We start from the raw sequence: 57,671 nt of genomic DNA on the forward strand, positions 1-57,671 counted from the left end.
GAGGAGTTGGGTCTGTACTCGTTGCGAAATGGGTATGAGTCACTAAAAGTATATTCGGAACCGCCGTATGCGACCCACGCTTGTACGGTGGTGTGAGAGGACGGAGGCCGTGAGGCCTCCTCCTACTCGATTTTCTATCTCGTAACGGAATTAAAAATTACATTCGATTCTGTCGGTTGCCTTGAAAACTCCGCGCCAAGTTTCATTGTGTTTCACAATCATGTAACGAATACTTATCCGTCAACTATCAACTGGAAGATATAGATTAATGAAGTGGATGATTTTCGTTGTTGTTTGCTTTTTTACTGTGCCAGTGAATGCCCAAAACATCCAAGATGAATTGGGTACTCTCGAGGTGGAAAGACTCAAAAAGGATGGGTGGTTCGCCGCTTTATCTGAAGTTAGCATGGTTGGGGAGGCTGAACTAGAGCAACAATTCACAGAGATTTTGAGACTCTGCAATATTGAATACAGCCCAAATGAAGCACTTATTAAAGCGTGTGTTAGCGAGCAATTTGAACAATATCTCAGTGTACCGTTATCTGACTTACATCAGTGGGATGAGCACGTTCAGTCGCTTGATAAAGCCAACATGAATATCGATGAACAGCTAAAAGCTCTGGAAGCTGAGTTAGTTCACATCAGCAGCAAAACAAAACTTACACAGGCAGATATTCAGAAATTGAACCACGTAATGCAGCAGATGAGTGAACTCGCCCTCGAGAAAACCAATGCAGCGACTGAACATATGGAAGGCGTTACGCCTTATATCGAAAACATAATAAATAAGTGAAATCAACAAGTCGCGCACAGGTCGCTGGCTGTTGGTTTTTACAAGTGGAATGATTAGCGAGGAACAAGGATGAGAACACGCGCTTTATTTGGACGTTTGATGGTGCTAACCATCGGCCTATCATTTTCAACAATGATGTCTGCCGATGACAATCTCTTTACACCAATGCCAGACTCTAAGGTGGACAAGCAAATGCTACGCCACTATTCACCCTATTGGATAATAACCAACATTAGTGGTAGCCAACCAAAGAGTGAGGTTGTCAAAGGAAAGTTGCAGCGTATCAACTATAAATTGCCCCCAAGTTATCTTCCAGAACATGCGGTGAACAACTATGCTGCTCAGTTAGAAAAGCATGGTGCTCAAGTGATATATCGTTGTAACAATGAGCAATGTGGTAACGCAAATAAGTTGTTTAAAATGGTTGCGCCACTCAACACCACCTCAAAACAGAAACCTTCTTTGCTCACCGCTAAGCTATCAAGCGGCGTCAAAGAGCTGTACGTCTCTGTTTATGCGTCCAACTGGCAAAATGCGATGAACGTACAACTTGATGTGGTAGAGATCATTCCAGAGCCATTAGACTTGGTGGCAATCAACACTGATTACTTAGGTTCGGACGTTAAGCAAATTGAGTATCAAGATCTCAAGCACAAAGACAAAAGAGGCTCGAGTGATCACCCGATGATTCAACGCTTGCCGGGCGCCTATATACGCGATTATAAACAGGTGGGCTTTGAACAGACGCCAGTCGCTGTTGGAGACCAGCTTAAAATTGAACAGCGTGAAGGTAAGATCACGTCAATCGGTTATCGGCTGCCCCGAACTTACTCGGAATATGAAGTCGATGCCAACTACAAAGCGGCGTTTGAGAAACTTGGCTTTGAACTTCAAGCAAGTTGTTCAGGCAATGAGTGTGGAAAGAAAACTCAGTTTATCCAAAAAATCAAAGCTGTGGTGGATAACGGCAATGACAAGAGTCAAAAGTACCGCCTTTACACTCTACTGCGCCCAGAGGGAAATGTGCATGGTTTGGTTTATGTGGTGGGTTATGTAGGTGCGCTTTGGACCGAAGTCCGCATTATTGAAGAGACCGCTTTAGTCGACAGCCGCGTTGAGATAGACCTAGATGGGTTGATTAACGGCATTGAGCAAAACGGATACGTTGCCTTAGATGGATTGCTGTTTAAGTATGACAGCGATGAGATGCTGCCAGAAGCTGTATCTGTATTGGAAACATTAACCCAATACCTCAAAGCGAATCCACAAGGTTTATTCTATGTGGTAGGGCATACAGATGATAAAGGTAAACAACAATATAATACCTCTTTATCGGAGCGACGAGCGCAAGCAGTAGTGAATGCCTTAGTGAATCAACACAGCATTCCTAAAGGGCAATTAACGCCAAGAGGCATGGGGGAGTTCTCTCCTGTCGCCAATAACTTCCATGAAGAAGGGCAAAAACAAAACCGCCGCGTCGAACTTGTATTACGCTCAGATAGTAAGTAGTACATCGAGTTACAATAACTCCATCGTGTTACATTCAAGCAGCGGCAAAAGTCGCTGCTATATCAGACTTAAGTGTCGCACAACGACTTAACACTTAAATAGCTGTATTTATATACAGTTATTTTTATTTATGAGTATATCCATCAACTTGTTCGTTATATTAGTCGGACAATTGGGGTTAATACGCAAGTTAAGACTGAGTTGTTACCGCAAACCAATCCTCTTTTTCTACTAATCACTTGAGAGTAAATGCTTTTTTGTTGGGCATCATCCATGTGCATTAAGTTAGTGCAATTTCCCCACGTCAGTGCACCTCAAGTAACTGCTGGCACCCAGATATTTATGCATCACGATAAAAACATCATTAATTACAGTACGATAGCGTTTATTGATGGAATAACTAGATCTTGGAACACTCTTTGCTCTATTAGTCGCTTAGTTATTGATTTCACCATCATGGTGAAATCAAAAATTTGATGCACAGGATAAGTGCGCTACAAAACACGGAGACAATTAATCATGAGTGTAACTGCTAGTCAGGTACATGGAGCTGTACAAACACTAACTCAAAGTTCCGACACACTTTTCTTATTACTTGGCGCCATTATGGTTTTTTTGATGCATGCAGGCTTTGCGTTTCTTGAAGTGGGAACGGTGCGCCAAAAGAACCAAGTTAACGCTTTAGTTAAGATCCTTGCTGATTTCGGGATATCAGCCATCGCATATTTTTTTATTGGTTATTGGGTCGCGTATGGCGCCAATTTTTTTGCTGACGCAGAGACTTTATCGCAAGGTAATGGCTATGAGTTAGTGAAATTTTTCTTCTTACTGACCTTTGCAGCAGCGATACCTGCCATTGTTTCTGGCGGCATTGCCGAACGCGCTCGATTTTACCCAATTTTAATCGCAACATTCTTTACCGTAGGTCTTGTTTATCCATTGTTTGAAGGCATGATTTGGAATGGCAATTTTGGTGTTCAAGCATGGTTTGAAGCGCAGTTTGGTGTGGGGTTTCATGATTTTGCTGGTTCGGTTGTGGTGCATGGCGTAGGTGGTTGGATCGCGTTAGTAGCGGTTATTTTCTTAGGTATGCGTAAAGGACGTATTCGCGCCGGCAAACATACTAACTTTGTCCCTTCAAACATCCCGTTTCTTGCGCTTGGCGCATGGATTTTATGTGTCGGCTGGTTTGGCTTTAATGTGATGTCAGCGCAAAGCCTAAGTGGCATCAGTGGCTTAGTCGCGATGAACTCATTAATGGCGATGGTAGGTGGCATAGTGGCGTCACTTATCGCGGGTAAAAATGACCCAGGCTTTATCCACAACGGACCATTAGCGGGGCTTGTGGCTATCTGCGCAGGCTCTGATTTAATGCACCCAATTGGCGCACTGATTACCGGCGCAATTGCCGGCGTACTGTTTGTGTTCCTATTTACCTACTTACAAAACAAAACCAAGATTGATGATGTATTAGGTGTCTGGCCTTTACATGGTGTCTGCGGTGCTTGGGGCGGTATTGCGGCGGGAATTTTTGGTCAATCAGCATTGGGCGGATTAGGTGGCGTAAGCTTTTCTGTGCAGGTTTTGGGGACTTTGCTTGGTATTTCTGTCGCGCTGATTGGTGCCTTGATTGTGTACGGGGTAATTAACGCTCTGATGGGATTAAGACTCTCAGAAGAAGAAGAGTACAACGGTGCAGATTTAACCATTCACCGTATCTCTTCAACGAACGACGACTAATAAATTAGGATTTTTGGAGTAGGGATTGAGGTGAACTACGCACCTCAGTCCTCGATAATTGTTAGCAATTTCCTTTTTTAGCTTGTCCCGGCGGGCAAAATTTGTAGTTGCCATTGTGTTTGTTGTCGCTATCTTTAGTGCTCACCTTAACTTGAACATCATCGATTTCGCCTTCAACATGGGTTAGTTGACACCCAGCAAGTGCGGTCAGTAATACAGCGACTAGAGACAATCTCAGCATTGCTTTTCCTCTCAATTTTTAACTTTCATGACCAGCATTACGACCATGGTCTAATCCATATTACTACTGTTGTTATTCTTTCAGTGTTAAGCTTGAGTAAAAGAATGACAAGGATAGGTTATGGATTTCCCTTATAGAAATATTGTAGTACTTACAGGCGCGGGCATCTCTGCTGAGTCGGGGATTCAAACTTTTCGTACCCAAGATGGACTGTGGGAAAACCACCGCATAGAAGATGTGGCGACACCGGAAGGTTTTGCGCGCAATCCTGATCTGGTACAAGACTTCTACAATCAACGTCGTAAAAAACTGCAAGATGAGTCAATCAAGCCTAACGCCGCGCATAATGCGTTAGGGCGCTTGGAGCGCGAGCTAGACGGTACCGTGACTATTATTACGCAAAACATCGATAATCTGCATGAGCGTGGTGGTAGCGAAAATGTCATTCACATGCACGGGGAATTACTTAAAGCGCGTTGTAGCGAATCCAACCAAGTGATCGATCACAGCGAAGATATCCAAACCGGCGAATTGTGCCATTGCTGCCAAATGCCGGCCCAGATGAGACCACATATCGTGTGGTTTGGTGAAATGCCACTGCGCATGGGCGATATTTACGCGGCGATTGAAAAAGCGGACTTATTTGTCTCGATAGGTACATCAGGGGTGGTGTATCCAGCAGCAGGCTTTGTACATGATGCACGTATGCATGGCGCACACACGATTGAAATTAACTTAGAACCCAGTGCGGTAGAGAGTGAATTTAAAGAAAAGCGCTACGGTAAAGCGAGTGTTGAAGTACCAAAACTGGTTGATGAGATCCTTGCAGTAAAAAAGGCTAGAACAGCTTAGTTGACTGCGCTACGCACTATAAATAAAAGCGGCTACCAAGGTAGCCGCTTTTAAATTCTGGTAAGTACAATAAATTATCGTACTTTCAGCTTTTGGAAGTACTCATCGTAAAGCACGCTTGCTTCACCCACTTCATCTTGCCATTCACCGCTATCCATGATCTCCTGTGGTGGGAAGATATTTGGATCGTTAGCAAATTCTTTTGGTAGAAGCTCTAGTGCAGTTTTAACTGGAGTAGGGTAACCAATCTCTAGTGCAATCTTAGCCGCGTTCTCTGGACGCAGTAGGAAGTCGATCATCTCGTGAGCCGCTTCTACGTTTTTCGCACCGGCTGGAATTGCTAAGCTATCCATCCAGAAAATCGCACCTTTTTCAGGCCAGATGATATCGATCTGAGCGCCTTCTTGGCGAGCCATGTATGCTGAACCGTTCCAAAGCATGCCTAGTGATACTTCACCAGCTAGGTATGGGTTAGCAGGGAAGTCTGAGTTAAAGACTAATACATTTGGCATTAGTTTTTTCAGCTCTTCATACGCTGCTTCGATTTCAGCTGGGTTGGTTGTGTTAGGTGAGTAACCTAGTTTAGATAATGCGATATGGAATACTTCACGAGAATCATCCATTAGCATTAGCTGGCCAGCCCACTTGCTGTCCCAAAAATCAGACCAGTTTTTCACTGTGTCTTTAGGTAGCATTTCAGAGTTGATACCAATACCTGTCGCACCCCAGATGTAAGGGATAGAGAAGTTGTTGTTTGGATCAAAAGGCTTGTTTAGGTAGTTTGGATCCAGATCAGCAAAGTGTGACAATTTCGACTTATCAATTTTTTGGAGCATGCCTTCTTTGCGCATCTTAGATACAAAGTAAGTAGACGGTACTACCAAATCGTAACCGTCACCTTGAGTTTTCAACTTCGCGTACATACTCTCATTTGATTCGTACGTTGAGTAGATTACTTTGATGCCAGTTTCTTTTGTAAAGTCTTCAAGAACTTCATTAGGGATGTATTCCGACCAGTTGTAGAAGTACAGTTCTTGATCAGCAGCCATCGCCGAAGAAGCGAATAGGCCAGCTGCGCATAGTGCGCCTGCATAGAATTTACTTTTCATTATATTTCCGTTTTATCTCACCAATTCAGCACATTACCAATCCTGATAATATCCTCTGAGTCAGCATATAAAAGTATAAAAGTGATTATGACTAGATTATGAATAATCTAGCAGCACGCGATTATATCAGCCCCCAAATAAAAAAGGCAGCGAATGCTGCCTTTTTTAAATGCTATCAAGCGGTTTATTGACCTGCTTTAAGCTTTAAGAAGTAATCTTCGTATTTAACCGTCAGATCACCAACAGAGTCTTGCCATTCTACGCGGTCAAGATCTTCTTGAGATGGGAACAGTGGTGCAACATCTTGGAACTTGTCGTTAGATGCTTTAACCGCTGTTAGGTAACCAGTGTCACCAGAAATTTGCTCTGCGATTTCTGGGCGTAGTAGGAAGTCGATCATCTTGTGAGCCGCTTCTACGTTTTTCGCGCCAGAAGAGATAGCAAAGTTATCTACCCAACCAATACCGCCTTCTTTAGGGAATACAAGTTTAAGTGGTAGACCTTCTTTTTGTGCAGCAGCAGCAGAACCGTTCCAAAGCATACCAACACCAACTTCACCAGACATGTAAGGAGCACCTGGGTTATCAGAGTTGAATAGTAGAACGTTAGGCATTAGCTTTTGTAGTTCCGCGTATGCTTCGTCAATCTGTTTTGGATCCGTAGAGTTACCAGAGTAACCTAGCTTACGTAGTGCAATGTGGAATACTTCACGAGTATCGTCCATTAGCATTACTTGACCTTCAAGCTCAGGTTTCCATAGGTCAGTCCAGCTTTGGAAGTCATTTGGATCGTACATATCAGTATTAACCGCAAGACCAGTGATCGCAACGACGTGTGGAATAGAGTAGTCGTTGTTTGGATCGAATGGCTTGTCTAGGTAGTTTGCATCTAGGTTCTTGAAGTTAGTCAGTTTAGACTTGTCAATCTTCTGAAGCATACCTTCATCACGCATCTTCGCTACGAAGTACGTAGAAGGCACAACTAGATCGTAACCTTGGTTATGAGTCTTTAGCTTTGCATACAAAGTTTCATTCGACTCATAAGTTGAGTAGATTACTTTGATGCCTGTTTCTTCGGTAAATTGTTCTAGGATATTACTGTTAATGTAAGGACCCCAGTTCATAAATACCAATTCTTTGTTTTCGTCCGCTGCCACTGAACCAGAGAACAGAGAAAGCGCACATGCACTACCAGCTAATAGAGTAGCCCATTTTTTCATCGACGTTAGTCTCCAAACCAAACGTTGCTCAGAATACAAATAACTGAGCGTTTAAAGTAAAACAGAATGGCTTTGCCATTCTGTTTCGTGAAAAGTCCGCGATTCTACTTCACTTTTTCCCTTGCAAGCAACTGCGAAGTTACTACAAGCGCTAAAGAAATAATCAGCATGACTGTCGCAAGGGCATTCACCTCTGGAGAGATGCCCACTTTGACCATCGAGTAAATCTTCAATGGCAAAATTTCGTATGTTGGACCAGTTACAAATGAACTGATGATCACGTCGTCTAACGATAACGTAAAGCTTAACAACCAACCTGCCGCAACTGCTGGCTTAGCCAGAGGAAGAATGATTTGTTTTAGAATCACCCATTCGCTTGCGCCAAGATCTTTTGCCGCTTCCAACATTTTCACATCGAAACCATTTAAACGGCTGTATACAGAAACCACTACAAACGGTAGACAGAAAGTTATATGCGCTACCAACAGAGTCAGGAATCCAAGCTGTGCACCCATTACTAGGAATAGCGCCAGTAGCGAAATCGCCATCACGATATCTGGTGACATCATAACTACGAAAAGCATACCGTTTACTAGACCTTTACCCTTAAACGAGTAACGGAATAGGGCAACAGCAGTTAAACTACCGATAAGTGTAGCAGCTGTTGCTGAAAACACTGCAACGTTTAACGAGTGCCATGCTGCTTGCATTAAGCTGTCGTTATTGATCAGCGTTTCATACCATTTGGTAGTAAAGCCACCCCATTTCATACCAAAGCGGTTATCGTTAAATGAGTTAACGATTAGAACGATGATAGGAAGGTATAGAAACGCATACACTAGCGTCATAAAGCTAAATCTAACTGTACGTCCCATTAGTCTAGCTCCACTTTCTTGTTCAATAGTTTACCTGCTCTGTAGTAGGCGTATAGCATCACAGCCATGGCGAAGGTGAGGGCAATACTGGTTGCCGCACCAAATGGCCAGTCACGTGCGTTAAGCACTTGGCTCTTGATTACGTTACCAATTAGTAGGTTCTTCGCACCACCTAGTAGGTCAGAGATGTAGAACATACCTAGTGCTGGAAGTAGAACCAGCAGACAGCCACCGATGATACCTGGCATAGTTAACGGTAGAATCACACGAGTAAAAGTCTGGAACTTATTTGCACCCAAGTCTTTTGCTGCTTCAATGTATGTACCGTCTAACTTCTCGATTGCGCTGTACAGCGGCAGAATCATAAATGGTAGCAGGATGTATACTAGACCAATCATAACCGCTGTTTCGGTGTACATAAGGCGAAGTGGCTTATCGATGATTTCCATCGCCATTAACGATTTGTTCAAGATGCCTTGCGTACCCAATACAATTTTCAAACCGTAAGTACGGATCAGTGAGTTAGTCCAAAAAGGAACAATCACCAAGAACAGCATGAACGGACGCCATTTCTCTGGCATTTTCGCTACGATGTAAGCAAATGGGTAACCGATAATCAAACACAGTACCGTCGCAACGATCGCCATGTAGAAAGAGTGCATCAGCACTTTCGCGTATAGCGGATCCATTAAGCGCAGGTAGTTATCGAAAGTAAACGTCATTTCGATAAGGTTTGCTTCGTCACGAGTCAGAAAGCTGGTACCGATGATCATTAGGTTTGGCACTAACACAAATAGCGTTAGCCAGCCAACAATCAGAGCGATGATAGCGTTCTGAAGACTAATCTTCTTGCTCATCATTTAGTACAACCTCCCAGCTTTCAACCCAAGTAATAGCAACCTTTTGGCCAAGAGAGTGATCCACATCTGGATCGTCTTCGTTGAAGAACTCACTTACCATTACGCGCATGCCTGATTCAAGTTCGATAACTGAATCAAGAGTCATACCCTTGTAAGTACGTTCTACAACGTGACCTACAATTCCGCGTTGTTCAGACTCTTTGATCTCTTCGATGCGTAAGTCTTCTGGGCGAAGTAGTACTTGAAGTTTATCGCCTGGGTTTGCTTCTTGGTCGTAGTAAACCACTGACTCAACACCTTCGATTGATGCGCGAATACGCTTCTCATCTAGACGCTCAAGCATCTCTGTGTTGAATACGTTGATTTCACCGATAAAGCGAGCAACAAACAGGTTCTTTGGCTCTTCGTAGATTTCACGTGGCGAACCATCTTGCTCGATCACACCTTCACGCATAACGATAATGCGGTCAGACATAGACAGTGCTTCTTCTTGGTCGTGTGTTACGAAGATAAAGGTGATACCTAGTTGACGCTGTAGCTGCTTAAGCTCGATTTGCATCTGCTTACGCAGTTTGTAATCAAGTGCAGACAAAGATTCGTCTAGTAGTAGAACTTTAGGTTTGTTAACTACAGCGCGCGCAATCGCGATACGTTGTTGTTGACCACCTGAAAGTTGGTGTGGCTTACGCTGCGCCATTTTCTCAAGGCGAACCATGCGTAGTGCTTCCATTACACGAGGCTCGATTTCAGCTTCTGCCACTTTCTGCATGCGCAGGCCAAATGCCACGTTTTCAAACACGGTCATATGAGGGAATAGGGCGTAACTTTGGAATACAGTATTTACATGGCGCTGCTCAGCAGGAACCTGAGTGACGTTTTGACCGTCAAGGATAATGCTACCATTATCAGCGGTTTCAAAACCTGCAATCATCCTAAGAACGGTGGTTTTACCACAACCTGATGGACCTAGAATTGTTAAAAATTCACCGTGGTTAACATCAAGGTTAAGATTACCGATGATTTCCTTGCCATCGAAACTCTTACTAATCCCAGTTAAACGGATAACTGGTTGCTCTGCTGTTTGTTTATTCAACGTCTGTTTTTCTCCCACATTGGTCATTCTAAGCTCAAAATCGTAAATGACCCGCAGTTACACAATTAGAGCCGCGCATGATAATCACCAATAGTGTGAATTCAAAGCATTTTCTTTCTTCAGAATAGAAAATTTTTCGCAGGTAAAAGTAAAGATTCTTTACCATACTGTTTTTACGGAAGTTGCGTGCTTCTATACTGGGAAGTTAAATGCATCAATTTCAACGTAAACCCTTGATGATTTATAACTATGCTGGTTAATTATCAACCAAACGAACAAGAAAGCAAGCGAGCAAAGTAGATTCCATGTGAGTCTTCAGAGGCTTTAAGTATAATGCGCAAAGTCGCAATTTTTACTTACAGCGTTAAGATTGCCTATAGAGAGTGCCTATAGAGTGACATTCACGGTATTTTTAATGCCATGTATCTGAGAGCGATGTTCTACTCAGGTACAATCATGCGAAATCGTAATTTTAAGCCGGATTTGATAATGAGTAATGATATAGAAAAAGACTTTAACCTAGGTGGAAGTATTGAACGTGCGGTCTCCGGCAACTATGAGTTGAAAGCAGGAGATGTATTTAGAGAAGCATGGGCACAAACTGTGAAAAACTTCCTGTCATTTTCACCAGCCATCATCATGCTTTTGTTTGTACAAGTCGGTGTTTTCTATATCGCACTTAAGTTACAACTTGGTGACCCATCGATGATTTTCGATGCGATTACCGACCCAGAAGCATTCAATCCATCCATTGTGCAAGCGATATATATAGCTAACTTCAGTTACGAAGTGATAAGCGCGCCGATTTATGCGGGTATCTGTTTAATGGCGATGAGCCATTCAGCGGGACTTACAACTAAGCCACGTCATATTATGAAAGGCCTGCAATATACAATCCCAGTCATTCTGGCAACGCTATTTAGCTTAATGTTGCAAGGGGTAGCAGGAATGCTATTGCCGTTCTTGTCTATGTACTTATCTGTAGCATTCAGTAATTCAATTTTGTTGATTTGTGAAAAGCAAGTGCCACCAATGCAATCGCTGTTGTTGTCACTGCGTGCAGTTAACAAGAAAATCTTCGTCCTATCAGGCATTTACATCATGGTAATGCTGATGTTTATTGCAGGGGCGATGTTCTACGGTATCGGACTAATTTTCGTTTTACCGTTCTTCTTCCATGTAAAAGGCATTATTTACCGAAATATGTTCGGTATTAAGCTGAAAATTGTCGCGTCAGATAGACCTAAAGATGACGATGACCATAACCCACAGGTGTTTAATGCGTAAAATTGACTTTTTCGCCCTAACAGCCACTCTTGCAGTGGCTGTTTTTGGTTGGTACCACTTTGAATTTCAACCTGAAGACGAAGAACAATCTTCAACCAATAATGTGGTATTTATCGGGAAAGCAGTTGGGGCGGCACCTAATTTTGCGGGCTTTGAAGATGTAAATCTTAAAAAGAAAGCTTTCTTTGACTATCTGAGACCAGGTGTTGAACTAGAAAATCAACGTGTACAAAAAGAGCGTGCACGCTTGGTTCGCATTGAAAGTAACTATCACACGAATAAACTCAGCAGTGAAGACAACAGTTATGCTAAGCGTTTAGGTCAACTGTATGACGTAGAGCTCACCACTGAAGGCATTACGGAAGCGTGGTTAGATAAAATGCTTCATCGCGTTAACGTGTTACCTGAAGCGTTAGTGATGACCCAAGCCGCGAATGAATCAGCATGGGGCACATCGCGATTCGCGACTAAAGGCAATAACTACTTTGGGCAGTGGTGTTACACCGAAGGCTGCGGCCTTGTTCCGTTACAACGTAGCGAAGGCTCGTATCATGAAGTTGCAAAATTTGAGTCAGTACAAGAATCCATACATCGTTATTTTATGAATGTGAACCGCAACAAAGCTTACTTTGATCTACGTGCTATTCGTTTTGACCGCCAAAATGAAGGCCAAAGCTTGATTGATACACAAGCCGCAGTTGCACTAACTAATGGATTACTCAAGTATTCTGAGCGAGGTGAGGCGTACGTCAAGGACTTGCAGACAATGATCAGACATAATGACAAGTTCTGGACAAATTATAACGATCAAACGAATTGATGAAAAAAGTAACGCTCACACTTTTAACAACAGCGCTTTTAGGCGCTGTTGCTTTACCTAGCCAAGCTCAAGAATACATGTTCACTTATTCAAAGCTCTATTCACATATGAAGAAAAATGCCAATGGAGGGCATGACGATGTGAAAGTAGGGTTCTTCTTTGTCAACGCTGACACCAAAAAACTCTGTAATATAGAGAAAGCTTGGATGGAAAAAGAGGAACATTACGAAGAGCTTAAGATATCGGATTATCAAGAGGTTATGGTGCCACTTGATGACAACTTAAAATCTGCCAACCCTCTGGTGTTTGTCGACACACCTCAGGACATGCGTTGTGATTTCTCAATGGTTGTGATGACCAAAGAGCCATTTGATGGACAAGTTAATTACGAAGAAGTAAAAGTATTACTACCCCAAATGCAAGCGATCCTAGTTGAGCTAGGTGGTATGTTCGCTAGCTGGTTTACGCCGGATGTTGAAGGTGTAACACTAGAATTTGCTAATGAACTTAACTCTCAGGTTAGCTTCTCTAATGGGACAACCAAGCCGATTGTAAACGGCAAGGTTCAAATTGCTTTGAGCGAGATTGGTGAAGGGGGTTCAATGACGTTACCTGAACCAACAGCTAGAGTGCTGCCATATTTGCCTAAAGCAAAGTAATACTCACCAATTTACGTAAACGTAAAAAAGGTCGCAGATGCGACCTTTTTCTTTAATAACGTGTTGCGTAAGACAACTTATAAGTTTGTTACATCTAGCTTAAGGCTAGGGTCAAACTCTTGCACGATATCTTCATCAACAAAGTTTTGTGCAGGGATCTCTTCTTTATCAAAACCGATGTCGCCGCCGTTAATTACGCCTGAATCACGATCAATCGATTTGAAGTCAAACAGTTCAAAATCTGCTAGGTGGCTAGGTACCACGTTTTGCATTGCGCGGAACATGCTCTCAATACGGCCAGGAAAACGCTTGTCCCAATCGTTTAGCATCTGCTTAATGTTTTGACGTTGTAGGTTTGGCTGTGAACCACATAGATTACAAGGAATGATAGGGTATTCACGCATGTCAGCATACTTGATGATATCTTTTTCACGGCAGTATGCTAGCGGACGAATAACAACGTGTTCACCATTGTCTGAAACCAATTTAGGTGGCATGCCTTTCATTTTCCCGCCGTGGAACATGTTTAGGAACAATGTTTCTAGGATATCGTCACGGTGGTGCCCCAAAGCAATCTTAGTTGCGCCGAGCTCTTTTGCCGTGCGGTACAAAATACCGCGACGCAGGCGTGAACATAGTGAACACGTCGTTTTACCTTCAGGGATCTTATCTTGCACGATTGAGTACGTGTCTTCTTCTACAATCTTGTACTCAACGCCAATTGATTCTAAGTACTCAGGCAGAATGTGACCAGGGAAGCCTGGTTGTTTCTGGTCTAAGTTTACCGCCACTAATGAGAATGAAATAGGCGCGCTCTTTTGCAGGCTCATCAGTATTTCCAACATAGTGAAGCTATCTTTACCGCCAGATAGACAAACCATGATGCGGTCGCCATCTTCAATCATGTTGAAGTCTTGGATCGCTTGGCCAGTGTTGCGGCGGATGCGCTTTTGAAGTTTGTTGAAATTATATTGTTGAGCTTTAGTTAGCTCTTGAGTTTGCTCGGTCATTAGTTCGCAGTCTTATCTGTAATCTTAAAACACATCAATACTCAAATAAGGCCATAAATGCCTTAAGAAAAGTACGAAGGGCGTATAATACGGATAAATCACCGAGAAGCCAGTGGTTTCGATGCTTGGACGGAAGATACTTGTATAGAATTAAGTGGGATAGAAAATTCCCCTCGATAGTGAGGGGAATGTAATTCAACGTGTTAGATAGCGGTTGCTGGGTCCAACGGACTAATATAGCCTTCTGGTTTTAATGCCATAACGTCACAATTTATCTTATCAATAACGTGTTCCGCGGTGTTACCAATAAACACGGCAGATAAGCCAGTACGGCCCGTTGTACCGATAATGACCATCGCAGCGTTAAGTTTTTGTGCTGCCTCTGGGATGATATCTTCTGGTAAACCTTGCTCGACAATGGTCTGTTCTTCATCGTAACCATGTTTCTGACGTAATGCTTTCATCGCGGTTAAGTGATGACCACGTACTGCATCAGTGTAAGTGGTCGGATCAAACTCAGGCAACTCAATGGTTATATTAGCCGGCGTGACCGGATAAGCGTTGACTAAGTATGGGCGAGCACCTAGACGCTCTGACAAGCTATTCAGTTGGTCGACCATCGAATCATTTAAGGTTTGATGGGTTTCATTTTCAGAGCCCACATGAACAGAAGCAAGAATACTCGCATTTTCTGGCCATTCTGAGTTTTTAACTAACAACACAGGGGCTGGGCATTTACGCAATAAGTGCCAATCAGTCGGGGTGAAAATGACTGACTCTAAAACATCATGCTTGCGTGTGCCTTTAATTACAATGTCGTGCTCGCCTGCAAATACCTGCGCGATTACGGCTTCGTATGGACGGTTATGCCATACAACGACAACATCGAAATCAATTGAATCATTAATGTAGGGCTCAGCTACAGTTCGCATCCACTGTTCACGTTGATGAATAACGCCTCTACGCATGGCATCTCTCTCATCAACCGAGAGCATAGATGTCATATCATATGAGAAATCATAAATGGAAAGGAAGAACGTTATGTGACTGCGAGAGCGGCTTTTGGCAGCTAATTGCATAGCGCGCGCAAGTGCAGGTTGCTCGTCGCTATTAATATTGGCTACTACTAGGATGTTATTATAAATACTCATTGTTAACTCCTTAGTGAAGAGGAGACTTATACCTAAGTCAACCGGGCCGACATCTACCCAATTGTCTTAAAAATAGTTGGGCATAAGTTCACTTTAGCGTAGTTCGATGAGATTTATTAGCAAAAAATGCGGGAAACAGGGGGAAAGTATGATGTAGCTCATCAAAGAGCTACATCATTGAAGTTATTAAGATTCTGTTGAAACGCCAGCAAGGTGTTTCAGAGCATCGTGGTCAATAATGGTGATGTACTTACCTTTAACGCTCAAAATTTCTGATTTTTGGAAACGGCCCAATAGACGGCTGATAGTTTCAACCGTTAACCCAAGGTAGTTACCAATATCTCCGCGCGTCATGGTTAAACGAAATTCACGTGGGCTAAAGCCACGTTGAGAGAAACGCGTAGAAAGGTTGTATAGAAATGCAGCTAAGCGTTCTTCAGCGTTCTTCTTTGAAAGCAACAAGATCATTTCTTGGTCGCCTTTGATTTCGTTACTCATCAAACGCATAATTTGTTGGCGAAGCTTAGGCATCTTTCCTGAAAGATCATCCAAAATTTCATATGGAATTTCACAAACCATAGATGTTTCAAGAGCTTGTGCGAAACTAGGATGGCTGTCATCAGTAATTGCATCAAAGCCCACCAAATCACCAGCTAGGTGGAACGCTGTAATCTGTTCGTCACCTTGCTCTGTAATAGTGTAACTTTTGATGGTGCCTGAACGAATCGCGTAAAGCGACTTCAACTCATCACCAGCCTTAAATAGTTCTTGGCCTTTTTGAATTGGTTTCTTACGTTCAATGATTTGGTCAAGTTGATCCAGCTCAGACTCATTTAGCGTAAATGGAATGCAAAGCTGGCTAATGCTGCAATCTTGACAATGTATAGCACAACCACCCGACTGAATGCGTTTTGCAGGCTTTTCAGAAATCATAACAACCTTTCACTATTTGATATACATCAATATTTTACCACCGCTAATTAATAAAAGGTAGCTAAAAAAGGCGCTTAAAAACAGTAATCTATCAACCTAGCGCTAATAATTTTAGGGATCCATAGGCCGTATAAATGCCGTAGGCCAAGATTAGCGCTGCTGCGATGTTTCTAAAAACCGAAGATTGTTGCAACTTATGTAAATACTGAGAACCATAACCAACCGCAACCATGGCTGGCAGAGTCCCAAGTCCAAATGCCATCATGATCAAAGCACCGTTGAGACTACTACCTGAAACCACCGCCCATGTAAGCGTTGAATAGACGAGTCCGCAAGGTAACCATCCCCAAACAAAGCCGAAAGGAATAGCATGAAGAGGGCTCTTAAGTGGTAGTAGCTTTTTACCTGCTGGAGAAACAAATCTCCATAGTGATTGCCCCAGCTTTTCTACTACTAATAAACCTTGCCACCAACGAGCAATGTAACAAGCAAGTAGCACCATAAACAAAGCGGCAACCAACCGCAGCCAGGCAAAGCTATGGTTCAAATTTGCGACGTCTGCAACAGTCGAAACCGCGCCACCAATTACTCCGCCGATCAATGCATAACTACCGATGCGACCAAGATTGTAATAAAGAGGGATCAAAGCGGTCGGATTAGACTTGCCCATGGAGAGAAGAGAGGCAATTCCACCGCACATACCAACACAATGGCCAGCACCGACTAGGCCAATGAAAAACGCGGCTACAAAATCAGCATTCATTTGTGATTTTTATCCTGATCGTCCTCGTCAAACAATATGTTATGACCTTGACGTTCTAGATCCTCAAACTGCTCGCTTTTTACTGCCCAAAGGAAAATTCCGACCGCGACACAGACAAGCACAATTGCAATAGGGATTAAAATATAGAGGCTTTCCATGATTACTTACCTTGTTCCTTAAGCAATCTAAGTGAATTAGATACCACAATGATTGAACTTGCCGACATGCCCACCACTGCAAAGTATGGTGCGACGAGACCAGCAACTGCCAATGGAAGAATTAATAGGTTATAGCCTAACGACCAAGCGAGGTTTTCGGCAATAATTCTTCGCGTTTTAAGCGCTAGCTCACGAGCTTTTAAGATGCGGTCTAAATTATCACCAAGCAATACCATATCGGCAGATGCTTTCGCGACGTCTGTGCCGCCACCCATTGCGACAGAAAGGTGCGCACCAGCAAGTGTCGGGGCATCATTAATACCATCACCAATCATCATAGTAATGTCATTCTTGTCGCCTGATTTTAAGTATTGCAACTTATCTTGCGGTTTGGCTTCGGCAATCACATCATCAATACCGATTTGCTTAGCGACCAAGTCAGCATTTGGCTTCGAATCACCAGTAAGCAAAGTGACACGTACACCAGCTTGTTGGAATTGCTTAATGAAAATCTCAGCTTCTTTACGGATCGGGTCTTGATAAAAGAAGGTGGCGATATGTTTGCCTGCTAAAGAGAGGTAAATTGCATTGGCTTGCGCTGCGCCAGCATCCGCCAACACAAAATCGGCGCTACCAATTTTTAGTTGTTGCTCTCGATGCTGCCCAGAAACTCCCGAACCAATCGTGTTTTCAATTTCATCTACAACAACATTGGGGTCATGGTAAATACGAAATGCTCTTGCTAACGGATGGTTTGCATGCGCTTCCAAAGAAGCCGCCAGTTTAAGAGCAAGATCTCGGTCAATATCGCTGAACAGCGACACATCGCTAATCACAATATCGCCATGAGTTAACGTGCCCGTTTTATCAACAATGAGGTGATTAACTTTGCATAAGGTTTCAAATACGTGGCTTTTGCGCAGTAGGATTCCAAAGTTACCCATACGCGAAGTCGCACAGGTTAATGCTGTTGGTGTTGCGAGAGATAGGGCACATGGACACGTTGCAACGAGAACCGCCAACATAATCCAAAAAGCATCTTCAGGTTGGTGTTGCTGCCAGTAGAACCAGGTTGCCGCTGCAATAATGAGGATCACTGCGACAAAGTAGCGCGCGACAATATCGGCAATCTCGGCGATTTTCGGTTTGGAAAGTTGAGCTTCATCTTGCAAACGCACAATGTTAGATATCATTGAATCCGCTTTTGATGAGCGTACTTCTAAGACAAATGATTCTTCACCATTAAGCGTGCCAGCAAATACGGTATCACCTAATTGCTTAACAACGGGTACAGATTCACCAGTTAACATAGATTCGTCAATGTGAATACGACCTTCAACAATCACACCATCCGCTGGAATGTGTTCGCCCGGTAACACGCGAACCTGATCACCAACAATTAGCGACTTAACTGGTACTTGCTCGCCATCAAGAGTCGTTGCCATCGCAGGTATCAATTTAAGTAAATTACCGCTGGCAGCAGCAGCTTTGCGTCTAGCTCGCATTTCAAGAAAACGACCGACCAAAAGGAAAAAAGCGAACATCGAAATCGATTCGAAGAAAACTTCACCTTGCTCGGTAATCGTGGCCACCATGCTTGCGACATAAGCAAAGATCATCGCAATAGATACCGGGACATCCATGCCTAGTGTGTGGCTTTTTAAACTACGCCAAGCATTGATATAGAAAGGCAGTGCAGAGTAGAGCATGACAGGTGTCGCGAAAATAAGGCTCACCCAACGAAAGTAATTTTTAAATTCCGTGTCTAAGTCGCCAAATACTTCTAAATAGAGCGCTACCGCAAGCATCATTACTTGCATGGTGGCAAGGCCAGCGATACCCAAACGATAAAGGTATTGTTTCATCGCTTGGTGATAAGCTGCTTCCTGCTGGTCGGCTTCAAATGGAGCGGCTTTATAGCCTAAACGATGTATAACCGATAGCAACTCACTGAGCTTGGTTTGGGTATTGTTCCATGAGAGCAATGCACGATTAGTAGCGGTGTTTACTCGAATTCGCACAACACCTTCGGTATGGGAGAGTTGCTTCTCAATCAACCAAGCACAAGCCGCACAAGAAATACCCTCCAGTGACAACGTCACCTCGGAAAGCTCATCACTGTTTCTGACAAATTCATTTTGAACGTCTTGATTGTCGTAATGAATCAGAGCTTGAAGTTGTTCAGGGACGAGATCAGCTTTTTCAGCGGGGGCCGTGCGATATTGATAGTAAGAGACCAAACCGCTATCGACGATGGTTTGTGCCACAGTCTCACAACCGGGGCAGCACATGTCGCGGATATCACCCAATATCTCTACTTTAAAGTCCGTGTCGACTGGTACATCTTCACCACAGTGATAACACGCTTTGCACATAATACTTTTAATCCATTAATACAGTAGCTGTCTCAGAAGGGAAATTAACACGACCTTGGATTAACCAGGCTTTGTCATGAGGAGTCAACTCAATAAACCACGGTCCTTGAATGGCGCTTTCTAACTTAATACGGTAGTTACCAGAAGCGTCTGAGGTGACCAACTGATTAAAGTCTTGGTCTGCCAAAGTTCGGTGAGCAAACATCGCAGATAGAGCAGGGAAATGAGGCATATTGCCTTTATCAAATTGGATGATGATATCGGCACCATCGGAAATAATGTTCGCTTTAAGGTTCAAATCTTTAGCTGCATTGACCTTAGATATATCGATGTTTATCCCTTTACCTTTTTTATAGTAATCCTCAGTGACCAAGGATGGGGAGTTTTTGATAGAAATAGACAAGGTTATGAACGCCGCCACAACAACCGTTAAAGGAAGTGCGATTAGAAACCACGGCCAAAACTGCTTATACCAAGGCTTTACCATAAAAAAGTTCTCGAATGAAAATGTAAGTAGGAATAATTTAGCGAAATGACAGCCCCTACGAAAGGGGCTGTTTTAGAAATGTTACTATTTATCTGAGTTACTTAGGCTCCACACGTACGCAGAAACCAACTGAACTTTGTCTTCACCCAAAATGTCTTTCCACGCAGGCATAACCCCAGAACGACCATTCATAACCGTTTCAGTTACAGCCGCACGGCTACCACCAAATAACCAGTATTGGTCAGTGAGATCGGGTGCGCCTACAGCAGGGTTACCTTTACCATCTGTGCCATGACAAGCAGCACATACAGCAAATTTCATTTTACCTGCTTCAGCTTCCTTAGCATTCACTGAGCGACCAGATAAGCTTAGCGTATAGCTAACGACTTCTTTAACTCCTTGATCACCAAGTGCAGCATGCCAACCCGGCATCTGGCCGATACGACCCTGCATTACAGTAGTAACGATAGCTTGCGGTTCACCGCCGTAGAGCCAAGCACCATCTGTAAGGTTAGGGAAGCCAGTTAAACCACGAGCATCTGAACCGTGACACTGAGAACAGTTTTGTAGGAACAAACGTTGACCTACTTTGATTGCTTCAGGGTCTTGCGCGATGTCTGGAATTGCTTTTAGCTCTTCCGTACCTTCAACAAATGCTAGGCGACGAAATGCTTCGCCAAAATACGCATCCGCATCATCCAACTCTTTTGCATATTGGTTTAGCTGCTTATTTTGCTGAGCACTTTCAATTGCTAATTTAGATTCTTCCAATGAACGAACCGTTTGGTTCGAGCTTTGCCAACCTAAAAAGCCTTTGAAGTTGCCTAGACCAGGGTAAAGCGCTAAGTAAATAGCAGCGAAAACGAACGTACCCACGAAAAGGTAAGTCCACCATTTAGGTAATGGGTTGTTTAATTCACGAATACCATCGTACTCATGCCCCATGTCAGCACCTTCTTCTACGCCCATTTTGTCTTTCAGGCACCAATACAGAAGGGCTGCACAGCCAAGCAAAGTGCCGACCGTGATAATGATTATCCAAAGACTCCAAAATGTCGTCATTACTTGGTCACTCCTTGATCTTTCGTGGGCGTTTGCTCTTCGTCAGCGAAAACAAGGTTGGCGGCTTCATCAAAACGGGCCTTACGACTTTTACCGTAAGCCCACCAAACCACACCTAGAAAGCTAACAAACAGAACTATGGTCCAAATACTGTGAATAGTACCGATATCCATAATTGCCTCCTTACTTCATTGCATGGCCAAGAGACTGTAGGTAAGCGATGATTGCATCCATCTCTGTTTTACCTTCTACGTCTTTCGCCGCATTAGCGATTTGATCATCAGTGTAAGGAACGCCAAATTGATCACGGAATACTTGAAGTTTCTTCTGAGTGTCTTTGCCATCAAGAAGATTTTCTTCAAGCCACGGGAAGCCTGGCATGTTTGACTCTGGCACGAGTTCACGTGGATCAATCAAGTGTACACGGTGCCATTCATCAGAATAACGACCACCAACACGTGCTAGATCAGGACCAGTACGCTTAGAACCCCATAGGAATGGGTGTTCCCAAACACTTTCACCAGCCACAGAGTAGTGACCGTAACGCTCAGTTTCAGAGCGGAAAGGACGAATCATTTGGCTGTGACAAACGTTACAACCTTCACGGATATATACATCACGGCCTTCCATCTCAAGCGCTGTGTAAGGACGTAAGTTCTCTACAGGCTCGGTTGTTTGCTTTTGAAAAATCAACGGAGTGATTTCTACTAAAGCACCCAAACTAATGGCAATCACAATCAGAATCGCAAGTAGACCGACATTGCGTTCAACAATTTCATGGCGATTGTTAGAATTTGAACTCATTCTTAAATCTCCTTATGCCGGTTGCTCAATAGCTTTTAAGCTATGTTTAGGTGCAGTGATTGTCTTGTACGCGTTGTACGCCATTAGGAACATACCGGCTAGGAAAATAAAGCCACCAATGAAACGTACTGTGTAGAATGGGTAAGACGCCTGAACTGACTCTACGAAGCTGTATGTTAGTGTGCCGTCAGAGTTAACTGCACGCCACATCAGACCTTGCATTACACCAGAAATCCACATAGCAACGATGTACAGAACGGTACCAATTGTTGCTAGCCAGAAGTGCGCATTAATCATACCGACTGAGTACATGCGCTCTTGACCAAATAGGCGAGGGATTAAGTGGTATACAGAACCGATAGATACCATAGCAACCCAACCGAGTGCACCAGAGTGAACGTGACCGATCGTCCAATCTGTGTAGTGCGATAGCGCGTTAACCGTCTTAATCGACATCATTGGACCTTCAAAAGTCGACATGCCGTAGAAAGATAGGGATACGATTAGGAAACGCAGGATTGGGTCATAACGAAGCTTATGCCACGCACCGGATAGAGTCATGATACCGTTGATCATGCCACCCCAAGATGGTGCAAATAGTACCAGCGACATTACCATACCCAGTGACTGAGTCCAGTCTGGCAGAGCTGTGTAATGTAGGTGGTGAGGGCCAGCCCAAATATATAGAGATACTAGCGCCCAGAAGTGAACGATAGATAGACGGTAAGAATAAACAGGGCGCTCAGCTTGCTTTGGTACGAAGTAGTACATCATACCGAGGAAACCAGCAGTCAAAAGGAAACCTACCGCATTATGTCCGTACCACCATTGAACCATGGCATCGACGGCACCGGAATAAATCGAATAAGATTTACCAGCACTCACAGGAATCGCCATACTGTTTACGATATGCAGAACGGCTACGGTGATGATGAATGCACCGAAAAACCAGTTCGCCACGTAAATGTGAGACGTGGTACGTTTTATAAGAGTTCCAAAGAACACGATTGCGTAAGATACCCAAACAACTGCGATTGCGATATCAATAGGCCATTCCAATTCTGCATATTCTTTGCCTGAGGTATAACCTAAAGGCAGAGTAATAGCCGCGGCTAAAATAATTGCCTGCCAACCCCAGAAGGTGAAAGGAACGAGAGGGCCACCAAATAAACGCGTCTGACAGGTACGCTGCACAACATAATAAGATGTTGCGAACAGAGCACTGGTACCAAACGCAAAAATAACCGCATTAGTATGCAGTGGACGTAAACGACTGTACGTCAGCCACGGCGTATCAAAGTTTAACTGTGGCCATACTAATTGAGCGGCGATCAAAACACCAACTGCCATACCGACAATACCCCATAGAATCGTTACTAAGGTGAATTGACGAACGACGGTATAGTTATAGTTTTGTTCAAGCTGCTTTTCTTGGCTCATATTTGCATGCTTCCAATTCTAATTACTACACTTTACTTCCAACACGACACATGTCGTAATGCCACCCAAAATTACTTTGAAATACTTGACCCCATTGCTAGGTTAAATAATCTTAGCGATCTTTAATAAAAGTGGCATTTTCAGGGGCAAATAATACTTCAATTAACATTTTAATGACAGGGAAGTAACCTTACTCCTGGTCTGGATTTTGCTATTTATTTTAAAACTTTGAAGTTTGTTACACGGGGAAGACACCAAAATGGCAGCTCAGAAGCTAACAAAAGGACGTTTTGTTCAAATAATCATCATGTTAACACTACTAATTGTGGCGTTTTTATGGCGAACAATTACGTATCAAGATGTAATAACGGTGAATTGTGGGGCACAGAAACAATGTAACTTTAAAGTTAATGAGACCCAGTTCACAGCTAAAATTGAGTCCGAAATGTTATCGATTAGTGCGAGTGATTCTGATTGGTCAATCAAAGGCGCCGACATAATCCAAGAGGAACCTAAGATTTGGCAAATAGGTTTAGAAGAATCAAAACAACTATCACTAATCAATAACTCACAAGAGAAAACTTACACATTAGAGTTATCAACTAAATAGACTTTAGATCTGAACTTAATTTAGTTATGTATTAAGCTCAGATCTTATTAATAATCAGAGTTAATATCGATAGATAGTAAAACTGATTATTAAGTATTTTATGGTAAATCAATTATGTTAAATCACAATGGTGAACCAAGGAATAGAAGGGAATAAATGACACTGTAACCTTGGTGGCTTATATATCATATTTAACATAATATACATAATGCGCACTGAGATAATGCTTTTGCTGGGCTCGAAATCATTAACGCCAATCCGCCACAAACCATTGATATTCCAGACAATCCAAGCCCATTAAACTTTTTTGCAATGCTTTCCCAATGTGCTTTTATCGTTGGATTATCATTGCGGTCAGCGTGACAACCTAGTAAAGCTATCTCTGGTTCAATTCCTGATTTTTCTGCTAAGAAAACAGCTTCTGAATCAGATATATAGCGTGCTCCTTTGCGCATTTCACTGATTCGAGATGGTTGTACATTCAAATCGCGTGCAATTTGTTTGTCTTGTGTGTAGTTCTGCGCCTTTTTGTAGGCATCTAACAGCTGACTTTGGTACATAGTTAATCCTCCTGCTAACTGATTTTAGCTCAAAACTTCCGACTTTTCGTACCTTGCGGTTCCGCTAATTCGTAATTAATGTATTCCGAAATATCGTAATTTATCAGACCGCCTTGCTTGCAGACCTTGACTCTCATGCTTGGTGGTCGCTCAACTCACTGGTCAAGGTGGCGTTATGGTTACAAAGTCGAAACTTCAAAAAATGGCAGTTCAATCTAGCCAGTTTCACATTGGAACTGGATTACGCCTTTGTCCGTTATGCCGTAACGTTTTCATCAAATCTCGATGCTGCGACAAATGTTCTCATAAATTTGACTCTGCCGTCTCCTGTTCATTGTTAAAAAAACCAGGAGATCTGTAATGGATGTGATTTATATCGACAATGAGCCTCGAGTTGGTATCAATGCATACTTTCCTTGGGGACACCATTTCTTTAACAACCAATCTCAGTTCGAAGCTTATATGGCAATCCATTATAGGCATGACGTTTATCAGCTAGTTCTAATCACAGATGAAAACTACCAAGAGCTTTTGTTTAAGGGGGTTTTCCATGCCATCTGAGCAAATTTTTAATGACGAAATTCGCCCGGTAAAAGTCGACCACCTTGCGTTTACATTTAACTATTCTGATTTGCGTCATCTTGATAAATCTGACGACCAAGAATTTATTAACCTCCAAATGCCGGAGTTTAGACACGCTTCAGCAGATACACCAGAAGCTATTGAGCGTGCCGTTACTACCTATCAAAACAAAGTTCGCAAAGTCTTAGCAGACCGCTTCGACTTGTTCATGGAAAAAGTCTTTAAGTTTCGCGTATCTCCGATGCGTGGTCGTGGGCTTCATGGTTACAACGATTCCATGATTATTTGGGATATAACCGGTTCAGTTGAATGTGGTTTGGTCGGCATTGGTGGCAATAACGATACGGTTTTTGTTCAAATTAACGGCACTGGCTGCACGAAATTATTTGAGCACATCTCATCAATTGAATTACATCGTTGGTTATCCGTCTATTTAGGTGTCACTCGCCTCGCCCGCTTGGATCTTGCCGTCGATGACTTTACTGGCAACTTTGACTGCGCGTATGCAGAACGTTGCTTTTATGAAGGAGCTTTTCGGACCGCAGCTCGCGGTCGTGGTCCAACTATGGTTGCGCATAAACGCGTGTCCGAGTTCGGTGAAATATCTGAAGAAGCCACCATTGTCGGCTCTCGAACTTCTACGGTTTACTGGCGTGTTTACAACAAAAAGCTCGAACAAAAAATCACGGACTCTCAAGTGACATGGTATCGCAATGAAGTTGAACTCAAAAAAGTTGATATCGACTATCTAGCTTCACCTGCATCATCTTTTGCTGGCTTGTGTGACTTTGCCGCCAGTATTGAAGTCGCGCCGCCAATCAAGTTTTCAAAACAGAAAAAGGCTCAAGGACTTGAGTTCTTTGGGCGCATTGCTTGGCTTAGGCGCCAATGTGGTGTTGCACTAGCGGAAATCGTTGCCATGACTGAGGGTGATCTCGGTGAAGCTTTTGGCATGTTGATTCCGCATAAACATCGTCGGGATGATTTCGCCTCCATTGGTGTACCCGATTCTTATCAATCCCTTATGAATACAATTATGGAGTCAAGGTAATGGCTATTATCACAGGAATTGTTGTTAAACGTTTCCCTAAGTCGGGACAAGAAATGGCGGAACTCAATGTTCTTCGTCCAGTTGAATCAGTCAGTGTTGAGAAGTTTGAGCAATATGGTCTGGGTCTTAACACCGACATCCCTTTCAACAAACAACCTCTCAAAGTCAGTATCGATTACGCAAAGCTACTCATTGAGACTCGTGCGTTTGTACCGAACTCAGAGTACGAATTGAAGTTTGGTTCGAATCCAGATGATCCACTAGAAGTCTTAGTAACAGAACTAGTGCCCCAAGATGATCAGGTTAAAAAGCACTTTGCCAATTCGTTATCGGTAAAGGGTTAATCGTGGATGCCCTGCATTCATACTTTATCTAAAGGTGCTCTGCGAGGTGAATTATGTACGTTTTAGTTTGTAGAGAGCCTCTAGTAAATAACGCCTGTTTAACAGGCTTTGAAACGGTGTTACTCACTGAGATAACACCTCAATACATGACGCTAGCTCAGTTTCAGGAAATCATCCCTTACACTCTCGTGTTTTGGGCGACCTGCTTTGTTTGGCGTGAACTTCGAAAGCAAAAATAAGGAAATCTATTATGGATATGACTGCTGTTCTTGATGTAGTAACAAATGGTGTAGCTGCTGCGGCTGCTCTTGGCGCTGCTTACTTAGCCTTCTCTGGCGGTATCGCTGTATACAATCGTCTTAAGAGTGCGGCTAAGTAAAGTTGCATTATATATGGGGGCTTTTGCCCCTGTATTTTTTAAGGTGTTGATATGCAAATTACATTCGAATCTTACGCCATTATCACCATGCTGATTGGTTTTTGGTTATTGCATCGCTAATAGTATGAGGTTTGATAATGAAAAACACTTTTCTCATCATTGCTTTCTTACTAGCACTCTATTCTTTCAATTCAAACGCAAATACTATCAATAGAAATGATGCTTATGTCTGTAAAGACGATGTTTCTGGTGAAGTACTAGGTCACGCATCAAGTTATGAAGGGTGTGAAATCTATAAAGAACAAGCTACACATTTTCCATTATGTACGGGGCCTTCTTTTTATCAATTCTCCGATCGCCATTATATTCGTTGTTGGCGTGGTATCGCTAAACCACATTTAATGCGTATAACACGTACGCAACTTGATACTTGCCCTTCGAGTCACGCAATAGACAACGGCGATGGCACCTGTTCTTTTGGTGAACCGCCACCTCCGCCACCTCCTCCTACTTGTCCTGAAGAAGGAACGTTCTATAAGTCTTTGTATGGTCCAGCGTCCTTCAATAATAGAAAATCTTGCTTCCCGAACAACTGTGCTATTGCTTTCCAAACTGAAAGCTCAGTCTATGTGGAAACTGAGTCGGATGGCGTTTGGAAAACCAGTTTAGAATTGTTCTACACCGGTGAATCATGCAGCTACAGTGCAGATAATGCGAGTGTCGTCGAAATGAGTCACGTATTCTCTGTACCTGACAATGTACATCCTACAGGTGACGCACCGCCGGAAAATTATGAGCCGATTTATCAGAACGACACTCCGTCATATAACGGGGGCGACTCAAGTTCAGATCTACCAACTGATAATTCTTCAACGCCTTTACCCAATCCTGAACCGATTGCAAAAGATCCTGACTCAGAACTGACTAAAGCAGAAAATTCAATTGTTGGCGAAGTCAGTATTTCAAATCAGCATTTAGAGAACATCACACATGAGCTCGGGCAAATTCTAGATCAAGATTCCAGTACCAATGGTCACATCATCAGTTACCAGAAACACATGTTAACTGAGCTTAAAAAGTTAAACGAACAATCAACGTCAGGAGGTGGCAGTCAGGTTGGCGGAGATAATTCAGGTACGACTCCATCAGTAGCTAATTACTCTTGTGATTCAACTGCCCCAAATCTGTTTCAATGCGAAGGTGATGTCATCTTGTGTATGCAAGCAAAAATCCAGTATGACAATCATTGCGTTACAGAGCACATCAATAGCTTAGAGTCAGCATTGGCAGACCAATTCAATAATATTGATAACGCCGCGGCGATTGTTCAAGAGGACGTAGTGAATCTAGCTGAATTGGACACACGCTATTTAGACAATGGCATTCAAGTCCAAGGCAGTTGCCCTGCACCAATTGACGCCAGCTACACCAACCCGTTATCAGGTAGAAGCGAGACCTTTTCCATTGATTACACAGCATTTTGCACCCTTATCGAATGGCTTGCTCCAATCATCGTTGCTTTAGGTTGGTTGAGTGGTATTTACGTTATCGGTCGACTACAAGGAGTATATTGATGCCCTATTTCTTAACTTTTTTGGCGACACTCGTTGTGCCAATGATTCCTAGTATTGTTAGAGGTTTAGTGTCTTACACTGCTGTCTCTGTCGGCTTTAGTTTGGTTGCTTATACTGGCTTGAACTTGGCTCTCGATACATTGGTTGATTTTATTCAAAGTAATCTAAATGGATTACCTTCCGACCTCGCCTCTATCGTTGCAATTAGTGGTTTCCCTCAAGCGGTCAATGCGTTTTTAACGTGTCTCGTTTTCTCCTTTACATTGTCAGGTTTATTCCAAACGACTGGCTATCGTCCTTCTTGGCGACGACCTTCCAACCCAACTGGCTTATAGAGGTTTAATATGCTTTATGCATTCTCCGGTGGTATGGGTACTGGAAAAACCTTAAACGCCATCAAGTATATAATTGAAAATGATAACTTTGCCGGTCGTCCAACCTATTATCATGGCATCCGGGTTGTGCTGTTTGACTATAGCGTCTGCGCAAGTTTTCAGGGGTTCCTCTACGGTGAATATTGGATTGAAAACTCAAACAATAAGGCGCTACAGAAAAAACTTGAGCAAATTGATGACGAGGGACGCTTGGCAGAACTCGACGACTTTCCTTATCTTGCTGCAAGATATGCTCAACATGATCCAATGAAGCAATGGCTCAAGTGGTTTAAAAAACTGGCTTCCCCTAAACGTCTCGCTATCTACCAAGAAGCTTTATCGATTCTCGGAAAAGAAGAATGCGATTTAACTTATGATGATATAAAAGAGATGAACCTAACGTGGACACAATTCGATAATCATCTCGAAATTCACGAGCTGCCAGCTGGTTCAGTTATCCTCGCAGATGAAGTTCAAAACCTTTTCCCAATAAGACCTTCTGCCGCCAAAGTTCCGCCTCATGTAGAGTTTGTAGCAACGCACCGACACAGCGGTCAAGATTTGGTGTATATATCGCAAGACTTTAAGGACGTAGACCAATTCATTCGCAGACGAATTCAAAGTTACACCCATATAGAGTTTTTTGGTCGAGACTTCATTAATCGCTATCACCACAACAAACTTTTCAACCCTGAATCGAAATCAGATCTTAAAAAGGTCGGCAGTGAAACCGTTAAGAGAGACAGTAAGTATCATGGTGTCTATCTCAGCTCGGTAAAGCACACTCACAAAGTAAAATTTAATCCTTTGCTGAAAAAATTGGCGTTTAAGCTTTTATTGGCAATGGCCGTCGTGGGTTTTTGTATCTACCTAATCTTGTTCCACACCATGATTGGCAAGTCGTTTATTAGCTATGACAAATCAACTAAAGAAGCTAATTCAACAGAACAAACTCAGGAAGCAAGTTCAGTTGAACACAAGTACACAAAAAGCGGTATTCGATTAGTCCCCGAATCAGATACTGAGTATCTCCGCAACTTTATTCCTCGTACTGATTTTCTACCTTTTAGTGCACCTATCTATGACGGGTTAACGTCGCAAGCTCTCGATTATCCAGAACTTACGTGCGTATCAACGGTCAAGTCTTGCAAGTGCTTCACTCAACAAAAAACAATCTACTCGGTACCGGTTGAATCATGTCGCCACATTGCGCGATATGGATTCTTCGACCCATTCCACTCTCCGGAACGCGAACGTTCACAGTCAAGGAGTGCCGGTAACAGCGAACTACATCAAGGAGGGTTACACCAGTGAAACTATTCTTCCTCACCTTACTCATTTCATTCTCTGCATACAGTCAGAATGTTGCCAACTTGAGTGGTAAAACACTCGATGAGTTCTTTATCGTATCTTCGGAGGTTTTTGAAAAAACGATTATTGTTGATCCAGAGGTCAATGACTCAGTAAAGGTTTATCAAGTCAGTTATGCTGCAAATTTCAGAGATGTATGGTTCAGCGTTATGCGCGCACACAATCTAGTGTATGTAGAGAGTGATAGTGTCATACGTGTACAACCTAAAAACAAACTGAAAGCAGGAAATAGTATCGTCACCAAAACATACAGCCTTTCGCACGTTAAAGCATCCCAGTTACTTGAGCCCTTGCAGACCTCTTTAAAAGTACAATCATCTCTGCTCGATGTTCCCGACATTACAGCGGTTTCAAGTATCATCGCGGATTCGGCTCTAATGGTTACGGCCCCCCAAACAATCCAAACTAACGTTAGGCAACTCATCAAAGAAATCGATCGGCCTCAGCAACAAATAAAAGTTCGCGCTGCGATTGTGGAAACAATGGATGGTAGCCTCCGCGATTTAACTGTAGATATGGCAGCTGGCGCCGGTGCAATACAAGCGGCTTTCGAAGGTTCGATTGCTGGTTTTATGCCGCTCGCACCCAACGCAACTATTCGGTCCGAAGATTTCACGGCATTTGTTCGATTCATAGAGTCCAATGACAAAACTGAGTTATTGAGCCAACCGGAACTTACCATCATGCATGGCAAAGAAGGATTGATATCCGTTGGACAAGAGCTCCCTTTTATCACTGGCAGTTTTACTACTGAAGGCGATTCGAGTGACAAGCCATTCCAAACGATTGAGCGTAAAGATGTGGGCTTATCTCTTTATGTCATGCCCTATATTGGAGCCGATGGAACAATACAACTTAAGATTAGACAAGAGCTAAGTCGAGTAGATAAATCCATTGAAGCAAGTGACATTGTAACCTCTAAAAGACAGCTCGATACTACACTCTCTGTGCGTTCTGGTCAGACTATTGCACTTGGTGGTATGACTTCGACAGACAGTCAGATGGTAAATGTGAAAGTTCCAATTCTTGGCGACATTCCATTCTTAGGTCTGCTCTTTAGTTCGGAATCAGAAAAAACCACTAAGCGTACCTTAAGTGTCGTGCTTTACATCGAGCACGTTTAAGCCCCGCAGGGACAGAATCAAACCAACTATCAACACCGCCGTAGGTTACGCTACGGCATACACAAATATACATTCAGCATGTGCGGAGCCTAGTACACCCTCACCGCGATTCTAGGGTTGCTCACTGAATATACTCAAAGCGATTACGACCAAAGCTTCTCCCTGCAAGAACAAACTACCTCGCATATTACAAATTGCACCTTGGATTTTTGTTTCATGGATACTGAAGCGTTTCGTTCATTGTGTGCGCTCATGCCGGAGGGCTCGCACGGCGGAGCGCAGATGATGGGCTAACGTTAAAACCCCCGTTCTGTATTACGGGGGTAAATTGCTAGTCTTCAGTTATTCTGAGCACAAAACCAACGAACAGCCCCATCATATGTGACGATTGTCATATCTAGCATTTTTCACAATAACGTCCCATTAATTTTTAAGAATACAATCACTCCAACTTTCAATAAGGAGTAACTTATGTATCTTCATACATTAGAAATAAAAGGTTACAAACGCTTAGTTGATGTAAAAGTAGAATTTAATGACGCAACCTTTTTAATTGGTCAAAACAATAGTGGTAAGAGCTCACTATTAAAAGCTGTCGAATACCTACTCCACGGTAAGCAGATTCCTACAGAAGAATTTCATTCAGTAAAAGATGACGAAACGGGCGAATGCTCTATTGCAACTGATAAAGTAGTAATGGAAGCAGAGTTTAGAGATGTATCTCCCGATTCAAACACGTGGCGAGGGTTCGCAGGTAGAACGTTTACTTATGAGGTTCCAGAAGGTTCTGAAGAGTCTGGGATAAATATCATATATCGTAAAGAATGGACTCCTGGTAAAGCTCCCGTACATTATTTGAAATCTTACGTTCGTAATTTGAAAGAAGAATATGTATCTGCCAAAACCATACAAGACCTAATAAGCCTAGGTATCAGTGAAGATTTAGCTATTGAGACGTTTGATTCGAACAAAGGCAATCTAAACGTAGCGAAAAACAAAGATCGAATGGATTCAATAGATGAACTTTGGGACATTACTACAGAAGAAACTTTTTTTAAAAATCCCGGCGGTATTGCTGCCAACGTTTTGACCAAATTACCTAGATACCTTTTAATTCCGGCTGAATCCGGAGAGGATCAACTTTCAAAGCCTTCAGGCACTTTGCAAAAGACTTTGAAAGAATTATTTAAAGATGTTCGAGACAACTCTGTTCATTATGCTCAGGCACAAGTGCACTTAAATAACTTGTCTGCCGAATTAGACCCTACAGATGTTGATTCTGACTTTGGAAAACTCTTAGGTCAGTTGAACAATGTTATGTCCACAGTCTTTCCGGAATCTAAAGTTCACGTCTCTGCTGACTTAAGTAACCCAGATGAAGTTCTAGTACCCAAGTTTGATATTGAGTTGGAAAGTAATGTGAGAACTCCAATTTCAAATCAGGGTACTGGTGTAATTCGCTCTGCAGTTTTTAGTTTATTACGTTTTAGAAAAATTTGGGAAGAACAGCGAACAGCACATAACACTCGTGGTCTTATCATTTGTTTTGAAGAACCCGAGATTTTCCTTCATCCGTCAGCAGCGAATCAAATGCGTTCAACAATTTATGACTTAGTTGGTCGCAATAATCAAATCATCGCATCTACGCATTCTCCGTATATGATTGACTTGTCGCGCAAACCAAAACAGAACTTGATTCGATTTACTAAAAATACTTTAGGTAGTGAGATTACAAACTTTAGTGTATCTGAAGCATTTCAAAATCTTCAAGAAAACGACCAACATTACGTTAAAATGCTACTTAAATTAGATGATTACGTGGCGCGTGCGTTCTTCAGTTCTCGAACAGTTCTTGTTGAAGGTGACACGGAAGATATTGTAATTAGAGAGACAATTTTGCGCTTGCCTCAAGAACAACAAGATTATGTTCGCGCCAACTGCGAAGTTATCAAGGGACGAGGAAAGCCAGTATTGATATCTCTAATCAAATACTTAAAAGCTGTTGGTATTGATCCTGTTGTTATGCATGATTCTGATGAAGGTACTGCGGGTGCAGAATTACACAATCAACATATTAGAAATGCTCTAAGTAATGATAGTAATTTAGTTGTTTTAAATGCGTGTATGGAGGATGCATTAGGATACACGGCACCTAGTGCTGAAAAACCATATCGCGCATACAAAGAAACACTTAAATGGGGTCCTGAACTCACGGATATACCACCTCAATGGCGTGATATATTCACTCGGTTAATGGGAATTTAGTTTTAGCTACATTAAATCCTTTATAGCTCTTGCGTATCGCAAAATTAGCTTTGACGTATGGGCATCATTTGATGCCCCTATTTCTATAAGTGCTATTCCTAGTATTATTTGTTGGGCTGTTACCAACTTGCCAGTCGGTAATTTCATTTTCCCATTAATCATTGCGAAGTTGTTCCATGATTTTAAATGGCTGAGTTCATTTTTTGACGCTTTTCTCATTAACCTTTTACATTCAGGAGGTATTGGTTTCCCTTTATCCCATGCTTCAACCATTTCAATACTCTTGAAACATAACTCGGCGGTTTCTTTTATTGTTAGACCACAATTAACTCGTCTAAAAAGATAATTTTTCGTTATTTCTCGGCAAATTGTCATCAAAACACCTCCTATTTTATAAAATAGATAGCATTAAAATAGTGTACGTTTAATTAGTTCTAATTTTATTTTCGATCGATGTTCTAATTCCATACCTGTAATAAGAATCTGCTCGGATTTTATAAATACAGTAAATGTCAATTTATCTCACTTTGATTACTATCGACTAGTGCATGTTCTTGCACTTAGATGCCAGCATTAAATAGATCCTTCGATGCTGGTTAGCCATTTGCTATATAGCAACATACCGGTCTCTTTTTATTGAGACCGGTTCTTTTATCGCCTTTTTGCTTTGATTGTTTCTATAACTCGCGCAATCCTTAACAACTTCGACAGAATTTTAATATCATTCGGACTTGATACTTCCAGTAGACTTAACCCAGCTAACAACTGTTGTGGTGCAATAAACTGTCCCGTTGGAAGTTGAAGCAGTTCTTTAGTCATGCAGAAGCCATCCCATACTTCAGAGATACCTAGATTCCTGCTCTCATACAGTCTTATTAGTCGTATACATTCTGGAGGAATCGTTACTTTTCCATTATTCCAATCAGTGACGGTTCTCACACTTTTAAAACAAAGTTCAGATACTTCAAGTACTGTTAAACTGGAACCAATTGCTGTAAATATTTGTGTTTTTGAGCTACTATTTCGTAAGGACTTAAATTTAGACACTTTTAAGTCCTTTTCTATTATTTAATTTATAAATATTATTTAACAGTTCGCCACATAATGCGCACTAAAGTATATCGAAATACTATCATTGTTTTGGCACCAAATCGTCGCTTTCTACGCTATAAGTTCGGCTAACTTGCACCGTTCTTCATGTTTCTGCCAATTGCGATATTCTGTGTTTTTAAACGATGCTTTCTCGATACAAATTCAAAACTGTACGTTTAGATTGTTATCAGCTTCAATTCATCTCACGTTTTTCATCTTATACTTACCCAACGTTGATATTGGCTAGTTACTAAAACTCTTCATCGTTTGTAGCCATAACAGTTTTGTTTACTTTCAAATTTGTTTTGATGATCTCAACTTGCCGCTGTGGCATCTGTCTGGATTGTTTATCGATGACCGTCTTTATCGCAGCACTGTCTGCTAATAAGTCTTTGGAATTAAAATTTAAGTCGCTTAGCTGTGTGATTTGTCGATGCTAAACGCTAGCCAGACTTCTAGCTTCTTACGCAATCAAAATAGATTTTCGTGGTCTCAACGACAACCAAACCTTTGGCTATTTTTCCTATCTACACCAATTGCTTTTGGTTCAATTGAATCACAACGAAATCTCTGACTTGCTTGGTTCGTTACCGATGAATGCAAAATAGTTTGTTTTAAATCGTACGACCACGTGGCATTTCTCAACTTAGAGAAAGTGTTACGACGTCACGCAATGGTATTCGAGGAGATAAAATACATACCCGACTATCTCACCGGAATTATCTATAACGCCTAGAGGCATCAATGCGGTGCATTCCATGACTCTAAGACGTACACAAAATCCTTTCGCTAAGACTAGCGGGTTGTTAACGGAACAGTCACTTAACAGTATCAACGTACAAACGATTCTGCGTATTGTATTGATTGCAATGGCATTAGACATTGTTACCCTGTAACCACGGCAATCCCTATACCGTCAGTGCTGGGAAATTATTCGCCTATTGATGTTTGGGTTTGCGATTAAAACGGCAGATACAAAAAATCGCGCCCTCATTTAACATAACTATGTTATGTATAAGCTGCGCGATGATGCTTGATTAGAACCGTCCTACTTGAAGTTGCAGCGGACTCACAAACCTCATCACATAGAGCATCTATGCTCAGAGGCTTTGTTCCTTTGTCGCCTACCTGCATCTCCAAGTTGTTTTGGTATAGGATGTTTGTTTAGCCTGCTTTCTTACCCGATTTAGAGGTAAAGCCTTGGTGTGGGAAAACATTTCGGATGCGTTGTTGCACTTTTTTTGGAACCTGCTTGGAGAATACTAACTTAGGACCAGTGCGCTGTTGGTATACTTTCAACTCGCCATCAAAAGGATTTCTCTCACCAATTTCTTGTACATTATGGTGAAACTTATTGGGAAAATGTCCTTTTACTTTCTCGATGTGCCCTTGCTTAAAAGTCACCTTTAAGACTGGTCTATCAACCGCTACCAACCAAAAGATCACTAATGCCGCGATAATAATGACATATAGCATCTGCTCTTCCTTAATCAGCCAATAACTTACTCAAATCTTCCTTTAAACTAGACACAGTCTTAGATGCTTTCTCGCTTCGAGATGCTTCTGATAGCAAATATTCAATTGCATCAGATAAGGTGCAACCTAACTCACCCGCGCGGTACGAAAGCTTTTCCCATACACGATAATCAAGGTCGATAGATTTCTTCTTAGTGTGTATCTGTTCGGCATTAAAGTGACGCTTACGCTTAGCACGAATTGCTTGCTTGAGTTTGTTATCTAACTCAAGCGCCATGTTTTCTTCAATCCACTCGAGCACTCGATTTGGCTCATGTTCAAGCTTAAGAAGTCCCTCTACTGCGACTTTGTCTTCGCTGCTATCAATATGGCGAGTGATCTTTTCACCCTCTTTCCACTTCTTGATAAGGTACTTCCACTTCCAACCACATTCTAAGTTTTCAAGTTGTTGATATTTCATTTTATATGACCCGTTAGCATTCTGGTGACAGCGTAACCCAAAGTCAGTTTTTTCACAATCCACTGTCATTCAAATATCGACTCAGATCGCCTATAAAATGTGCAACGGCACTCTAGTATGTCGATAGATGCTATATGATGAGTCAGTTTTCCTATATAATTTGTCACCTTTTTGCATAAATGAATGTCTCAAATGATCCAAGAACAATGGCAAGCTGTCACGCCGCAATATAATGAATACGATAGCTCTATAAACACTATCAATACACTTCCCTGCGTTGACTTTGCCTCAGCTCAGCCAAGACTAAGCAAAACGATCGATACATTCACTTCATTAAAAGGATTTAACCATCTCTTAGTGTTAAATAGTCCTGATAATGCATTTTACCGCAAACACATTGCCGATGTAGTAAAAGGCAAAACGGCGCAGCCAGTATTGACCACAGAGTCGATCGATATGAAGACTCTGTTTGGTTCATACAGCTGTGATAAAGATGGCAACATTCTGCAACGCAATCAGGGTTTATTGGAGCAAAGTGAGCAAGGCTTTATCGTCTTACCCATTACCACACTATTAGCAAACCCAGCTAGCTGGGTAATGTTGAAAGCTGCGTTGCTAACAGGCACCAGCTCTCCTATCAACGTTAACCCAACCCGCTTTGCCGCCAACGACATTCACTATTCGGTATCGAGCAAATTATTACTGGTTGGTGACCGTGACCAAATTGCAGAACTGGAGTATCTAGAGCCCGATCTTTACAACGGTTTCGCTTTGTATAGTGAGGTTGAACTAGAACTCGCTTTGTCACAAAAAACTATTGAGCTTTTCTTAGGTCACTTAAACTGGATAGTAAAATCCAACCAGTTGCCAACCCTAACACCATCTGCGATTCATCGCTTAATGATGGCCGGTGCGCGTCTGACGGAAGATCAACGCTACATGCCTCTTGATATCATGTGGTATCTGGCAATTTTCTTCGAATCACTCTCTACCTGTGATGGCGAACAGTTAACAGAATCTGATATCGATTCTGCTATAGACGCTAAATATTACCGAGAAGCTTACCTACCTGAGCGTGCACGCTCTGACATCCTTGATGGCCAAGTCATCATCGAAACTCAAGGCGAGTGCGTTGGTCAGGTCAATGGTCTTACAGTAATTGATGTCTCTGGTCATCCTCAATCTTATGGTGAACCGGCACGTATTTCGTGTGTCATTCATTTCGGTGATGGCGATATCTCTGACGTAGAACGTAAAGCTGAGCTTGGTGGTAACCTACACGCGAAAGGCATGATGATCATGCAAGCATTTGTCGCAAGTGCGTTGAAATTGGATGAACCATTACCCTACTCTGCATCCGTTGTTTTTGAGCAATCTTACTGTGAAGTTGATGGCGATAGCGCGACATTAGCGGAGCTATGTTCTTTCGTAAGTGCTCTATCTGAATATCCGATCAACCAACAAATTGCCGTGACTGGTGCGGTCGATCAATTTGGTCGAGTGCAAGCCGTTGGTGGCTTAAATGAAAAAATTGAAGGCTTCTACCAAGTGTGTAAACACCAAGGTTTTACAGGCAAACAAGGTGTGATCTTACCGAAAACCAACTTAAAACATCTAGCACTTCACAAAGACGTTGTAGAAAGCATCAAAAACAATGAATTTCATATATGGTCTGTTGAAACGGTCGACCAAGCAATCCCGATCATTATGGGTAAGCCTTTCCGTGGTGACGATGAAGAAAGCGTGATCAGCAAAATCGCTCAACGTATTGAAAACTTTGAGAGACACGAACATTCAGACTCATGGATTGAACGCATCAGAAACTGGTTTAACTAGCACTGATCGGAGTTGTTTAGCGTACACGTGTTCTCTAAACTGCAGCTATCAAAAATTGGAGTAATTGATAATGCAAAACAAACGTGAATCATATAATCGCGAAGATCTACTAGCGTCTAGCCAAGGTGAATTGTTTGGCGAAGGCTACCCTCAACTACCAGCACCTAATATGCTGATGATGGATCGCATCACTAAGATGTCCGAAACTGAGGGTGATTTTGGCAAAGGTTTAATCCTTGCTGAATTGGATATTACTCCGGACCTATGGTTTTTCGATTGCCACTTCCCTGGTGATCCTGTAATGCCAGGTTGCCTTGGCTTAGATGCAATGTGGCAACTGGTTGGCTTTTATTTAGGTTGGGTTGGCGGCAAAGGTAAAGGCCGTGCTTTAGGTGTTGGTGAAGTTAAGTTTACAGGCCAAATCCTACCGACTGCGAAGAAAGTAACCTACGAAATCCACATGAAGCGTGTTGTAAACCGCCGATTGGTTATGGGTTTAGCGGATGGCAAAGTTTTAGTCGATGGTAAAGAAATCTATGTAGCAAAAGATCTGAAAGTTGGCCTCTTCCAGGATACTTCTTCTTTCTAAATCCGATTTATGGATAAGCGACTCTACGGAGTCGTTTATTTTTAACCAAGCATTTTAGTTATAGTGCATTAGAGTGGTAATATAAAGCCCCTTTCGGGGCTCATTTCCTTATGCTGTATGTGAAGAGAGTAAACTACTTAAAAAAGCCAGCTGTTTTGTCTTCTCTGGCATCACGCCAACCACCGAGCCAATACGAACGAGCGTCCATCTGTTGATATGGGCAAGCTTCGGTCGAACGACCATTTAAGCCTGCTTTGTAACCTTGAGATTGTGCACGTTCTAGGCGGTCACGCTTTTGTCTCTTCATAGTGTCGTCCTCATACAATACGGGTGTGTCTAAGTACTACTATTAAAATTGTGTGGCGCTTTTATTACTCCACCATTAAAGAATCGAACAAAACCGTCCCTTTCACAAGCAATAAAAAAAGCCAGACCTCAAAACTGTGAGATCTGGCTCTAGTTTACAATTTTATTTATTGCTTACGTCTAAAACCTAACAGAGTTAACAGACCTAACGCTAGCCAACCTAGAGAGGCGCCTGAACGCTCGATCTTGTTAGATTCAACTGGGCGAGACTGAATATCTGACGCGCTAGTTCCCGCAATTGGTATCAGCTTAACGGCTACTATTGTTTCTCTTTGACCACAAGTAGCGTTAATAGCATTGGATTCATATCCGCTCGCGCAATAGTAAGCCGTACCGGATATAACACTCGCATCGCTAATATCCGTTGCATCGATAATACGATATTTATTATTTTCCGCTAAGCCGTACGTTAAATCGTCTAGATAATATGCACCGTTTTTAAATGGTGCATCTGATTGACTACGATCACCTAATACAGTGGCGAAAGCACGTTGAGCTCGCGGTTTCCCACCTTTCTCCGAATGACGTTCATAATCAATTTGACCTACAACTTCATTACGATTATTTATCGCGCCAGCTTTACCATTTGCACTCTTAAAGAAAATATTTCCCGAGAAGCTGCTGGCAGAAAGAGAACCTGCTGTTATGTTTGGTACATAAAAAAGACTGTTAGAATATGCACCATCATTACTCTCCCGATACTTAACTGTACCAATAGCAATATTATTGCTATTTACCGAGGTTAAAACGGAATTTAGATATTTATTATCATCGTTATACGCAGAAACAAACTTGGTTGGAATGCTATTCAAGTTGTTCAAGTCAAAAACAGCAGCAACTGGCAAATTATTCGATGTAGAGTTATAACCAACAGCAAATGTACCATCACTCTTAATTGCTCTTGCACTGCCTTGAGGCATTGAATCGCCGTCAGCGCTGCCAGATGTCGCAACCAGCTTTAACGAATTGTTATCCCAAATTGCTGCTTGAGATATAAGTTCTGTTGGAGAGTGAGCTTTCGAAACACTACCAACAGTCAAGTTACCCGCTTTTTCCCATGCTTTACTTTGAGTAAAACCGGTGATGTCGAGGTCTGAGCCGTCAACAAATGCAACAGTTCTCGATGTAAAACCTGAACCATAGTGTGTTCCAACCAAAGGCGAAACACTATTTATAATCACATTCTGGTCTGTTGCGTTTTGTTGGGTAGTTTCAATGAATGCGGTTGTGTTATCAGTAACACCATTTACTTCATTCGCGTATCCTCGATTATACTGCTCATCGACCCAATTATCGCAAAGGTTGTCTACATAACCCAGAAAGCGACCGCAGTAATCTTGAAATCCATCCTCACCTCTCGCTAACCACTCAAATCCAAATTCGTAAAAAAATGGCGCTTCATCTCGATAATCAAAGCCGGCAGCGAATCTACGTTCTTCAACAGCAATTCTATGGTCATTAGTTTGTGTAGTTTGACAATCTGCGCCGTCAGCCCAGCAATTCACTGGGGAGTCTTGAATAGCAACACCATAGGTTTTTGAATTGGAATCAACTGGTCCATACAGCTCCACTTTATACACTGCAGCATTAACTGCAAACGATGCACAAACTGTTGCTGCGACAGCCGATAATTTAAATACGTTACTTCTCATCAAAATCTTAACTTTCCTGTTGCATTGCTTCTAGCTCTTCCCAGCGTTCGAAGGCAATTTCTAGCTCCTGCTCTACCGCAGCGAGCTTATCTAATACGGGTTGAGTTTTATCAACTGGTTGAGTGAAGAAGTCGGCACTGTTAACCAACTCTTGCAGCGACTCAATATCGGCTTCAAGCGTTTCAAGTTTCGCTGGGAGCTCTTCAAGCTCGCGCTGTAGTTTATAGGATAACTTCTTCGGCTTTGCTTTCACAGGCGCGGATTTGAGACTTACCTCAACTACCTCTTTCTCTTTTGCTGGTTTTTCAACCGCACGAGACTGCTTCACTTGCGCACGTTGTTGCTGTGCATCATGATAACCACCGACAAACTCTTCAATGACGCCATTACCTTCAAAGATCCAGCTCGTCGCAACTGTATTGTCTACAAATTGACGGTCATGGCTTACAAGTAATAACGTACCTTGATAGTTGGCAAGCAAATCTTCTAAAAGTTCCAAAGTTTCGATATCTAAATCGTTAGTTGGTTCATCTAGCACCAATAAGTTATTTGGACGCAGGAAGATTCGCGCTAGTAGTAAGCGGTTTTTCTCACCACCTGATAGCGCTTTCACTGGTGTACGAGAGCGATGCGGTGGGAACAAGAAATCTTGTAGGTAGCTTAATGCGTGGCGTTGACGACCGTTTACCGTCACCTCTTGTTTACCATCGGCAAGGTTATCGATCACTGATTTCTCTGGGTCAAGCACTTCACGGTATTGGTCGAAGTAAGCAACTTCAAGTTTAGTACCACAATGCAAGCGCCCTTCGTTCGCTTCAATATCACCTAACAACAACTTAAGTAACGTACTCTTACCACAGCCGTTTGGACCAATAAGAGCAATGCGATCACCGCGCATGATATTAAACGAGAAGTCAGAAACGATACTCTGGCCATCAATCGAGTAGCTAAGATTTTGCGCTTCAAAGATGATCTTACCTGAACGGTTTGCATCATCAATTTGAATGTTCGCTTTGCCCTGCACTTCACGTCGGTCAGAGCGTTCTTCACGCAGTTTTTTCAGCGCACGTACACGACCTTCATTGCGCGTACGGCGAGCTTTAATGCCTTGGCGAATCCATACTTCTTCTTGAGCCAATTTCTTGTCGAATTCAGCGTTCTGCATCTCTTCAACACGTAAAGACTCTTCTTTATCGACCAAGTACTGATCATAGTTACCAGGGAACGATGCAAGCTTACCGCGATCAAGATCAACGATGCGCGTAGCCATAGACTTAATGAATGCGCGGTCGTGGGAAATAAAGATAATTGAGCCGCGGAAGTCTTTAAGGAAGTTTTCCAGCCACTCAATCGTCGTGACATCTAAGTGGTTGGTAGGTTCGTCTAGCAGTAATACATCCGGATCACGAACAAGTGCGCGTGCAAGTGCCGCTTTACGCTGCCAACCACCCGATAAGTCAGTTAGCTTGGTGTGTCCGTCTAATTTAAGCGCAGTCAATACATTCTGAATACGGTCTTCAAAACGCCATGCACCAGTGTGTTCTAATTGCTCTTGAATACGAGCTAGCTTATTAATGTTCTTTTCGCTTGGATCTTTTGCGATTAGATCGAGTTGATCTTGATAGATCTTAAGGTGTTCTCCAATCTCTGCCAGGCCTGCTGACACATAGTCAAAGACCGTACCTTCTTGGTTACGCGGCGGATCTTGTTCTAGTCGAGAGATAACGACATCTTGGGTAACGGTTAACTTTCCGTCATCCATGATTACCTCACCAGCCAACACTTTCATCAATGTCGACTTACCCGCTCCATTGCGACCAACTAAACACACACGTTCATTTTCTTGCAATGCAAAATCAACATTGTCTAATAGTGGGCGATCGCCAAAACCTAGAAGGCCATTATTTATGGTAAGTAATGCCATTGTTTTCTAACCAAACCTGTAATTGTTCTAATTCAAATGGCCAATTCAGCTCATTTTCACCATAAGACAAGACGGGAATCGTTACCCCGTAACGTGAAAATAGCTCATCATCGAATGCGATATCGACCACTTCAATAGGGAGTGAAATGTTTAATTGTTGTGTCAAAGCCAGTGCCATCTCGCAGAGATGGCACCCTTCCGTGCTATATAAGGTAATCAATGGTTGTCCTATTAACCTTTGTGTGTCACTAACCAACAGTTATGGATATGTTTGTTGCGAGAGAAATCTAGTGGCAAAGTCTGAGAAGAAATATTCTTCGCTTCTAGACCTAGCTCAGCCAGAGCTTCTAAATCCATCTTAAAGTGGCGTTTGTTGTTTGAGAATACAATCGTACCTTCAGACTTCAACAGGCGCTTAAGGTTACGCATCAATTGGATATGATCGCGTTGGACGTCGAAGGTCTGTTCCATGCGTTTTGAGTTAGAAAACGTTGGCGGATCAATAAAGATAAGGTCGTAGCTACCTGTTGCTTTCTCAAGCCATTGTAGACAGTCGCCTTGAACGTACTGATGTTGACGACCCACTTGGCCGTTTAGCTGCATGTTCTCTTTTGCCCACTCTAGGTAGGTGTTCGACATATCAACGGTTGTTGTTGAACGCGCACCACCACAAGCAGCATGGACCGTCGCAGAGCCCGTGTAAGCAAATAGGTTCAAGAAATCTTTACCTTGAGCCATTTGACCTAAACGACGACGGGTTAACTTGTGATCCAAGAACAAACCAGTATCAAGGTAATCATGCAAGTTAACGATGAGGTCAACACCGTATTCGTTTACTTGCATCTTTTCAGATTGCTGTGAAAGCTTCTGATATTGAGAGCGACCTTTCTGCTTTTCACGAGTTTTCAGCACGACTTTGTTTGCTTCAATACCCGTTACTTGGATAGCTGCACGAATGATGTCGGTTAAACGACGTTTTGCGGTCTCTTCTGGAATGCTCTTAGGCGCTGCGTATTCTTGAATAACAAGGTGATCAAGGTAAACATCGATTGCAACATTGTAGTCTGGCAGATCAGCATCATAAATACGGTAGCAATCTAGCTCTTCTTTACGTGCCCACTTACCAATCTTACCAATGTTCTTTTTCAAACGGTTGGCAAAATCAGGTGCAATCACTGTTTCAGTGACATTGTCACTCACTACTTCTCCTGAACGCTCAGCGATTTGGTAGTTCTTTTGGTGACACGGTAACGCACCGTTGTTCAACTTAAATTGCTTGTCTGCACGCATGCGCAAACAGCTTAGTAGCTCGTCTGAACTCGAAAAGATTGAAGCTTGGCAACCGCCGAACTGCGATTTTAACTGTGCACCAAATGCCGTGTATAACGCGATCAAACCAGGATGCGTGCCTAAACGCTCACCGTATGGCGGGTTACAAACAATCGCACCATTGCCAAAACCTTCAGGGCGTTTAAGCAAAGCAGCATCGCCAGTTTCAAACGAAACAAACTCTTCTACACCGGCACGACGAGCATTATCACGAGCCGTTTTGATAACACGCTCATCATTGTCATAGCCGAAAAACTTGATGTCAATTTTATTGACACCACGGCGCGCTTGCACAGTCGCTTCAGCTTTAATCTCTGCCCAAAGCTCTGCTTCAAAGTCTTGCAATACTTCAAAGCCCCAAGCTTTACGCTTAACACCTGGCGCCATATTAGCGGCCATCATCGCAGCCTCAATTACTAAGGTGCCTGAACCACACATCGGGTCTAGGAAGTTCTTCGTCGCATCCCAACCGCTACGCAAAATAATAGCTGCAGCTAGTGTTTCACGCAGTGGCGCCTTACCTGCTTGCTCACGGTATCCGCGTTGGTGCAAACCGCCACCAACCATATCGATACCAAGAATCGCTTTATCTTTGTGTAGACGAACGTGAATGCGAAGATCAGCTTGATCTTTACTGATCGACGGACGAGGAAGATTCTTCTTAGTGAAACAATCCACAATCGCATCTTTTACTTTCATTGCGCCATATTGACTATTGCGGATCTCACGGTTGGTACCGTTAAAGTCCACCACTAGTTTCTTCGAGCTGTGGAAGTGATTTACCCAGTTAACTGAAGATGCCGCAAGATAAAGATCCATATCATTTTCGCAAGTAAATTCAGACAAGATACGGACAAAACGAGAAGCCAAGCGGCTCCATAAACAGCAGCGATAAATTTGTTCGTTGGTCGCTTTAAACCTTACCCCAGCCTGAACTGGCTTAGCGTCGGCAATGCCTAGTTTTGTTAGTTCTTCTACTAACAGGTTCTCTAACCCGTTTGAAGTTACCGCAAGATATTGATGCATAGTCTTCTAATGTTCGTAATTAATGACCCCGCATTATACCCGACCACGCACATTTTCGTTAATTGAATCTCACTTTTCTCGCTAAGTTGGCATTGTTCGCTTAGCAATTCATCAATCTTCGATTTGGTTTTCTTACAAAAGCAAACATTGAAAGCAATCGCCTATTTATTGTGCTCATGGCGGTAGTGAATACTTATTTACAGTGAAACTGGTCTATACCAAACAAGTTTTGTTGCTGTAAGTTAGTTACATAGTTAGCTAAATAGAGGAATAAATGCATCGCCGATGCTTTTCGACAGGAAATTCGCTGTGCAAAAATTGGCTAATAAGGTGTTTTTTTGTAAGAGAAATCACACTGCTTTGATGATACTTTGCATGCCATTACCTTCTAGCAAACAAAAAAAAGCCGGCGAATAAGCCGGCTAGAAATGAATATTAAAGGAACGAAACAATAAAAGTTAGCCTACTAATCTCATAGGCTGAGTAAGGAAACTGTGATTAGTGATTTGCATTCGGTCATGCATCACCTTTATGGCTTGGCCAAATTGGAGGCCTTTGTGACCATTGAGGCTAAACTCGTCCAAATTGATTGACGCACACAAGCTTGCGCTCTCTCCTACTTCTAGTACGATAAAGGTCCCTTCACCATAACTATTTTCTAGGCGAACAAAATCACCTTCTTCGGGTAAGTTAGAGCCATCAGACAGGCAATCGAAGAACCAGCTCTTTGGCTGTACTGGCTTGTGAAAGCGTTTTGCTGCTACACAATACAGTGCCAATTCTGCCTGACGTGGTTCGCTAAGGCCAATATGAGAGATTTGGTCTTTATACGTTTGAAAAGCTGATGCGTCATCTACGGTGAATTCATTAACACCGATAGCACACTCCACGATCAACTTTCTGCAAAGATTTGTCTTGAAAACCATTTCGTTGCCTAAGTCCAACATCAAATGCTGGCTAGCATCGTCATAGTACCAAGTCCATTTGTCGCTGGGTTTAAGCATCAGTCCGATCTCAAGTTAAAGTGAATAGAGGTAAACCGCTTAATTACCTTTCCCTCTTATTAGCGAAAGTTTATGCAATGAAATGCAAAAAAAAAGAGGAAATGAATTATCATTTCCTCTGCAAAATCATTCTAGAATTCGATTAGTTGCATTGTGACGGCGTCACTCATAGTAATCGATGGCTAGATGTTCTTCACGATGTCTTTCACTAAGCCTGGACCGTGATAGATAAAGCCCGTGTAAACTTGAACCAGTTTCGCACCTGCCATCATCTTCTCTTTCGCGGCAACGAATGAGTCAATACCGCCAACACCAATAATTGGCAGTTGATCACCTAACTCTTTATTAAGAAGACGAACAACTTCAGTACTGCGTGATTGAACAGGACGACCACTTAGACCACCAGCTTCAGTAGAGTGCTTCATGCCCTCCACTACTTCGCGATCTAAAGTCGTGTTTGTAGCAATGACGCCATCGATATTAAACTTGATCAAAGATTGGCAAATCTGGCTGATTTCATCATCAGTAAGATCAGGTGCAATTTTCAAAGCAACCGGCACATACTTGCCATGTTTTTCATGCAGCTCTGCTTGCTTCTCTTTCAACGCAGCAAGTAGCTCATCCAACGCTTCGCCGTATTGTAGTGTGCGAAGTCCCGGGGTGTTTGGTGAAGAAATGTTTACTGCTATATAGCCTGCGTACTCGTATACTTTCTCCATACAGATCAAGTAATCTTCTGTACCTTTTTCAATAGGCGTGTCTTTATTCTTACCAATATTAATACCAAGGACGCAGTCGTATTTTGCTTTCTTAATATTATCAATCAGATTATCAACACCTAGATTATTGAAACCCATACGGTTGATAATACCCTCAGCTTCAAGTAAGCGGAAAAGACGTGGCTTATCATTACCTGATTGTGGGCGTGGCGTTACTGTACCTACTTCGACGAAACCGAATCCCATTGTGTCAAACGCTTCAATACACTCACCGTTTTTATCCAAGCCAGCCGCTAGGCCTACTGGGTTGCGGAATGTGATACCCATACATTCAACTGGACGATGAGGAAGTTGCTGACGATAGAAGAGATCAATAGGAGTGCCGGTAAAGCGCTTGAAGTTTTGAATTGCTAAATCATGTGCCTTTTCGGCATCAAGTTGAAAAAAGCCAGTCCTGGCTAGACGGTAAAGCATTCTGCCTCCGATAGAAAAAAGCCCCGTATAAACGGGGCGCTATTATTTACTCATTTGCAGAACAATTCAAATTTAAAAGCATCAATTCGCGTAAAGCGACGGAGAATTTTGCAAATTCATGCACAGATCCCACTTTGAATTCATTTAAGATGCTTTCCCAACGATTTAGCGATAGCTGATTATTGGCAATCCAGTCATCAAGTGATTGAATCACATCCAAATCAGCCAACTGGCAACCGCAGCTTAGAACTTGTGCCGTCAGTAGGCGTTGTTGCCAATCAAGATCTTCTCTAAATGCAGCTCTAGCAAGCGCTTGCCAATGATTATCAACCGCTTGATTGTTAATTTGGTTCAAGAACCAATGTAAAGACAACCTATCACCCAAATTGAAGTAAAGTTGAGCAACTTTATCGACCGCAATGCCTTTTTCAGTGGATGCTGTGGATATATCCAGTACTGAGTATAAACTTGATAAGCGCGCGACATAATTAGCCAATTCAGCCGCCATACCTTGTTCAACCCAAGCCTGTGCTTCTTGGTTGTGTTCTTCTACTTCTTGAGGAACCAATAATGTATCAAGATCTTGTCTCACTTTATCCACATCTGCGCGATAAAGATCGATTAAAGCAGTTACGGATTGACGGCCTTTTCGATTACGCAAAATCCAGCGACTCACTCTACGCAAGGTACGCCTTACCGCAAACATCATGTCATATTGAACTGTTGTCGTGGCCGTATTATCTAGTGCTCGAATTTCTTCAAGTACCGTTCCCAAGCCAAATATCTCACGCGAAGCGACATAAGCATTAGCGATATCAACAACCGAAGCTCCAGTCTCTTCTTGCAAACGAGTAACGAAGTTACAACCCATTTCATTGACCATTTGATTCGCTAACGCCGTCGCGATGATTTCTCGACGTAGTGGATGGCTTTCCATTTGCGTGAAATAGTTACGGCGTAACTCAGATGGAAAATATTGAACCAATAATTGAGCATGAAACTCATCATTAGCAATATCTTCATGAACAAGCTCTTCTTTCAGAACCATTTTGCCATAAGCCACCAGCACAGCAAGTTCAGGACGAGTTAAGCCAAGCCCTTGTTTCTCACGTTCCAGTAAGGTTTCATCATCGGGAATATATTCCAATGCTCGATCCAGATGCCCTGCCTTTTCCATCGCATGAATAAAACGAATTTGCTCTTTAACTAAAGAAACCCCTTGATAGTCAGTCACGGAAATCGATTCAGATTGGCAATACGCGTCATCTAAGACAATTTCACCAACTTCATCTTCCATTGATTCAAGAATCACATTGCGTTGCTTAACGGTTAGATCTCCGTTAGCCACCAAGCTATTAAGGAAGATCTTAATATTTACTTCGTTATCCGAGCAGTCCACACCACCAACGTTATCGACAAAATCGGTATTAACTCGTCCACCAGCAAGCGCATATTCGATACGCCCTAGCTGTGTCATACCAAGGTTACCGCCTTCGCCAACAACTTTAGCATTGAGATCTTTACCATCAATACGCAGTACGTCATTCGCTCTATCGCCAACATCCATATGGGTTTCAGTTGATGCTTTAACGTAAGTACCAATGCCGCCGTTCCAAAGTAGATCCACTTGCATCGACAAGATCATCTTAATCAGATCGTTTGGCGCAAGAGAACTCTTCTTAGTTCCAAGTAACTTTTGAATTTCCGGCGTTAACGTAATTGACTTCGCGCGACGAGAGAAAACGCCACCGCCTTTAGAAATCAGGTCGGCATTATAATCTTCCCAGCTAGAACGCTGCAGATCAAATAGACGTTCACGCTCTTGCCAACTACTTGCCGAATCTGGATTCGGGTCAATAAAGATATGGAGGTGGTTAAAGGCAGCTACAAGGCAAGTATGCTTAGACAGTAACATACCGTTACCAAACACATCGCCGGCCATATCGCCGACACCAACCGCCGTAAAATCTGTGGTTTGGCAGTTTATGCCCATTTCGCGGAAATGACGTTTGACCGACTCCCAGCCACCTTTGGCGGTAATACCCATCGCTTTATGGTCATAACCGTTCGAACCTCCAGAAGCAAATGCATCTCCTAGCCAGAAGTTATATTCAGCAGACACTGAGTTAGCCAAATCAGAGAACGTTGCGGTGCCTTTATCCGCAGCGACAACCAAATACGGATCATCTTCATCATGACGAATCACGTTTTTCGGTGGAATAACTTCGCCATCAATAATGTTATCTGAGACATCTAAAAGTGCGCGGATAAAACGCTTATAACAGCGTTGCCCTTCAGCAAAAATTTCATCTCGTGAACTGAGCATTGCCTGACGTTTGCAAACGAAGCCACCTTTTGCTCCAACCGGAACAATAACGGTATTTTTTACTTGCTGCGCTTTAACTAGACCAAGTATTTCAGTACGGAAATCTTCTTGGCGATCTGACCAGCGCAGTCCACCACGTGCTACTTTACCGCCGCGTAAATGCACACCTTCAATATCAGGCGCATAAACGAATATCTCAAAAGCCGGCACCGGCTGTGGAATCTCAGGAATATCACTTGGTTTAAGTTTAAGGGCGAGCCAAGGTTTTGGCTGCTTATCTTCATCAAGCTGGTAATAGTTAGTCCGCAACGTCGCGGTGATCATCTCCATATATCGACGAATAATACGATCGTCATCGAGACTTTCTACTTGTTCAAGTTGCGAAGTGATCTTGTTGATTAGCGTTGTCTGTCCTTTCTCGCTACCTTTCGATTTTGGATCAAAACGCTTCTTAAACAGTTGAACAAGATCCCCTGCCAACTCTGGATGGTGATTCAGCGTATCTTCAATATATTGTTGGCTGAATGGGAAGCCAACTTGGCGCATATAACGGGCATAAGCACGTAAAATTGAAATTTCACGGCCAGTTAACGATGCACCAAGTACTAAACGGTTAAAGCCATCACTTTCTAGCTCGCCTTGCCAAATTGCTGCAAACGCATGCTGGAATCGGTCACGTGCTTCTCGTAGGTCTACAGTCTTATCACTCTTATGTAACATTGAGAAATCTAAGATCCAGTAAACCTGACCATTCGCTTTATGAATTTCGTATGGTGACTCACCGATTACACGTAAACCCAGGTTTTCCAACATAGGCATCACATCAGATAAGTGAATAGGTTCATCGCGATGATAGAGTTTAAAACGCACCGCTTTCGAATCACTCGCAAGCTCTTGTGGGCGGTAGAACAACATACCCAGCTTATTATCATCATTGAGAGATTCTAGACGTTCAATATCTGCCACTGCAGAAGCCGCTAATACATCCTCTTTGTATGAACGAGGAAAAGAGCGCATATATTCTTTCGATAGCGGTAGACCTTTGCTTTCACCGAAGTTTGCGACAATCGCGTCTGAGAGACGATCATCCCAACTTGATGAAGCTTCAACTAAGTTGCGCTCAATGGTCTTCACATCAACATCCATATTATTGTTATCTACACGTACGATATAATGCGTTCTAGCAAGTGGGCTCTCCGAGAAATAAGTGGTGAACTCTACTTCTTGATCACAGCCAAAATACTGTTTAAAGATCTTTTGCGTTTGGCGACGTAATTCGGTGTTATAACGATCTTTAGTGACATACACCATACAGCTAAAGAAGCGACCAAATGGGTCTTTGCGAACAAACAAACGCAGCATGTCACGGTCTTGCATCTGCACCACGCCCATCCCCACTTCAAGCAATTCTTCTTCTCTTGCTTGCAGCAGCTCATCACGCGGATAGTTCTCTAAAATATTGTGCAGTGCTTTGTAGGAATAAGATCCTTCCCTGTAGCTGCTCGCCTTAAGGATACGCTGAACTTTTTCGCGGATAAGTGGAATACCACCAACACTTTGGTTATACACCGCGGAGGTATAAAGCCCGGTAAAGCGATGCTCACCGACAACTTTGCCATTTTTATCAAACTTCTTAATCCCGATGTAATCGGTATAGGCCGGTCTATGAATTCGTGAAGGCGTATTGCCTTTCGTCACGATCAGTAAAAACGGTTTTTCCGCTTCTAAACGCGCCGAATCAGGAAACTCAGAAAGCTTAACGCTACGCACGCGCTTTTCACATGAGAACAGGCCTAAACCTTTCTCTGTGGTCGGTTTAAGCTCCATCTCGCCGTTATCATTGATCAGGTCGTATTCTTTATAGCCCATAAAGGTAAAGTTATGATCGCCCAACCAACGTAAGAATTGGATCGTTTCTTCGTAATGATCGCGTTCGATCTCAACCTTACCTTGCAGCCCCTCAACTTGATCCGTTACGAATTGCAATCTCTCGACCATCTGTTTCCAGTCTGTCACCACAAGTTGAGTATCCGACAAGATATCAAGCAGTTCCTCTTTCAGCGAAGCCATTGCTTGTTTATCACTTAAACGGTCTACCTCAATATGGAAAATAGAGAGTAACTCACCTTCTCCTTGTTCAATACTCAGTATCTTGTCCTTTTTATCGCGTTTTATTTGTGTAGGACCATGCAGCATTAAGTGAGAAGCTAAATCTAAACGTGTTAATGCCATCTTTATCGAGTCCACTAAGAATGGACCATCTGGCACCACAATCTCAACGATAGTATGGGTCGATTGCCAACCCTGTTTACTCACCGTTGGGTTGAACACCCTTACAGAAATGTCTTGAGGCTTTTTGTCATTAAGATGATGCCATAAGCTAACCACAGCACCATATAAATCGGATTCGTTGCGCTCCAATAAATCATCTTGAGCAATGTTGCTAAAAAGATGCTGAGCAAGTTGGTTAACTAGGGGTTGTTGAGCAAGTTCGAGTTTGTCCTGAATCAGCTGATATACCTTTTCAAGAAGAACCGGCATTAGAGGTTCACGCACGGTCATAATCACACTCCACTATTAGAATTCTAAATTGTTGGGATGTCGTCTAAGCACTATAGGTTGTTGTAAGCATAGTGCTTAATCTTAGTAATGCCGTACCATTGTATCGATTATGTTATCTAGCGGTTAACTCTTTTCAGAAAGATTGAGACGAAATGTTTGATAATGTGATTAAGGTTCTATTTAAAGTCCTGCAAATTACAGAACTCACAGAACTTCTAACTTTAGAAACTTGTTATTCTGGTCAGTTGTTAACCTAAATCGCCCCTTCAAACCAATTTGGCTTAAGAACGGACGAAAGCGCGTCGCTGGCAGTTGAATACGCAGGCCATTGTCGGTTGTCACCATGACACTACTTGCGGCACCGTTGTAGTGAGCAAGAAAGGTTTGATAGGGAATGTTGAGGGAAAAGTAGTATTGATTCATGAGCGATTGAGTTAAGTCCTAAATAATCATACTTTTAATAACTATGTTTTTAATAGCTATGCTTCTAATAAAGGTCGCTAGGCTATTCTATACTGTAAACCAACCAAGTTGCACTAACGGCCTAGGCCTATTAGAGAGAACGGCAAACCTCTATCAATCGCCGAAAAAAAAGACAAAATGAGTAATACCCAGTAAAAATAGCCTGCAAAATAACCGTTTATCAGGCTCAGAGTACCGATTTTCCCGCCACCTCAAATTAACTGTATATTTATACAGTTAATCGCGAAGTTATCTAATTCCGTGGTCATTGGGTCTCATCCCCTGATTATCGATCGGAGGTTGTTGCTGTTTGATCTGTGAGGTTAATAGAGAGGCTGAGCCCAATGACAACGTCCAACCCAACATGCCATGTCCAATATTAACAAACAAATTATCGGCGCCCGCTTTGCCAATTATCGGCACACTACTTGGCGTGACCGGACGCATGCCTGCCCAAGTATGCAGGATCTCGCTATAACGACCTGCCTTTGGGAAATTTTGCTGCGCAACACTTAATAGGTGTTCTATCCGAGTTTGGTCTTTATCTCGATTGTGACCAACAATATCCGCACAACCTGCAATCCGAAGTTTGTCACCGACGCGACTGACCACCACTTTATTATCCATATCGGTTACACAGACTCCTGGCGCATACTCAGTGGCTGGCACAGTAATGCTATAACCTTTGATTGGATAAATGGGCAGTTTAATCCCAACCTGCTTTAGAAGATTTAGACTCTCCGATCCGGTCGCCCAAACATAAGCATCAGCCTCAATTTTTCCCCGAGTGGTTTCAAGCGAAGTAATTGAATGTTGATGTTTGATGATTCGAGTGACCTTACAATTGAACTGTGCAGTAAAGCCTCGGTCGCTTTCCATACGCTTAAGCAACTGACGAGAAAACTGAAATGGATCACCAACGGCATCAATAGCTGAATAAATTCCGCCAATAATAGGTTTAGATAGATGCTGCAGCGACGGCTCTAACTCGATACATTGTGGCTGATTAAGGATCGCTTGTTTGCAACCCCATTGCTTTTTTTGCTCTACTCTTGTTGCGGCTTTGTCTAATTCCGCTTGAGTGGTGTAGATAAGCAGCTTGCCGGAAACGCGATGATCAAATGAAAAATCAGACTCAGACAAAAGTGTCTCAAGCACTTCTTTAGAATGAAGTGCCAATCGCAGCAAAGCGCGCGTATTCAACAACTCTTGTTGTGCCTGTCCATTTAACAAGAATTTACTACCCCAAGAGATGAGATTTAAGTCCGGTGAGAGCTTAATACGAAACGCGGGATCTTTTCCCAAGAGTATCTTTGGTACTTTCTTGATTAAACTCGGTGAGGACATCGCATCAATATACGAATAACTCAGTTGGCAGCCATTGGCGTAACTACTCTTTAATGCTGGACCATCTTCAGCATCAATTAATATAACCCGATAACCTGCTCTTCTCAGCAAATACGCCGACGTTATCCCAATAATACCAGCGCCTACAATCGCCACTGTCTTTTCAGCCATAACCCATCCTTGCCTATCCTGTAGCAATGTCTGATATAAAGCTCCTAGCCAGTAACGCATTTAGCGAAATCGATAAATGCGTCTATCATCATCACCTAAATAAACTGTGTAGCATACCGTTAGGAAGATCAAACAAGGTGGGAAAAACTGGGACACAGAAAACTGTCGTTGATAGTTCTACTAATAGAATTGTGAGCGCTGTGGCAATGCTCGATACAGGCAATACTCTATAACGGCTATAGCCACATATTCTCACGCACTTCATAGTGGTTTACATGTCGATCTGGGTTTAGATGGTATTTGTCATCTTCCGGGTACAACTTAGCAACGCCAATATCTTCACCCGCAAATGCTTTGATGCATTCGAGATCTTGCCAATAACTTAGTAAAGTGATTTCTACCTCATCACCTAAATCTCGATTGAGAATTTGCGCGCCAACGAAACCTTCCGTTGATGAAGTATCCTTAATTCCTGTGTCATAAAGATAAGCAATAAAGCCTTCTGCATACTGTTTTGGGCAAGTGGCTTTCATTCTCTGGCTATCATGAATTTTCCTTTTCATTTTATGTTTACGGCTTAGTTTCTAGTACATAACGTCATTGTCGTTTCTGACACAGGCTCACCTTCTATGCGGTAGCAATCTGGCATTTCGCCTAAGATTTCAAAACCACATTTCAAGTAGAGATTTTTGGCAGGCAGATTATTCGAAAGAACACTGAGATCTAACCAGTCGATACTCGGTTCGTCATGACAAAACTGAATGACGCATTTAATCAGTTTTACGCCTAACCCCTGATTTCTACAACTTGAATCAACACCCATTCCCAATAACACGCGATGAAATTTATGTGCTTCTGCATAATGACGTAAATCAATATGACCGATCACTTGCTCGTTTGAGCCTTTAATCACCCAGAGTTTTCGCCAACCATGCTCACCAAGACTGTGCTCGAAACCATCTCTAAACTTAGTCTTTAACAGATCGGAGACTAAGCAGTTTTGTTTAGCTATTGGCTGAAACAATGGTGAATCATCAGCCGCATTTTCGGCAAGATGCGCCGCTAAATAATTAAAGAAAGAGTCTAAATCTGACCGTTTTGCTTCCACTATTTTCATGCATACTCCTTCTTGCAAAAATATAAATGACATGGATTAAACATATCCTACTGTCATTCTAACTTACTGAGTAACATAACAAATATGTCAACATTACGAATAGAGGTTGAAGCGAGGGATGGTTCGCATAATTTGAGAGAAATATCACGCCATAGTGGATTGTGTTAATCGTATGATGGAAAAAATACTATGCCGTTAGTGAAAACTTTATTGCTCAAAAATTTGTATTTCTGACCTTAAAACATAACGCACACAGCGTTTCGTAAAAAGACTACGCCTAATCATTCATTCTTGGGCAACTTGTTATAGCGCTTAAGTGAAGCTAATATGACCAGTATAAAGACCGCTTAAGAGACTGAATATATGACCACTCGAATTTTGGCTGACGTTGCAGCAAGCATTACTGAACTAAAAGCGAACCCAATGAGAGTCGCGACTAGTGCTGAGGGGAAACCAGTTGCGGTACTGAACCGAAACGAGCCGGCATTTTATTGCGTGCCTGCAGAAACATACGAAATGATGGTGGATAGACTCGAAGATCTCGAACTACTAGCCATAGCTAAAGAACGAGAATCGGAAGAAAGCATATCTGTAAATATTGATGACTTATAAACTCAACTTCAAAAAGACCGCACTTAAAGAGTGGAAGAAGCTTGGCTCTACACTTCAACAACAATTTAAGAAAAAGCTAATCGAACGCTTAGAAAACCCACATGTTTTGTCATCAAAACTCTCAGGTTCTGAAAACATGTACAAAATTAAGCTGCGTCAATCTGGCTATCGCCTAGTCTATAAAGTTGAAGATAATGTCATCACTGTAACAGTCCTGGCAATCGGCAAACGAGAACGCAATGATGTTTACCGTAAAGCTGTAAAAAGGCTAGATGACTAAGTAGGTAAACATCGTATTAGCGACCAACATCAACTACAAAAGCTACTTCCTGATTTAACTACACTAAAACTATAAGCCCGAACGAAGAAATGTTGATACCCGACACCAAAGAACTAACCTTCGCAGTCTTAGCTGAACATAAACTAAAAACAGTAACTCTAGCTTTCAACGCACAACCGACTTATTAGACGTATTTTCTACGACCACCGCCGTACCAATTGCGGTGACCATAAACATTGATTTCCCGCCACCGGGAACCTCATCGCTATCGATTGAAACACCAACGATTACTCATTATTGCATTCAAATGCGAAACATATTATCAGAAGAAATTATGCACTATTGCGATGAATATTTGTACCTGTTCACTCTCAAAACACGCACATTTACTTCATCTACATCTGCTTAAAAGTAACCAAAACAATAGGCAAAAATACAGGAAGTATTTTTAAGTTTTCGGCGTCGGGAACGCCTAAAACTGGCCGGAAAACACCAAAGATAGAAAAGCGCCTTTCTGATTACTCTTTGGCGCTGCAAAGAGTAATTGGACCGCTGACACTAAGATAAAATGGGCAGTCATACTTGTAAGCGGGACATACATCAAAACCAGAAATCTCATTAATAACTAATAATCAATGACTTAAACAAAACTCTCTCTTCTAGTAGTCTCAAATTTACGGCACATCAATTTTAACTGTATATTTATACAGTTATTGCTGCTTTTTGAAAAAAGCTCCCTTGTCCGCACACAAAAAAAGCGGCTACTAGAGCCGCTGTTTCATTCTACTATAAGAAAAACTATGATTAAGACTCTAACGCCTTAGTCACTTTCTCAAACAGGTCTTTCGCCAGGTTATCCATCGCTTTAAGTTTTTCAAGCTCAGCTTTAATCAACGCTTGGCGCGTTTCATCGTACTTACCCAATTTTAGCAGTGGGTCGATCAAACGTGAGGCTACTTGCGGGTTTGAGCTATTGAGCTCACGTAAGATCTCTCCAGCAAATTGGTAGCCAGAGCCATCGACTGCGTGGAAGTGAACCGGATTCATATTAAGGAATGAACCAATTAGGCTGCGAGTACGGTTCGGGTTTTTCAAACTAAATGCTTCGTGCTGCATCGTTTGTTTGATCACTTCAAGTACGTTGCCTGCAGGGTTGCTACCTTGCAGTGCAAACCATTTATCCATAACCAAACCATCGTGTTTCCACTTGTTGCTGTAATCAGTCATCAGTGTTTCACGACACGCAAGTTGCGCTTGGTTTGCAGCAGACATTGCAGCAATCGTATCGGTCATGTTATTAGCTTGCTGATATTGTTGCTCAGCCAAAACATTGCCTTGTTCGGTATGAGCAAGGTAAGCCAAAGCGGTATTAC

Annotated in this window: 57 protein-coding genes and 1 pseudogene (1 of these 58 running past the window's edge); 23 read left to right on the top strand and 35 right to left on the bottom strand. The window is 42.5% G+C overall.

Translation table 11 applies throughout. The features are described from left to right. The 4 genes and pseudogenes from IRQ95_RS22365 to IRQ95_RS00015 all read left to right on the top strand — a co-directional run. Nucleotides 1-96, top strand: a pseudogene (locus IRQ95_RS22365) (group II intron maturase-specific domain-containing protein); the annotation flags it as partial. A 172-nt stretch (nt 97-268) separates the two neighbouring features. Beyond that, the gene (locus IRQ95_RS00005) at nt 269-793 is read left to right on the top strand and encodes a hypothetical protein (protein ID WP_194434981.1); all 525 of its coding nucleotides are present in this window, start codon (nt 269-271) and stop codon (nt 791-793) included. Nucleotides 794-862: 69 nt separating this feature from the next. After that, complete coding sequence (locus IRQ95_RS00010; RefSeq protein ID WP_194434982.1) at nt 863-2,302, top strand: OmpA family protein; 1,440 nt, start codon at nt 863-865, stop codon at nt 2,300-2,302. A 519-nt stretch (nt 2,303-2,821) separates the two neighbouring features. Further along, entirely contained in the window at nt 2,822-4,042 is a 1,221-nt protein-coding gene (locus IRQ95_RS00015) for an ammonium transporter (RefSeq protein ID WP_194434983.1), read from the top strand. A gap of 61 nt (nt 4,043-4,103) precedes the next feature. On the opposite strand, the gene IRQ95_RS00020 is transcribed toward IRQ95_RS00015, so the two are convergent. Further along, a complete protein-coding gene (locus IRQ95_RS00020) occupies nt 4,104-4,283 on the bottom strand; it encodes a hypothetical protein (RefSeq protein ID WP_123781531.1) in 180 nt (59 codons plus the stop codon). A 120-nt stretch (nt 4,284-4,403) separates the two neighbouring features. Between IRQ95_RS00020 and cobB the strand changes: the two genes are divergently transcribed. Beyond that, a complete protein-coding gene (cobB, locus tag IRQ95_RS00025; RefSeq protein ID WP_194434984.1) occupies nt 4,404-5,135 on the top strand; it encodes a Sir2 family NAD+-dependent deacetylase in 732 nt (243 codons plus the stop codon). Nucleotides 5,136-5,209: 74 nt separating this feature from the next. Here cobB and IRQ95_RS00030 read toward each other — a convergent pair whose 3' ends face one another. From IRQ95_RS00030 to potA, 5 genes are all read right to left on the bottom strand, one after another. Beyond that, on the bottom strand, nt 5,210-6,244 hold the full coding sequence (locus tag IRQ95_RS00030) for an extracellular solute-binding protein (protein ID WP_194434985.1): 1,035 nt from the start codon (nt 6,242-6,244) through the stop codon (nt 5,210-5,212). Nucleotides 6,245-6,428: 184 nt separating this feature from the next. Beyond that, nucleotides 6,429-7,463: an extracellular solute-binding protein gene (locus IRQ95_RS00035; protein WP_194434986.1), complete on the bottom strand. Its 1,035-nt coding sequence runs from the start codon at nt 7,461-7,463 to the stop codon at nt 6,429-6,431. A 104-nt stretch (nt 7,464-7,567) separates the two neighbouring features. Then, nucleotides 7,568-8,338: a spermidine/putrescine ABC transporter permease PotC gene (gene potC / locus IRQ95_RS00040; RefSeq protein ID WP_075647941.1), complete on the bottom strand. Its 771-nt coding sequence runs from the start codon at nt 8,336-8,338 to the stop codon at nt 7,568-7,570. Beyond that, complete coding sequence (gene potB / locus IRQ95_RS00045; RefSeq protein ID WP_171972050.1) at nt 8,338-9,195, bottom strand: spermidine/putrescine ABC transporter permease PotB; 858 nt, start codon at nt 9,193-9,195, stop codon at nt 8,338-8,340. The genes potC and potB overlap by 1 nt, the downstream gene beginning before the upstream one ends. After that, entirely contained in the window at nt 9,179-10,309 is a 1,131-nt protein-coding gene (potA, locus tag IRQ95_RS00050; RefSeq protein ID WP_194435444.1) for a spermidine/putrescine ABC transporter ATP-binding protein PotA, read from the bottom strand. Before potA ends, potB begins: the two co-directional genes overlap by 17 nt. 471 nt (nt 10,310-10,780) lie before the next feature. Between potA and IRQ95_RS00055 the strand changes: the two genes are divergently transcribed. The 3 genes from IRQ95_RS00055 to IRQ95_RS00065 are packed head-to-tail and all read left to right on the top strand — an operon-like array spanning nt 10,781 to nt 13,057. Further along, nucleotides 10,781-11,578 carry a DUF2189 domain-containing protein gene (locus tag IRQ95_RS00055; RefSeq protein ID WP_194434987.1) on the top strand — a complete coding sequence of 266 codons (798 nt, stop codon included), beginning with the start codon at nt 10,781-10,783 and terminating at the stop codon, nt 11,576-11,578. Continuing rightward, a complete protein-coding gene (locus IRQ95_RS00060; protein ID WP_194434988.1) occupies nt 11,571-12,398 on the top strand; it encodes a glucosaminidase domain-containing protein in 828 nt (275 codons plus the stop codon). The genes IRQ95_RS00055 and IRQ95_RS00060 overlap by 8 nt, the downstream gene beginning before the upstream one ends. After that, the gene (locus tag IRQ95_RS00065; RefSeq protein WP_194434989.1) at nt 12,398-13,057 is read left to right on the top strand and encodes a DUF2987 domain-containing protein; all 660 of its coding nucleotides are present in this window, start codon (nt 12,398-12,400) and stop codon (nt 13,055-13,057) included. Before IRQ95_RS00060 ends, IRQ95_RS00065 begins: the two co-directional genes overlap by 1 nt. Before the next feature lie 77 nt (nt 13,058-13,134). On the opposite strand, the gene ttcA is transcribed toward IRQ95_RS00065, so the two are convergent. The 11 genes from ttcA to ccoN form a co-directional block, all read right to left on the bottom strand. Continuing rightward, a complete protein-coding gene (gene ttcA / locus IRQ95_RS00070) occupies nt 13,135-14,067 on the bottom strand; it encodes a tRNA 2-thiocytidine(32) synthetase TtcA (protein ID WP_194434990.1) in 933 nt (310 codons plus the stop codon). A 203-nt stretch (nt 14,068-14,270) separates the two neighbouring features. After that, nucleotides 14,271-15,218 carry a universal stress protein UspE gene (gene uspE, locus IRQ95_RS00075; protein WP_194434991.1) on the bottom strand — a complete coding sequence of 316 codons (948 nt, stop codon included), beginning with the start codon at nt 15,216-15,218 and terminating at the stop codon, nt 14,271-14,273. A 186-nt stretch (nt 15,219-15,404) separates the two neighbouring features. Then, nucleotides 15,405-16,151 carry a fumarate/nitrate reduction transcriptional regulator Fnr gene (gene fnr / locus IRQ95_RS00080; RefSeq protein ID WP_194434992.1) on the bottom strand — a complete coding sequence of 249 codons (747 nt, stop codon included), beginning with the start codon at nt 16,149-16,151 and terminating at the stop codon, nt 15,405-15,407. A gap of 91 nt (nt 16,152-16,242) precedes the next feature. After that, nucleotides 16,243-16,914 (bottom strand): sulfite exporter TauE/SafE family protein, encoded by a 672-nt coding sequence (locus IRQ95_RS00085; protein ID WP_194434993.1) that lies wholly within the window; start codon nt 16,912-16,914, stop codon nt 16,243-16,245. Beyond that, the gene (ccoS, locus tag IRQ95_RS00090) at nt 16,911-17,072 is read right to left on the bottom strand and encodes a cbb3-type cytochrome oxidase assembly protein CcoS (RefSeq protein ID WP_194434994.1); all 162 of its coding nucleotides are present in this window, start codon (nt 17,070-17,072) and stop codon (nt 16,911-16,913) included. Before ccoS ends, IRQ95_RS00085 begins: the two co-directional genes overlap by 4 nt. Nucleotides 17,073-17,074: 2 nt before the next feature. After that, nucleotides 17,075-19,447, bottom strand: a complete 2,373-nt coding sequence (locus IRQ95_RS00095) for a heavy metal translocating P-type ATPase (RefSeq protein WP_194434995.1) — start codon at nt 19,445-19,447, stop codon at nt 17,075-17,077. Nucleotides 19,448-19,454: 7 nt separating this feature from the next. After that, the gene (locus IRQ95_RS00100; protein WP_194434996.1) at nt 19,455-19,934 is read right to left on the bottom strand and encodes a FixH family protein; all 480 of its coding nucleotides are present in this window, start codon (nt 19,932-19,934) and stop codon (nt 19,455-19,457) included. Between the two features lie 84 nt (nt 19,935-20,018). Further along, nucleotides 20,019-20,996, bottom strand: coding sequence for a cytochrome-c oxidase, cbb3-type subunit III (gene ccoP / locus IRQ95_RS00105; protein ID WP_194434997.1), 978 nt, complete (start codon nt 20,994-20,996; stop codon nt 20,019-20,021). Next, nucleotides 20,996-21,169, bottom strand: a complete 174-nt coding sequence (locus IRQ95_RS00110; protein ID WP_194434998.1) for a cbb3-type cytochrome oxidase subunit 3 — start codon at nt 21,167-21,169, stop codon at nt 20,996-20,998. Before IRQ95_RS00110 ends, ccoP begins: the two co-directional genes overlap by 1 nt. A gap of 10 nt (nt 21,170-21,179) precedes the next feature. Further along, a complete protein-coding gene (gene ccoO, locus IRQ95_RS00115; RefSeq protein WP_194434999.1) occupies nt 21,180-21,800 on the bottom strand; it encodes a cytochrome-c oxidase, cbb3-type subunit II in 621 nt (206 codons plus the stop codon). 12 nt (nt 21,801-21,812) lie between these two features. Further along, nucleotides 21,813-23,240: a cytochrome-c oxidase, cbb3-type subunit I gene (ccoN, locus tag IRQ95_RS00120; protein WP_194435000.1), complete on the bottom strand. Its 1,428-nt coding sequence runs from the start codon at nt 23,238-23,240 to the stop codon at nt 21,813-21,815. 259 nt (nt 23,241-23,499) lie between these two features. Between ccoN and IRQ95_RS00125 the strand changes: the two genes are divergently transcribed. Then, entirely contained in the window at nt 23,500-23,850 is a 351-nt protein-coding gene (locus IRQ95_RS00125) for a hypothetical protein (RefSeq protein ID WP_194435468.1), read from the top strand. Between the two features lie 191 nt (nt 23,851-24,041). Here the strand turns inward: IRQ95_RS00125 and IRQ95_RS00130 are convergent, their stop codons facing one another. Next, nucleotides 24,042-24,410 carry a DUF3693 domain-containing protein gene (locus IRQ95_RS00130; protein WP_194435001.1) on the bottom strand — a complete coding sequence of 123 codons (369 nt, stop codon included), beginning with the start codon at nt 24,408-24,410 and terminating at the stop codon, nt 24,042-24,044. A 360-nt stretch (nt 24,411-24,770) separates the two neighbouring features. Here IRQ95_RS00130 and IRQ95_RS00135 point away from each other — a divergent pair, with 360 nt between their 5' ends. The 9 genes from IRQ95_RS00135 to IRQ95_RS00170 all read left to right on the top strand — a co-directional run bounded on the left by IRQ95_RS00135 (nt 24,771) and on the right by IRQ95_RS00170 (nt 33,474). Further along, complete coding sequence (locus IRQ95_RS00135) at nt 24,771-24,971, top strand: hypothetical protein (RefSeq protein WP_194435002.1); 201 nt, start codon at nt 24,771-24,773, stop codon at nt 24,969-24,971. Next, nucleotides 24,961-26,043, top strand: coding sequence for a replication initiation factor domain-containing protein (locus IRQ95_RS00140; RefSeq protein ID WP_194435003.1), 1,083 nt, complete (start codon nt 24,961-24,963; stop codon nt 26,041-26,043). The genes IRQ95_RS00135 and IRQ95_RS00140 overlap by 11 nt, the downstream gene beginning before the upstream one ends. Further along, nucleotides 26,043-26,387, top strand: a complete 345-nt coding sequence (locus IRQ95_RS00145; RefSeq protein ID WP_194435004.1) for a DUF1293 domain-containing protein — start codon at nt 26,043-26,045, stop codon at nt 26,385-26,387. Before IRQ95_RS00140 ends, IRQ95_RS00145 begins: the two co-directional genes overlap by 1 nt. Before the next feature lie 250 nt (nt 26,388-26,637). After that, complete coding sequence (locus tag IRQ95_RS22265; protein WP_267254413.1) at nt 26,638-26,766, top strand: hypothetical protein; 129 nt, start codon at nt 26,638-26,640, stop codon at nt 26,764-26,766. A 137-nt stretch (nt 26,767-26,903) separates the two neighbouring features. Beyond that, the gene (locus tag IRQ95_RS00150; RefSeq protein ID WP_194435005.1) at nt 26,904-28,340 is read left to right on the top strand and encodes a virulence factor TspB C-terminal domain-related protein; all 1,437 of its coding nucleotides are present in this window, start codon (nt 26,904-26,906) and stop codon (nt 28,338-28,340) included. Further along, nucleotides 28,340-28,675: a DUF2523 domain-containing protein gene (locus IRQ95_RS00155; RefSeq protein WP_194435006.1), complete on the top strand. Its 336-nt coding sequence runs from the start codon at nt 28,340-28,342 to the stop codon at nt 28,673-28,675. The genes IRQ95_RS00150 and IRQ95_RS00155 overlap by 1 nt, the downstream gene beginning before the upstream one ends. Nucleotides 28,676-28,684: 9 nt before the next feature. Beyond that, nucleotides 28,685-30,028: a zonular occludens toxin domain-containing protein gene (locus IRQ95_RS00160; protein ID WP_194435007.1), complete on the top strand. Its 1,344-nt coding sequence runs from the start codon at nt 28,685-28,687 to the stop codon at nt 30,026-30,028. After that, nucleotides 30,025-31,209 carry a secretin N-terminal domain-containing protein gene (locus IRQ95_RS22370; RefSeq protein ID WP_194435008.1) on the top strand — a complete coding sequence of 395 codons (1,185 nt, stop codon included), beginning with the start codon at nt 30,025-30,027 and terminating at the stop codon, nt 31,207-31,209. Before IRQ95_RS00160 ends, IRQ95_RS22370 begins: the two co-directional genes overlap by 4 nt. Before the next feature lie 471 nt (nt 31,210-31,680). After that, nucleotides 31,681-33,474, top strand: a complete 1,794-nt coding sequence (locus tag IRQ95_RS00170; protein WP_194435009.1) for an ATP-dependent nuclease — start codon at nt 31,681-31,683, stop codon at nt 33,472-33,474. A gap of 6 nt (nt 33,475-33,480) precedes the next feature. Here the strand turns inward: IRQ95_RS00170 and IRQ95_RS00175 are convergent, their stop codons facing one another. Both IRQ95_RS00175 and IRQ95_RS00180 read right to left on the bottom strand, forming a co-directional pair. Then, a complete protein-coding gene (locus IRQ95_RS00175; RefSeq protein ID WP_194435010.1) occupies nt 33,481-33,849 on the bottom strand; it encodes a regulator in 369 nt (122 codons plus the stop codon). A gap of 276 nt (nt 33,850-34,125) precedes the next feature. Then, nucleotides 34,126-34,521, bottom strand: a complete 396-nt coding sequence (locus IRQ95_RS00180; RefSeq protein ID WP_348541567.1) for a regulator — start codon at nt 34,519-34,521, stop codon at nt 34,126-34,128. Nucleotides 34,522-35,324: 803 nt separating this feature from the next. Here IRQ95_RS00180 and IRQ95_RS00185 point away from each other — a divergent pair. Next, nucleotides 35,325-35,462 carry a hypothetical protein gene (locus tag IRQ95_RS00185; RefSeq protein WP_194435011.1) on the top strand — a complete coding sequence of 46 codons (138 nt, stop codon included), beginning with the start codon at nt 35,325-35,327 and terminating at the stop codon, nt 35,460-35,462. A 268-nt stretch (nt 35,463-35,730) separates the two neighbouring features. Here the strand turns inward: IRQ95_RS00185 and IRQ95_RS00190 are convergent, their stop codons facing one another. Both IRQ95_RS00190 and matP read right to left on the bottom strand, forming a co-directional pair. Next, nucleotides 35,731-36,042: a DUF3634 family protein gene (locus IRQ95_RS00190; protein WP_075651939.1), complete on the bottom strand. Its 312-nt coding sequence runs from the start codon at nt 36,040-36,042 to the stop codon at nt 35,731-35,733. A 10-nt stretch (nt 36,043-36,052) separates the two neighbouring features. Beyond that, nucleotides 36,053-36,502 carry a macrodomain Ter protein MatP gene (gene matP / locus IRQ95_RS00195; RefSeq protein ID WP_194435012.1) on the bottom strand — a complete coding sequence of 150 codons (450 nt, stop codon included), beginning with the start codon at nt 36,500-36,502 and terminating at the stop codon, nt 36,053-36,055. A gap of 192 nt (nt 36,503-36,694) precedes the next feature. Here matP and IRQ95_RS00200 point away from each other — a divergent pair, with 192 nt between their 5' ends. Both IRQ95_RS00200 and fabA read left to right on the top strand, forming a co-directional pair. After that, nucleotides 36,695-38,338: a S16 family serine protease gene (locus tag IRQ95_RS00200; RefSeq protein ID WP_194435013.1), complete on the top strand. Its 1,644-nt coding sequence runs from the start codon at nt 36,695-36,697 to the stop codon at nt 38,336-38,338. Between the two features lie 70 nt (nt 38,339-38,408). Further along, a complete protein-coding gene (gene fabA, locus IRQ95_RS00205) occupies nt 38,409-38,927 on the top strand; it encodes a bifunctional 3-hydroxydecanoyl-ACP dehydratase/trans-2-decenoyl-ACP isomerase (RefSeq protein WP_194435014.1) in 519 nt (172 codons plus the stop codon). 133 nt (nt 38,928-39,060) lie between these two features. Here fabA and rmf read toward each other — a convergent pair whose 3' ends face one another. From rmf to IRQ95_RS00265, 12 genes are all read right to left on the bottom strand, one after another. Further along, complete coding sequence (gene rmf, locus IRQ95_RS00210) at nt 39,061-39,234, bottom strand: ribosome modulation factor (protein ID WP_194435015.1); 174 nt, start codon at nt 39,232-39,234, stop codon at nt 39,061-39,063. A gap of 166 nt (nt 39,235-39,400) precedes the next feature. Continuing rightward, the gene (locus IRQ95_RS00215; RefSeq protein ID WP_194435016.1) at nt 39,401-40,945 is read right to left on the bottom strand and encodes a DUF3466 family protein; all 1,545 of its coding nucleotides are present in this window, start codon (nt 40,943-40,945) and stop codon (nt 39,401-39,403) included. A gap of 7 nt (nt 40,946-40,952) precedes the next feature. Continuing rightward, nucleotides 40,953-42,869 (bottom strand): ABC transporter ATP-binding protein, encoded by a 1,917-nt coding sequence (locus IRQ95_RS00220; RefSeq protein WP_194435017.1) that lies wholly within the window; start codon nt 42,867-42,869, stop codon nt 40,953-40,955. Further along, nucleotides 42,847-43,089 (bottom strand): glutaredoxin family protein, encoded by a 243-nt coding sequence (locus IRQ95_RS00225; protein WP_194435018.1) that lies wholly within the window; start codon nt 43,087-43,089, stop codon nt 42,847-42,849. The genes IRQ95_RS00220 and IRQ95_RS00225 overlap by 23 nt, the downstream gene beginning before the upstream one ends. A gap of 11 nt (nt 43,090-43,100) precedes the next feature. Continuing rightward, entirely contained in the window at nt 43,101-45,224 is a 2,124-nt protein-coding gene (gene rlmKL, locus IRQ95_RS00230; protein ID WP_194435019.1) for a bifunctional 23S rRNA (guanine(2069)-N(7))-methyltransferase RlmK/23S rRNA (guanine(2445)-N(2))-methyltransferase RlmL, read from the bottom strand. Nucleotides 45,225-45,682: 458 nt separating this feature from the next. Then, nucleotides 45,683-46,228, bottom strand: a complete 546-nt coding sequence (locus tag IRQ95_RS00235; RefSeq protein WP_194435020.1) for a cell division protein ZapC — start codon at nt 46,226-46,228, stop codon at nt 45,683-45,685. Between the two features lie 182 nt (nt 46,229-46,410). Beyond that, a complete protein-coding gene (gene pyrD, locus IRQ95_RS00240; protein ID WP_194435021.1) occupies nt 46,411-47,421 on the bottom strand; it encodes a quinone-dependent dihydroorotate dehydrogenase in 1,011 nt (336 codons plus the stop codon). Between the two features lie 46 nt (nt 47,422-47,467). After that, nucleotides 47,468-52,309, bottom strand: a complete 4,842-nt coding sequence (locus IRQ95_RS00245; protein WP_194435022.1) for an NAD-glutamate dehydrogenase — start codon at nt 52,307-52,309, stop codon at nt 47,468-47,470. Nucleotides 52,310-52,513: 204 nt separating this feature from the next. After that, on the bottom strand, nt 52,514-52,732 hold the full coding sequence (locus IRQ95_RS00250; RefSeq protein WP_114764462.1) for a DUF2835 domain-containing protein: 219 nt from the start codon (nt 52,730-52,732) through the stop codon (nt 52,514-52,516). A gap of 288 nt (nt 52,733-53,020) precedes the next feature. Next, nucleotides 53,021-54,289, bottom strand: a complete 1,269-nt coding sequence (locus IRQ95_RS00255) for a D-amino acid dehydrogenase (protein WP_194435023.1) — start codon at nt 54,287-54,289, stop codon at nt 53,021-53,023. Between the two features lie 236 nt (nt 54,290-54,525). Beyond that, nucleotides 54,526-54,852, bottom strand: coding sequence for an antibiotic biosynthesis monooxygenase family protein (locus tag IRQ95_RS00260; protein WP_228481028.1), 327 nt, complete (start codon nt 54,850-54,852; stop codon nt 54,526-54,528). 14 nt (nt 54,853-54,866) lie between these two features. Next, on the bottom strand, nt 54,867-55,406 hold the full coding sequence (locus IRQ95_RS00265; RefSeq protein ID WP_194435024.1) for a GNAT family N-acetyltransferase: 540 nt from the start codon (nt 55,404-55,406) through the stop codon (nt 54,867-54,869). 363 nt (nt 55,407-55,769) lie between these two features. On the opposite strand from IRQ95_RS00265, the gene IRQ95_RS00270 reads away from it, so the two are divergent. Together IRQ95_RS00270 and IRQ95_RS00275 are read left to right on the top strand one after the other, a co-directional pair. Continuing rightward, nucleotides 55,770-56,018 (top strand): type II toxin-antitoxin system Phd/YefM family antitoxin, encoded by a 249-nt coding sequence (locus tag IRQ95_RS00270; RefSeq protein ID WP_075648886.1) that lies wholly within the window; start codon nt 55,770-55,772, stop codon nt 56,016-56,018. Then, nucleotides 56,008-56,298, top strand: coding sequence for a type II toxin-antitoxin system RelE family toxin (locus tag IRQ95_RS00275; RefSeq protein ID WP_194435025.1), 291 nt, complete (start codon nt 56,008-56,010; stop codon nt 56,296-56,298). The genes IRQ95_RS00270 and IRQ95_RS00275 overlap by 11 nt, the downstream gene beginning before the upstream one ends. Before the next feature lie 804 nt (nt 56,299-57,102). On the opposite strand, the gene pepN is transcribed toward IRQ95_RS00275, so the two are convergent. Then, nucleotides 57,103-57,671, bottom strand: the end of a protein-coding gene (pepN, locus tag IRQ95_RS00280) for an aminopeptidase N (protein ID WP_194435026.1). Its footprint extends 2,038 nt past the window's final position; the window shows 569 of its 2,607 coding nt (coding positions 2,039-2,607); the start codon falls outside the window, past its right edge — the gene reads right to left on this strand; it ends in the stop codon at nt 57,103-57,105.

Origin of the sequence: Vibrio fluminensis, assembly GCF_015278125.1 — a bacterium.
Taxonomy (GTDB): Bacteria; Pseudomonadota; Gammaproteobacteria; order Enterobacterales; family Vibrionaceae; genus Vibrio; species Vibrio fluminensis.

What these genes read in the sequence shown, in the direction of transcription:
- IRQ95_RS00275 (WP_194435025.1), top strand. Translation starts at nt 56,008, where the DNA reads ATGACTTATAAACTCAACTTCAAAAAGACCGCACTTAAAGAGTGGAAG.
- IRQ95_RS00155 (WP_194435006.1), top strand. Translation starts at nt 28,340, where the DNA reads ATGCCCTATTTCTTAACTTTTTTGGCGACACTCGTTGTGCCAATGATT.
- IRQ95_RS22265 (WP_267254413.1), top strand. Translation starts at nt 26,638, where the DNA reads ATGGATATGACTGCTGTTCTTGATGTAGTAACAAATGGTGTAGCTGCT.
- pyrD (WP_194435021.1), bottom strand. Translation starts at nt 47,421, where the DNA reads ATGCTTTACCGTCTAGCCAGGACTGGCTTTTTTCAACTTGATGCCGAA.
- IRQ95_RS00020 (WP_123781531.1), bottom strand. Translation starts at nt 4,283, where the DNA reads ATGCTGAGATTGTCTCTAGTCGCTGTATTACTGACCGCACTTGCTGGG.
- IRQ95_RS00030 (WP_194434985.1), bottom strand. Translation starts at nt 6,244, where the DNA reads ATGAAAAGTAAATTCTATGCAGGCGCACTATGCGCAGCTGGCCTATTC.
- IRQ95_RS00110 (WP_194434998.1), bottom strand. Translation starts at nt 21,169, where the DNA reads ATGGATATCGGTACTATTCACAGTATTTGGACCATAGTTCTGTTTGTT.
- IRQ95_RS00055 (WP_194434987.1), top strand. Translation starts at nt 10,781, where the DNA reads ATGAGTAATGATATAGAAAAAGACTTTAACCTAGGTGGAAGTATTGAA.
- IRQ95_RS00135 (WP_194435002.1), top strand. Translation starts at nt 24,771, where the DNA reads ATGGATGTGATTTATATCGACAATGAGCCTCGAGTTGGTATCAATGCA.
- ccoP (WP_194434997.1), bottom strand. Translation starts at nt 20,996, where the DNA reads ATGACGACATTTTGGAGTCTTTGGATAATCATTATCACGGTCGGCACT.
- IRQ95_RS00220 (WP_194435017.1), bottom strand. Translation starts at nt 42,869, where the DNA reads ATGGCATTACTTACCATAAATAATGGCCTTCTAGGTTTTGGCGATCGC.
- ccoO (WP_194434999.1), bottom strand. Translation starts at nt 21,800, where the DNA reads ATGAGTTCAAATTCTAACAATCGCCATGAAATTGTTGAACGCAATGTC.
- IRQ95_RS00235 (WP_194435020.1), bottom strand. Translation starts at nt 46,228, where the DNA reads ATGCTTAAACCCAGCGACAAATGGACTTGGTACTATGACGATGCTAGC.
- IRQ95_RS00175 (WP_194435010.1), bottom strand. Translation starts at nt 33,849, where the DNA reads ATGACAATTTGCCGAGAAATAACGAAAAATTATCTTTTTAGACGAGTT.
- ccoN (WP_194435000.1), bottom strand. Translation starts at nt 23,240, where the DNA reads ATGAGCCAAGAAAAGCAGCTTGAACAAAACTATAACTATACCGTCGTT.
- IRQ95_RS00010 (WP_194434982.1), top strand. Translation starts at nt 863, where the DNA reads ATGAGAACACGCGCTTTATTTGGACGTTTGATGGTGCTAACCATCGGC.
- IRQ95_RS00255 (WP_194435023.1), bottom strand. Translation starts at nt 54,289, where the DNA reads ATGGCTGAAAAGACAGTGGCGATTGTAGGCGCTGGTATTATTGGGATA.
- IRQ95_RS00185 (WP_194435011.1), top strand. Translation starts at nt 35,325, where the DNA reads ATGACTCTAAGACGTACACAAAATCCTTTCGCTAAGACTAGCGGGTTG.
- ccoS (WP_194434994.1), bottom strand. Translation starts at nt 17,072, where the DNA reads ATGGAAAGCCTCTATATTTTAATCCCTATTGCAATTGTGCTTGTCTGT.
- matP (WP_194435012.1), bottom strand. Translation starts at nt 36,502, where the DNA reads ATGAAATATCAACAACTTGAAAACTTAGAATGTGGTTGGAAGTGGAAG.
- IRQ95_RS00270 (WP_075648886.1), top strand. Translation starts at nt 55,770, where the DNA reads ATGACCACTCGAATTTTGGCTGACGTTGCAGCAAGCATTACTGAACTA.
- IRQ95_RS00140 (WP_194435003.1), top strand. Translation starts at nt 24,961, where the DNA reads ATGCCATCTGAGCAAATTTTTAATGACGAAATTCGCCCGGTAAAAGTC.
- IRQ95_RS00160 (WP_194435007.1), top strand. Translation starts at nt 28,685, where the DNA reads ATGCTTTATGCATTCTCCGGTGGTATGGGTACTGGAAAAACCTTAAAC.
- IRQ95_RS00130 (WP_194435001.1), bottom strand. Translation starts at nt 24,410, where the DNA reads ATGTACCAAAGTCAGCTGTTAGATGCCTACAAAAAGGCGCAGAACTAC.
- IRQ95_RS00095 (WP_194434995.1), bottom strand. Translation starts at nt 19,447, where the DNA reads ATGTGCAAAGCGTGTTATCACTGTGGTGAAGATGTACCAGTCGACACG.
- rmf (WP_194435015.1), bottom strand. Translation starts at nt 39,234, where the DNA reads ATGAAGAGACAAAAGCGTGACCGCCTAGAACGTGCACAATCTCAAGGT.
- IRQ95_RS00065 (WP_194434989.1), top strand. Translation starts at nt 12,398, where the DNA reads ATGAAAAAAGTAACGCTCACACTTTTAACAACAGCGCTTTTAGGCGCT.
- IRQ95_RS00150 (WP_194435005.1), top strand. Translation starts at nt 26,904, where the DNA reads ATGAAAAACACTTTTCTCATCATTGCTTTCTTACTAGCACTCTATTCT.
- IRQ95_RS00265 (WP_194435024.1), bottom strand. Translation starts at nt 55,406, where the DNA reads ATGAAAATAGTGGAAGCAAAACGGTCAGATTTAGACTCTTTCTTTAAT.
- IRQ95_RS00100 (WP_194434996.1), bottom strand. Translation starts at nt 19,934, where the DNA reads ATGGTAAAGCCTTGGTATAAGCAGTTTTGGCCGTGGTTTCTAATCGCA.
- IRQ95_RS00085 (WP_194434993.1), bottom strand. Translation starts at nt 16,914, where the DNA reads ATGAATGCTGATTTTGTAGCCGCGTTTTTCATTGGCCTAGTCGGTGCT.
- potC (WP_075647941.1), bottom strand. Translation starts at nt 8,338, where the DNA reads ATGGGACGTACAGTTAGATTTAGCTTTATGACGCTAGTGTATGCGTTT.
- IRQ95_RS00170 (WP_194435009.1), top strand. Translation starts at nt 31,681, where the DNA reads ATGTATCTTCATACATTAGAAATAAAAGGTTACAAACGCTTAGTTGAT.
- IRQ95_RS00005 (WP_194434981.1), top strand. Translation starts at nt 269, where the DNA reads ATGAAGTGGATGATTTTCGTTGTTGTTTGCTTTTTTACTGTGCCAGTG.
- IRQ95_RS00015 (WP_194434983.1), top strand. Translation starts at nt 2,822, where the DNA reads ATGAGTGTAACTGCTAGTCAGGTACATGGAGCTGTACAAACACTAACT.
- cobB (WP_194434984.1), top strand. Translation starts at nt 4,404, where the DNA reads ATGGATTTCCCTTATAGAAATATTGTAGTACTTACAGGCGCGGGCATC.
- fnr (WP_194434992.1), bottom strand. Translation starts at nt 16,151, where the DNA reads ATGATTTCTGAAAAGCCTGCAAAACGCATTCAGTCGGGTGGTTGTGCT.
- uspE (WP_194434991.1), bottom strand. Translation starts at nt 15,218, where the DNA reads ATGAGTATTTATAATAACATCCTAGTAGTAGCCAATATTAATAGCGAC.
- IRQ95_RS00035 (WP_194434986.1), bottom strand. Translation starts at nt 7,463, where the DNA reads ATGAAAAAATGGGCTACTCTATTAGCTGGTAGTGCATGTGCGCTTTCT.
- IRQ95_RS00245 (WP_194435022.1), bottom strand. Translation starts at nt 52,309, where the DNA reads ATGACCGTGCGTGAACCTCTAATGCCGGTTCTTCTTGAAAAGGTATAT.
- IRQ95_RS00145 (WP_194435004.1), top strand. Translation starts at nt 26,043, where the DNA reads ATGGCTATTATCACAGGAATTGTTGTTAAACGTTTCCCTAAGTCGGGA.
- IRQ95_RS00260 (WP_228481028.1), bottom strand. Translation starts at nt 54,852, where the DNA reads ATGAAAAGGAAAATTCATGATAGCCAGAGAATGAAAGCCACTTGCCCA.
- IRQ95_RS00200 (WP_194435013.1), top strand. Translation starts at nt 36,695, where the DNA reads ATGATCCAAGAACAATGGCAAGCTGTCACGCCGCAATATAATGAATAC.
- IRQ95_RS00190 (WP_075651939.1), bottom strand. Translation starts at nt 36,042, where the DNA reads ATGCTATATGTCATTATTATCGCGGCATTAGTGATCTTTTGGTTGGTA.
- IRQ95_RS00125 (WP_194435468.1), top strand. Translation starts at nt 23,500, where the DNA reads ATGGCAGCTCAGAAGCTAACAAAAGGACGTTTTGTTCAAATAATCATC.
- fabA (WP_194435014.1), top strand. Translation starts at nt 38,409, where the DNA reads ATGCAAAACAAACGTGAATCATATAATCGCGAAGATCTACTAGCGTCT.
- IRQ95_RS00215 (WP_194435016.1), bottom strand. Translation starts at nt 40,945, where the DNA reads ATGAGAAGTAACGTATTTAAATTATCGGCTGTCGCAGCAACAGTTTGT.
- IRQ95_RS00250 (WP_114764462.1), bottom strand. Translation starts at nt 52,732, where the DNA reads ATGAATCAATACTACTTTTCCCTCAACATTCCCTATCAAACCTTTCTT.
- rlmKL (WP_194435019.1), bottom strand. Translation starts at nt 45,224, where the DNA reads ATGCATCAATATCTTGCGGTAACTTCAAACGGGTTAGAGAACCTGTTA.
- potB (WP_171972050.1), bottom strand. Translation starts at nt 9,195, where the DNA reads ATGAGCAAGAAGATTAGTCTTCAGAACGCTATCATCGCTCTGATTGTT.
- ttcA (WP_194434990.1), bottom strand. Translation starts at nt 14,067, where the DNA reads ATGACCGAGCAAACTCAAGAGCTAACTAAAGCTCAACAATATAATTTC.
- IRQ95_RS00060 (WP_194434988.1), top strand. Translation starts at nt 11,571, where the DNA reads ATGCGTAAAATTGACTTTTTCGCCCTAACAGCCACTCTTGCAGTGGCT.